The 45,491-nt window shown below is 64.8% G+C and carries 38 protein-coding genes and 1 pseudogene; 26 read left to right on the top strand and 13 right to left on the bottom strand.

The annotated features are described in order from the left end of the window. Positions 1 to 78 precede the first annotated feature (78 nt). Complete coding sequence (locus AC1RTA_RS10050; protein ID WP_130459667.1) at positions 79 to 315, bottom strand: accessory factor UbiK family protein; 237 nt, start codon at positions 313 to 315, stop codon at positions 79 to 81. A gap of 317 nt (positions 316 to 632) precedes the next feature. Here AC1RTA_RS10050 and AC1RTA_RS10045 point away from each other — a divergent pair, with 317 nt between their 5' ends. The 3 genes from AC1RTA_RS10045 to AC1RTA_RS10035 are packed head-to-tail and all read left to right on the top strand — an operon-like array spanning position 633 to position 3,408. After that, complete coding sequence (locus AC1RTA_RS10045; protein ID WP_492784644.1) at positions 633 to 1,496, top strand: TorF family putative porin; 864 nt, start codon at positions 633 to 635, stop codon at positions 1,494 to 1,496. Between the two features lie 60 nt (positions 1,497 to 1,556). Beyond that, positions 1,557 to 1,895, top strand: coding sequence for a P-II family nitrogen regulator (gene glnK, locus AC1RTA_RS10040; RefSeq protein ID WP_014235874.1), 339 nt, complete (start codon positions 1,557 to 1,559; stop codon positions 1,893 to 1,895). A 13-nt stretch (positions 1,896 to 1,908) separates the two neighbouring features. Beyond that, positions 1,909 to 3,408 (top strand): ammonium transporter, encoded by a 1,500-nt coding sequence (locus AC1RTA_RS10035; RefSeq protein WP_130459668.1) that lies wholly within the window; start codon positions 1,909 to 1,911, stop codon positions 3,406 to 3,408. Positions 3,409 to 3,639: 231 nt separating this feature from the next. Here AC1RTA_RS10035 and purU read toward each other — a convergent pair whose 3' ends face one another. The 5 genes from purU to AC1RTA_RS10010 all read right to left on the bottom strand — a co-directional run bounded on the left by purU (position 3,640) and on the right by AC1RTA_RS10010 (position 10,454). Then, positions 3,640 to 4,500, bottom strand: a complete 861-nt coding sequence (purU, locus tag AC1RTA_RS10030; RefSeq protein ID WP_014235872.1) for a formyltetrahydrofolate deformylase — start codon at positions 4,498 to 4,500, stop codon at positions 3,640 to 3,642. Between the two features lie 7 nt (positions 4,501 to 4,507). Beyond that, the gene (gene thrH / locus AC1RTA_RS10025; protein ID WP_014235871.1) at positions 4,508 to 5,116 is read right to left on the bottom strand and encodes a bifunctional phosphoserine phosphatase/homoserine phosphotransferase ThrH; all 609 of its coding nucleotides are present in this window, start codon (positions 5,114 to 5,116) and stop codon (positions 4,508 to 4,510) included. 99 nt (positions 5,117 to 5,215) lie between these two features. After that, on the bottom strand, positions 5,216 to 7,642 hold the full coding sequence (locus tag AC1RTA_RS10020; protein ID WP_492784643.1) for an EAL domain-containing protein: 2,427 nt from the start codon (positions 7,640 to 7,642) through the stop codon (positions 5,216 to 5,218). 7 nt (positions 7,643 to 7,649) lie between these two features. Continuing rightward, complete coding sequence (locus AC1RTA_RS10015) at positions 7,650 to 8,486, bottom strand: phosphate/phosphite/phosphonate ABC transporter substrate-binding protein (RefSeq protein WP_492784642.1); 837 nt, start codon at positions 8,484 to 8,486, stop codon at positions 7,650 to 7,652. A 63-nt stretch (positions 8,487 to 8,549) separates the two neighbouring features. After that, a complete protein-coding gene (locus tag AC1RTA_RS10010; protein WP_492784641.1) occupies positions 8,550 to 10,454 on the bottom strand; it encodes an ATP-binding cassette domain-containing protein in 1,905 nt (634 codons plus the stop codon). A 142-nt stretch (positions 10,455 to 10,596) separates the two neighbouring features. On the opposite strand from AC1RTA_RS10010, the gene AC1RTA_RS10005 reads away from it, so the two are divergent. Together AC1RTA_RS10005 and AC1RTA_RS10000 are read left to right on the top strand one after the other, a co-directional pair. Beyond that, positions 10,597 to 11,802 (top strand): HD-GYP domain-containing protein, encoded by a 1,206-nt coding sequence (locus AC1RTA_RS10005; protein ID WP_492784640.1) that lies wholly within the window; start codon positions 10,597 to 10,599, stop codon positions 11,800 to 11,802. A gap of 43 nt (positions 11,803 to 11,845) precedes the next feature. Further along, positions 11,846 to 12,541 (top strand): hypothetical protein, encoded by a 696-nt coding sequence (locus AC1RTA_RS10000; RefSeq protein WP_492784639.1) that lies wholly within the window; start codon positions 11,846 to 11,848, stop codon positions 12,539 to 12,541. Between the two features lie 212 nt (positions 12,542 to 12,753). Here the strand turns inward: AC1RTA_RS10000 and AC1RTA_RS09995 are convergent, their stop codons facing one another. Both AC1RTA_RS09995 and AC1RTA_RS09990 read right to left on the bottom strand, forming a co-directional pair. Then, positions 12,754 to 14,370 (bottom strand): ABC-F family ATPase, encoded by a 1,617-nt coding sequence (locus AC1RTA_RS09995; RefSeq protein WP_492784638.1) that lies wholly within the window; start codon positions 14,368 to 14,370, stop codon positions 12,754 to 12,756. A 130-nt stretch (positions 14,371 to 14,500) separates the two neighbouring features. After that, positions 14,501 to 14,662, bottom strand: coding sequence for a hypothetical protein (locus tag AC1RTA_RS09990; RefSeq protein ID WP_014235862.1), 162 nt, complete (start codon positions 14,660 to 14,662; stop codon positions 14,501 to 14,503). 258 nt (positions 14,663 to 14,920) lie between these two features. On the opposite strand from AC1RTA_RS09990, the gene AC1RTA_RS09985 reads away from it, so the two are divergent. From AC1RTA_RS09985 to AC1RTA_RS09970, 4 genes are all read left to right on the top strand, one after another. Further along, positions 14,921 to 15,154: a hypothetical protein gene (locus AC1RTA_RS09985; protein WP_492784637.1), complete on the top strand. Its 234-nt coding sequence runs from the start codon at positions 14,921 to 14,923 to the stop codon at positions 15,152 to 15,154. A gap of 48 nt (positions 15,155 to 15,202) precedes the next feature. Continuing rightward, complete coding sequence (locus AC1RTA_RS09980) at positions 15,203 to 15,817, top strand: hypothetical protein (RefSeq protein WP_492784636.1); 615 nt, start codon at positions 15,203 to 15,205, stop codon at positions 15,815 to 15,817. Continuing rightward, the gene (locus tag AC1RTA_RS09975) at positions 15,817 to 17,076 is read left to right on the top strand and encodes an Eco57I restriction-modification methylase domain-containing protein (RefSeq protein WP_492784635.1); all 1,260 of its coding nucleotides are present in this window, start codon (positions 15,817 to 15,819) and stop codon (positions 17,074 to 17,076) included. The genes AC1RTA_RS09980 and AC1RTA_RS09975 overlap by 1 nt, the downstream gene beginning before the upstream one ends. 158 nt (positions 17,077 to 17,234) lie before the next feature. Further along, positions 17,235 to 17,438 (top strand): hypothetical protein, encoded by a 204-nt coding sequence (locus AC1RTA_RS09970; protein WP_492784634.1) that lies wholly within the window; start codon positions 17,235 to 17,237, stop codon positions 17,436 to 17,438. Between the two features lie 23 nt (positions 17,439 to 17,461). Here AC1RTA_RS09970 and AC1RTA_RS09965 read toward each other — a convergent pair whose 3' ends face one another. Continuing rightward, a complete protein-coding gene (locus AC1RTA_RS09965; RefSeq protein WP_152090135.1) occupies positions 17,462 to 20,323 on the bottom strand; it encodes an EAL domain-containing protein in 2,862 nt (953 codons plus the stop codon). Further along, complete coding sequence (locus tag AC1RTA_RS09960) at positions 20,320 to 21,318, bottom strand: ABC transporter substrate-binding protein (protein WP_014235858.1); 999 nt, start codon at positions 21,316 to 21,318, stop codon at positions 20,320 to 20,322. The genes AC1RTA_RS09965 and AC1RTA_RS09960 overlap by 4 nt, the downstream gene beginning before the upstream one ends. Before the next feature lie 173 nt (positions 21,319 to 21,491). Between AC1RTA_RS09960 and gshA the strand changes: the two genes are divergently transcribed. From gshA to AC1RTA_RS09915, 9 genes are all read left to right on the top strand, one after another. Further along, the gene (gene gshA / locus AC1RTA_RS09955) at positions 21,492 to 22,772 is read left to right on the top strand and encodes a glutamate--cysteine ligase (protein ID WP_014235857.1); all 1,281 of its coding nucleotides are present in this window, start codon (positions 21,492 to 21,494) and stop codon (positions 22,770 to 22,772) included. 108 nt (positions 22,773 to 22,880) lie between these two features. Then, positions 22,881 to 23,828 carry a glutathione synthase gene (gshB, locus tag AC1RTA_RS09950; RefSeq protein WP_492784633.1) on the top strand — a complete coding sequence of 316 codons (948 nt, stop codon included), beginning with the start codon at positions 22,881 to 22,883 and terminating at the stop codon, positions 23,826 to 23,828. Then, positions 23,816 to 24,856, top strand: coding sequence for an FAD:protein FMN transferase (locus AC1RTA_RS09945; RefSeq protein ID WP_492784632.1), 1,041 nt, complete (start codon positions 23,816 to 23,818; stop codon positions 24,854 to 24,856). The genes gshB and AC1RTA_RS09945 overlap by 13 nt, the downstream gene beginning before the upstream one ends. Positions 24,857 to 25,055: 199 nt before the next feature. Continuing rightward, positions 25,056 to 25,448 (top strand): PTS sugar transporter subunit IIA, encoded by a 393-nt coding sequence (locus AC1RTA_RS09940; protein ID WP_492784631.1) that lies wholly within the window; start codon positions 25,056 to 25,058, stop codon positions 25,446 to 25,448. Positions 25,449 to 25,477: 29 nt separating this feature from the next. After that, a complete protein-coding gene (locus AC1RTA_RS09935; protein WP_014235853.1) occupies positions 25,478 to 25,756 on the top strand; it encodes an HPr family phosphocarrier protein in 279 nt (92 codons plus the stop codon). 88 nt (positions 25,757 to 25,844) lie between these two features. Continuing rightward, positions 25,845 to 27,584, top strand: coding sequence for a phosphoenolpyruvate--protein phosphotransferase (ptsP, locus tag AC1RTA_RS09930; RefSeq protein WP_014235852.1), 1,740 nt, complete (start codon positions 25,845 to 25,847; stop codon positions 27,582 to 27,584). A 189-nt stretch (positions 27,585 to 27,773) separates the two neighbouring features. Further along, on the top strand, positions 27,774 to 28,901 hold the full coding sequence (gene metX, locus AC1RTA_RS09925; protein WP_492784630.1) for a homoserine O-succinyltransferase MetX: 1,128 nt from the start codon (positions 27,774 to 27,776) through the stop codon (positions 28,899 to 28,901). 10 nt (positions 28,902 to 28,911) lie between these two features. Beyond that, on the top strand, positions 28,912 to 29,508 hold the full coding sequence (gene metW / locus AC1RTA_RS09920) for a methionine biosynthesis protein MetW (RefSeq protein ID WP_014235850.1): 597 nt from the start codon (positions 28,912 to 28,914) through the stop codon (positions 29,506 to 29,508). A 2-nt stretch (positions 29,509 to 29,510) separates the two neighbouring features. Continuing rightward, on the top strand, positions 29,511 to 31,052 hold the full coding sequence (locus AC1RTA_RS09915; RefSeq protein WP_205229591.1) for an AmpG family muropeptide MFS transporter: 1,542 nt from the start codon (positions 29,511 to 29,513) through the stop codon (positions 31,050 to 31,052). Between the two features lie 15 nt (positions 31,053 to 31,067). Here the strand turns inward: AC1RTA_RS09915 and AC1RTA_RS09910 are convergent, their stop codons facing one another. The 3 genes from AC1RTA_RS09910 to AC1RTA_RS09900 form a co-directional block, all read right to left on the bottom strand. Continuing rightward, positions 31,068 to 31,487: a secondary thiamine-phosphate synthase enzyme YjbQ gene (locus AC1RTA_RS09910; protein WP_492784629.1), complete on the bottom strand. Its 420-nt coding sequence runs from the start codon at positions 31,485 to 31,487 to the stop codon at positions 31,068 to 31,070. Between the two features lie 192 nt (positions 31,488 to 31,679). Next, positions 31,680 to 35,558: a DUF3683 domain-containing protein gene (locus AC1RTA_RS09905; RefSeq protein ID WP_492784628.1), complete on the bottom strand. Its 3,879-nt coding sequence runs from the start codon at positions 35,556 to 35,558 to the stop codon at positions 31,680 to 31,682. A 93-nt stretch (positions 35,559 to 35,651) separates the two neighbouring features. After that, positions 35,652 to 36,080: a YqaA family protein gene (locus tag AC1RTA_RS09900; RefSeq protein ID WP_152090128.1), complete on the bottom strand. Its 429-nt coding sequence runs from the start codon at positions 36,078 to 36,080 to the stop codon at positions 35,652 to 35,654. Between the two features lie 318 nt (positions 36,081 to 36,398). Between AC1RTA_RS09900 and AC1RTA_RS09895 the strand changes: the two genes are divergently transcribed. The 8 genes and pseudogenes from AC1RTA_RS09895 (at position 36,399) to ilvA (ending at position 45,395) form a co-directional block, all read left to right on the top strand. Continuing rightward, positions 36,399 to 36,938: a GNAT family N-acetyltransferase gene (locus AC1RTA_RS09895; RefSeq protein ID WP_492784627.1), complete on the top strand. Its 540-nt coding sequence runs from the start codon at positions 36,399 to 36,401 to the stop codon at positions 36,936 to 36,938. Then, positions 36,935 to 37,246, top strand: a complete 312-nt coding sequence (locus AC1RTA_RS09890) for a DUF6916 family protein (protein WP_492784626.1) — start codon at positions 36,935 to 36,937, stop codon at positions 37,244 to 37,246. Before AC1RTA_RS09895 ends, AC1RTA_RS09890 begins: the two co-directional genes overlap by 4 nt. A 39-nt stretch (positions 37,247 to 37,285) precedes the next feature. Then, positions 37,286 to 37,432, top strand: a pseudogene (locus AC1RTA_RS09885) (phage tail protein); the annotation flags it as partial. A gap of 12 nt (positions 37,433 to 37,444) precedes the next feature. Beyond that, a complete protein-coding gene (locus AC1RTA_RS09880) occupies positions 37,445 to 37,792 on the top strand; it encodes a phage tail protein (RefSeq protein ID WP_492784645.1) in 348 nt (115 codons plus the stop codon). A gap of 12 nt (positions 37,793 to 37,804) precedes the next feature. Then, the gene (locus AC1RTA_RS09875; RefSeq protein WP_014235841.1) at positions 37,805 to 38,326 is read left to right on the top strand and encodes a phage tail protein; all 522 of its coding nucleotides are present in this window, start codon (positions 37,805 to 37,807) and stop codon (positions 38,324 to 38,326) included. An 18-nt stretch (positions 38,327 to 38,344) separates the two neighbouring features. Continuing rightward, complete coding sequence (locus AC1RTA_RS09870) at positions 38,345 to 38,884, top strand: phage tail protein (RefSeq protein WP_492784625.1); 540 nt, start codon at positions 38,345 to 38,347, stop codon at positions 38,882 to 38,884. Between the two features lie 153 nt (positions 38,885 to 39,037). Then, positions 39,038 to 43,741 carry an Ig-like domain-containing protein gene (locus tag AC1RTA_RS09865; protein WP_492784624.1) on the top strand — a complete coding sequence of 1,568 codons (4,704 nt, stop codon included), beginning with the start codon at positions 39,038 to 39,040 and terminating at the stop codon, positions 43,739 to 43,741. Between the two features lie 142 nt (positions 43,742 to 43,883). After that, positions 43,884 to 45,395, top strand: a complete 1,512-nt coding sequence (ilvA, locus tag AC1RTA_RS09860; protein WP_014235838.1) for a threonine ammonia-lyase, biosynthetic — start codon at positions 43,884 to 43,886, stop codon at positions 45,393 to 45,395. The last annotated feature ends 96 nt before the right edge of the window (positions 45,396 to 45,491 follow it).

Below are 45,491 nucleotides of genomic sequence, written 5' to 3'. Positions count from 1 at the left end.
GGCCGGAGTCAGGAGCGGGGTGGGTGGTGTCCGGGCAGTGTAGGTGGGATGATGACGTTTGACTAGAGGCGGCGGCGCTCAGCGGCCCTGTTGTTCCAGGGCGGCGATGCGGGCTTCCAGGTCCTTCAGCTTGTCCCGGGTGCGGGCCAGGACCTGGGCCTGGACGTCGAACTCTTCCCGGGTGACCAGGTCCAGTTTGCTGAAGAAGGCGCCGAGCATGGCCTTCACGTTCTTTTCGATGTCGGCGGCCGGGGAGGCGGCCAGGAGGCTGGCCAGGCGGCCGGAAAATTCTTCAAACACTTTGGGGTCGAGCATGGCGAGCACTCCGCAACAGGTTCAGTCGGGCCGGCACGGCGGCGGCAAAGGGGGCGCGGATGTTCCGATCCGCTTGCGGGGGCGAGTTTAGCATGGGCCGATAGCGCCATTTGATGGCGTGCGGCGGCTTTCCCATGGGGTGGCACTGCTTTGGTGCAACTCCCCGTCATGGTGCGCCAGCCCGGTGCGCCTCCTGCGGAAGAGGGCTAGGGGTGCTCCCTATTTTGTTGATTTATCTTAAAAATAAAGTTGGCACGGCATGTGCTAACGGTCTGTGCAAGCTTTTATTTTCATCGAACGAAACAGGAGTCCAAATTATGCGCAAGACGCTCATCGCCACCGCCGTTCTGGCTGCCCTGGCCGCCTCTTCCACCGTCATGGCCGAAGAAGCCGCTGCTCCTGCTGAGCACACCTTTACCGCCAATGTGGGTGTGGTCAGCGACTACATTTTCCGCGGTATCAGCCAGACCCACGGCAAGCCTGCCATCCAGGGCGGCTTCGACTATGCCCACTCTAGTGGCCTTTATGCTGGCCTGTGGGGCTCTTCCATTTCCTGGGTGAGCGATGCTCAAAACACCAGTGTCCCCGTTGAAATCGATTTGTACGCTGGTTTCAAAAATTCCTTCGCGGGTGGCGACTGGAACTACGACGTTGGCTTTATTTCCTATAACTATCCTGGAACGAAGGACGTCCAACCGAACCGTTCTGCCAAAGCCGATACCGCAGAAGTCTACGGCGCTCTGGGCTGGAAGTGGCTGACCCTGAAGTATTCCCACACCGTTTCCAAGCACTTTGTGGCTTGGTATGGCGGTGATGCAGCGGCCAATGAATTCAAGAATACCCGAGGCAGTGGCTACCTGGAACTGAATGCAAATTACGATCTGGGTGATGGCTGGGCTGTTCTGGGCCACGTTGGCCACCAGAAGGTCAAGAACTACGTGAAGGTTGGTGACAACGATGCTTCCTACACCGACTACAAAATCGGTGTGACCAAGGATGTGGGTTATGGCGTATTTGGCATTGCCTATACCGATACCAATTCCAAGGGAACTTGCGATGGCGGCAATGGTGGTACCAACGCTTACTGCTGGGGTGTTTACTCCTCTGGCAGCAACACTTCCAATAACTTCCGCAATGTCAGCGACGGCCAGGTGGTCGTGACCTTTAACAAGACTTTCTAACTTCCATCTTCCCTAGGCATCCCGGGGACCCGATCCCCGGGGCCATTTCAGGAGAAAGCTATGAAACTGGTAACCGCCATCATCAAGCCGTTCAAGCTTGACGAAGTGCGTGAAGCCCTTTCCGCCATCGGCGTGCAGGGCATCACCGTCACCGAGGTCAAGGGGTTCGGTCGGCAAAAGGGGCACACCGAGCTGTATCGCGGTGCCGAGTACGTTGTGGATTTCCTGCCCAAGGTGAAGATCGAGGCTGCCGTGAAGAACGAGCTGCTCGATCAGGTCATCGAAGCTATCGAGAAGTCTGCCAGCACCGGCAAGATCGGTGACGGCAAGATCTTCGTCTTCGACGTCGAACAAGTCATCCGCATCCGCACCGGTGAGACCGGTGAAGATGCTCTGTAAGAGGGAGAACACAATGAAACGCTTTCTTGCTGTTCTGGCCCTGTTCGGCGTAGTCGGCCTGTCCGCCGCGCCGGCCTTTGCCGATGACAAGCCCGCTGCCCCCGTGGCTGCCGCTGCCGAAGCCGCTCCGGCTCCCGCTGCTGCTCCGGTCGCAGCACCCGCTCCGGCCGCTGAAGCTGCTGCTGCCGAAATCCCCGCCCCCAAGGTGGACAAGGGTGACACCACCTGGCTGATGGTCTGCGCCGCCCTGGTGATCCTCATGAGCATCCCCGGCCTGGCCCTGTTCTACGGCGGTCTGGTCCGCTCAAAGAACATGCTCTCCGTGCTCATGCAGGTGTTCATGGTGTTCTCCCTGATCACCGTGCTGTGGTGCATCTACGGCTACAGCGTGGCCTTCACCGAAGGCAGCGCCTTCTTCGGTAGCCTGGACAAGCTGTTCCTGTCGGGCGTGACGCCGGAGTCCCTGGCTGCCACCTTCTCCAAGGGCGTGGCTGTTCCCGAATTCGCCTACATCGTCTTCCAGGGCGCCTTCGCCGCCATCACCTGCGGCCTGATCATCGGTGCCTTCGCCGAGCGTATCAAGTTCTCCGCCCTGCTGGTGTTCGTGGTCCTGTGGTTCTCCTTCTCCTACCTGCCCATGGCTCACATGGTCTGGTACTGGGCCGGTCCCGACGGTTACGTCGATGCCGCTGCCGCCGAGAAGCTGGGCGCCACTGCCGGCTTCCTCTTCCAGAAGGGTGCGCTGGACTTCGCCGGCGGTACCGTGGTGCACATCAACGCCGCCGTTGCCGGCCTGGTGGGTGCCTTCCTGATCGGCAAGCGTATCGGCTACGGTCGTGAATCCATGGCCCCCCACAGCCTGACCATGACCATGATCGGCGCCTCCCTGCTGTGGTTCGGCTGGTTCGGCTTCAACGCCGGCTCCGCCCTGGAAGCCAACGGCACCTCCGCCCTGGCCTTCATCAACACCTGGCTCGCCACCGCTGCCGCCACCGTTTCCTGGGTCTTCGCCGAATGGCTGATCAAGGGCAAGCCCTCCATGCTGGGCGCTGCCTCCGGTGCCGTCGCCGGCCTGGTGGCCATCACTCCCGCCGCCGGCTTCGTCGGCGTGGTCGGTGCCCTGGTGCTGGGCCTGCTGGCCGGTGTGGTCTGCCTGTGGGGCGTCAATGGCCTGAAGCGCCTGCTGGGCGCCGATGACTCCCTGGACGTGTTCGGTGTCCATGGCGTCGGCGGCATCCTGGGTGCGGTCCTGACAGGTGTCTTTGCTGCTCCCTCCCTGGGCGGCACCGGCATCTGGGACTACGTCACCAACGCCGTTGCCCCCGAGTACTCCATCGGTGACCAGGTCATCATCCAGCTGACCGGCGTGGGTACCACCATCATCTGGTCCGCCGTGGTCTCCCTGGTGGCCTACAAGCTGGTGGACATGTTCATCGGCCTGCGTGTCCCCGAAGAGGAAGAGCGCGAAGGTCTGGACGTCACCTCCCACGGCGAAAGCGCCTACCACCTGTAAGACGCGGAATCTTCCGCCTCCATGCAACGGGCACCTGCGGGTGCCCGTTGTTTTTTTGGTGCCGGGATGTTTTCAAGCATGCCTGGAAAAGCGCATGGATGCAGTGTTTGCGTCATGCCACGGCTGTCGTCCAAGAAGCATGCGCCTTTCCGGCCATCTGCCTGCAGCGGCCCCGGCGGCAAAGAAAAAGGGCGCCGCGGCGCCCTTTTCATGTCCGGGAAGTGCCCCGGTTCAGCGGAACACCACCGTCTTGTTGCCGTGCACCAGCACCCGGTCTTCCAGGTGGTAGCGCAGGCCCCGGGCCAGCACGGTTTTTTCGATGTCCTTGCCGTAGCGCACCATGTCCTCCACCGAGTCGGAGTGATCGATGCGGATCACGTCCTGGTCGATGATGGGGCCCTGGTCCAGGTCGGCGGTGACGTAGTGGCAGGTGGCGCCGATCAGCTTGACGCCCCGTTCATAGGCCTGGTGGTAGGGCTTGGCGCCGACGAAGCTGGGCAGGAAGCTGTGGTGGATGTTGAGGATCTGCCCCGGATAGGCGGCGCACAGCTCGGGCGAGAGAATCTGCATGTAGCGGGCCAGCACCATGGTGTCGCCCTTCACTTCCTCGTACAGGCGCTGGATTTCGGCGTAGGCGGCAGCCTTGTTGTCCGCCGTCACCGGGATGTGGTGGAAGGGGATGCCGTGCCACTCGACGAAACCGCGGAAGGTGTCGTGGTTGGAGATGATGCAGGGAATCTCGATGTCCAGTTCCTTGGACTGCCAGCGGGAGAGCAGGTCGTAGAGGCAGTGCTCCTGCTTGGAAACCAGCACCACCACGCGCTTCTTCACGGCGCTGTCGCTGATCTTCCACTCCATCCCCAGTTCCTCGGCGACGGGGCGGAAGCGCTCCCGCAGCTCGGCTAGGTGGAAGGGCAGGGAGTCGGCCCGCACCTCGATGCGCATGAAGTAGCGGCCCGCCGTGTCGTCGGCGTGGAGGGCGGTTTCGAGAATCCAGCCCTGGTGGGCGGCAAAGAAACCGGAAACCTTGGCGACGATGCCCACCCGGTCGGGGCAGGAGGCGGTCAGGGTGTAGTAGCGCTGGCGATGCATGATGGCCTTAGATGCGTTCGCTGGCCTTGAGGATCTCGCCCTTGAGGGCTTCGTAATCCTTCACCACCGGGAACTGGGGGAACTCGCGGATGACGTTTTCCGGCGGGCAGAAGAGGATGCCGGCATGGGCTTCGCCGAGCATGGTGGTGTCGTTGTAGGAGTCGCCGGAGGCGATCACCTTGAAGTTCAGTTCCTTGAAGCGCTTCACCGCTTCCTGCTTCTGGTTGGGCATGCGCAGGTGGTAGTTCACCAGGAAGCCCTGGGCGTCCGCTTCCAGCTTGTGGCAGAACAGGGTGGGGAAGCCCAGCTGCTGCATCAGGGGCATGGCGAATTCGTAGAAGGTGTCGGAGAGGATCACCACCTGGAAGCGGGGGCGCAGCCACTCGACGAATTCCTTGGCGCCGGGCAGGGGGCCCATTTCGGCGATGACCTTCTGGATGTCCGGCAGGCCCAGGCCGTGCTGCTTGAGGATGCCCAGGCGGTACTGCATCAGCACGTCGTAGTTCGGCTCTTCCCGGGTGGTGCGGCGCAACTCGGGGATACCCGTGCGTTCGGCGAATTCGATCCAGATTTCGGGAACGAGCACACCTTCGAGGTCAAGACAAACGATCTGCACGGAAAACTCCTTGGCTGAGGACGCAAAAGCCAGGATTTTAGCAGAAGGGGCACCGTTCCGACGTCCCGCCGACCGGCCGTGGATGGCGGGACGGAGCGCTCAGGCGGCGGCCGGCGGGGCCGCCGGGTCCGGCAGTTCGGGGCGGGGCCGGGAGAGGTGGTAGCCCTGGGCCAGGTCCACCCCCAGTTCGCCCAGCAGCAGGTAGGTGGCCCGGTCCTCGACGAACTCGGCCACCGTCTTCTTGCCCAGGCCCCGGGCCACTTCGATGATGGCCCGCACGAACACCTGGTCCTCCCGGCTTTGCACCAGGTTGCGGATGAACATGCCGTCGATCTTGATGACGTCGGCGTCCAGGTGCTTGAGGTAGGCGAAGGAGGAAAAGCCGACGCCGAAATCGTCCAGGCAGACCGAGCCGCCCATGCTGCGGATGTGGCTGATGAAGCGCTGGGTGTCGGCCATGTTGGAGAGGGCGGCGGTTTCCGTCAGCTCCACCAGCAGGCGCTGGGGCGCCACCCGGTGGGTTTCCAGCAGGCCGGTGATGTAGTCGGGCAGACCCGGGTCGTCGAAGGAGCGGCCCGAGATGTTGATGGCCAGGCCCGGCAGGTCGGTGCGCCGGGCCAGGGTGCGGATGCCGGCGGCCAGCACCCAGCGGTCGATGTCCAGGATGCGGCCGTTGCGTTCCGCCGCCGGGATGAATTCGCCCGGCATCAGGTACTGGCCCGGGTGTTCCGGGTCCTTCATGCGCAGCAGCACTTCCAGGTGGGAGAGCACCGGGGTGCCGGTGGTGTAGATGCCCTGGAAGTGCAGCTCGAACAGGTCCTGCTCCAGGGCCGCCTGGATGCGCTCGGCCCAGGACAGCTGGGCCAGCATGTAGGCGGACTGGCCCAGTTCCTCGCGGAAGACGCGCCAGCCGTTCTTGCCGGCGTGCTTGGCGGCGTACATGGCGATGTCGGCCCGGGCCACCCACTCCTCGGGCCGCCGGGCGTGCTCCGGCAGCAGGGCGATGCCCAGGCTGGAGGTGAGGCGCACCTTGGTGCCTTCGAACTCGAAGCCCAGAGCGGCGACGGCGCTGATGATGCGCTGGGCCAGGGTCTGGGCCGCCGCCAGGTCGGCACCCGGGGCCACCACGGCGAATTCGTCGCCGCCGAGGCGGGCGAACATCTCGTTGCCCCGCAGCAGCTGCCCCACCTCGCCGGCGATGCGCAGCAGCACCGCATCCCCGGCCCGGTGGCCGAAGCTGTCGTTCACCGTCTTGAATTCGTCCAGGTCGAAATACAGCAGGGCCGCCCGCACCGAGGCGTCCCGCTCGAGCTGTACCGCCAGCCGCTGCAGCTCGCCCTCGAAGCGGCTGCGGTTGTAGAGGCCGGTGAGGGGGTCCCGCTCGGCCATGAACAGCAGCCGGTCGGCGGTCTGCCGCTCATGGGTGATGTCCTCGAAAATCCACAGCCGGCTCTCCCCTTCCTCGGTCTGCCCGGAGGCGGCCGGCACCGCCACGCTGGTCTGGGTCAGCAGGCGTTCGTCGGACTGGCGCAGCTCCCATTGCAGGCCGTCGTCGAGGAACAGGTGTTCCCGCTGGTAGGGGTCCGGCAGGCGCTGAGGGTCGCTGGCGATGCGCTGCACCAGGTCGCCCAGGGTCATGCCCGCCGGGGTGTCGTCCTCCTCCAGGCGCCACAGCTGGCGGAAGGCCGGATTGGCATAGACCACCCGCCCCTCGGGGGAGACGAACAGCAGGCCCAGGCGCATGGAGGACAGCAGGGCGTGCAGGCGGGCCTGTTCGGCGGAAAGGGTGGCGGCCAGCTGGCGCTGTTCCCGTTCCGAGGCCAGCAGCTCCCCCACCCGGGCGGCCAGGGCGCCGCCCATCTGGTTGAAGGCCCGGGTCAGGGCGCCGACGTCGTCGTCGGCACTGTCGGGCAGGGTCTGGAAGGTGGCGCCCCGGGCCAGGCGGCGGCTGGCCTGGGTCAGGCGGTTCAGGTGGCGGGTCAGCCAGAGACCGATGGAGGCCAGCACCAGGGCCGAGAGCAGGAGCCCGCTGATGGCGATGAGCATGGTCTGGCGCTGCAGTTCGTCCCGGGCCTGGCGCAGGAAGCCGAGGTCGAGGCCGTATTGCAGCTCGCCGAACTGGCGGCCGCCGATGCTCATGGGAATGCGCAGGTCGAAATTCTGCAGCCCGTTCCCGTCCAGCAGGCGGGCCGGATTGTCGGTGGCCGGCAGGGGCCGGCGGCGGTCCCAGTTGGCGGTGGCGATGATCTGGCCGTCGTTGTCGAACATGACCAGGTAGTCGATGCTGTTGATGGCCTGGGTCGCCTGCAGGATGTCGCTGACGGCGGCGTAGTCCCGCTGGGCCATGGCCGGTGCCAGGGCGGCGTCGAGCAGCAGGGTGGTTTCCTTGCGCCGCAGGTCGAACTGCTCCAGCAGGTGGGCCTCGGTCAGGCGCAGGCCGTTCCACAGCACGGCGCCGATGATGACCGCCTCCACCAGGATGGTGGACACGATCAGCTTGCCCCGCAGCGTATGCAGCCAGCCCATGCCCATCCTATTTCTTCAGCAGCCGGCGGGTTTCCGGCAGCACCTTGTCCATCAGCCGGGCATCGGCCGGGGTCGGCTCCCGGTAGCCGCCGTGGGTGCTGATGTCGAAAAAGACCTTGCCCTCCGGCGTCTGCTCGAAGGCGTTGAGGACTTCCTTGATGCGCTGGCGCTCGGCCGGCGGCAGCCGGTTGTGGGCCATCAGGGCCAGGCCCGGGGCGGACGGGCATTCGCCGGCGATGCGGGTGGCTTCCCGCAGGTCGGCCGGGGCCTGGGCCACGGTGGAGTGGGAGACGATGGCGGCCCGGGCCTTGCCGCTGACCACGCTTTGCAGGGCGCTGCTCTGGGTGACGTTTTCCACCACGCGGAAATCCCGTTCCGCCAGCAGGCCCTTTTCCGCCAGCCAGTTGAGGCCGAGCATGGGCACCATGGCGCTGCGCTCGTGGATGGCCACGGTCTGGCCCCGCAGCTGCTCCAGGGAGGCCAGGGGCTGCTCCCGGGGCACCATCAGGTAGCAGCGGATGTCGTTGCGGTGGCGCAGCAGGGGAATGTAGCCGTAATCCACTTCCGCCAGCCGGGCGTAGTGGGGGGCGATCAGCAGCAGGTCGTACTCGCCGGCGAAGGCGCGGCTGGTGAAGGTGTCGAAATCGGGGGCGGTCTGCAGGCTCACCGGCCGCCCCAGGCGTTGCTCCAGGTAGGCGGCGAGGGGCGAATAGGTGGTGATGAGGATGCGGGTGCTGAGATAGGGCAGGACCCCGAACAGCAGGGGGCGGGCTTCCTGGGCCTGCAGCAGGGTGGCGGGCAGGAGCAGCAGGAGTAGCGACCAGCGTCGCAGCAGATGTCCCATGCCCCTCCTTCCCCTTGATCGGTTGTTATGTCCCGGGCGGCGCCCACGGCCGATGTTAGGGCATCACTCGGGAACGGGCAATTGTTCCAGCTCGTCCTGGGCTTCCAGCCAGCGCTCCTCGGCGGCGCCGATGTCCCGGGTCAGCTCTGCCTGGCGCTTGACCAGGGGTTCCAGCAGGGCCGGGTCCGGGTTGGCGTAGAGGCCGGGGTCGGAGAGGCGCTGCTCCAGCAGCTTCAGTTCCCCCTGCCAGGCGGCCAGGCGTTTTTCCAGGGTGTCGATTTCCTTCACCAGGGGCCGGCGCCTGGCCAGCAGGGCCTGGCGGGCGGCCTTGTCGTCCTCCCGCTGCTGGCGCCGTTCCTCCTTGCTGGCCTCCTTGACCGTGTCCGCCTTCTCTTCCTTCTGCTGCTGGGCCAGCCAGGCGGCGTACTCGTCCAGGTCGCCGTCGAAGGGGGCGGCCTTGCCGTCGGCCACCAGCCACAGGCTGTCGGCGGTGGTGCGCAGCAGGTGGCGGTCGTGGGAGACCAGCACCACCCCGCCCTCGTATTCCTGCAGGGCCAGGGTGAGGGCCTCGCGCATCTCCAGGTCCAGGTGGTTGGTGGGCTCGTCCAGCAGCAGCAGGTTGGGCCGGTGCCAGATCAGCAGGGCCAGGGCCAGGCGGGATTTTTCGCCGCCGGAGAAGGGGCCGCAGGGCCGGGTGGCCATGTCGCCGCGGAAGTCGAAGCCGCCCAGGTAGTCGCGCAGCTCCTGCTCCCGGGTGGTGGGGGCCAGGCGCACCATGTGCTGCAGGGGCGATTCCTCGGGGCGCAGTTCGTCCACCTGGTGCTGGGCGAAGTAGCCGATGGCCAGGCCCTTGCCTTCCTTGTACTCGCCGGCCAGGGGCGCCAGGCGGCCGGCCAGCAGCTTGACCAGGGTGGACTTGCCGGCGCCGTTGCGGCCCAGCAGGGCGATGCGCTCGCCGGGGCGCAGGGTCAGTTCCACCTGGTCGAGGATGACCTTGTCGCCGTAACCGGCCCGGGCGTGGGTCAGGGTCAGCAGGGGATCGGGGCTGGCCACGGGGTCGCGGAAGCGGAAGGTGAAGGGCGTATCGACGTGGGCCGCCGCCACCTCCTCCATGCGGGCCAGGGCCTTGACCCGGCTCTGGGCCTGCTTGGCCTTGGTGGCCTTGGCCTTGAAGCGCTCGATGAAGCGCTGCAGATGGGCCCGCTCCCGTTGCTGTTTCTCGAACATGCCCTGCTGCAGGGCCAGCTGCTCGGCCCGCTGGCGCTCGAAGGCCGAGTAGTGGCCGCTGTAGAGTTTCATCCGGCCCTGCTCGATGTGCAGGATGTGGCTGACCACGGCGTCGAGGAAGTCCCGGTCGTGGGAAATCATCAGCAGGGTGCCGCGGTAGCTCTTCAGCCAGCCTTCCAGCCACAGCACCGCATCCAGGTCCAGGTGGTTGGTGGGTTCGTCCAGCAGCAGCAGGTCGGAGCGGCACATCAGGGCGCGGGCCAGGTTGAGGCGCACGCGCCAGCCGCCGGAAAACTCCTTCACCGGCCGGGTGAAGTCGGCATCGGTGAAGCCCAGGCCGTGCAGCAGTTCGGCGGCCCGGGCCTTGGCGCCGTAGCCGCCGATCTCGCCGTAGCGGGCGTGCAGGGCGGCGATGCGCTCGCCGTCGTGGGCCGCTTCCGCCGCCTTGAGGTCGGCTTCCACCTGGCGCAGCTCCCGGTCCCCGTCCAGGGTGAATTCCAGGGCCGGGTCCGGCAGGGAGGGGGTCTCCTGGGCCACATGGGCCACCACCCAGCTGGCCGGCAGCTCCAGGTCGCCGCTCTCGGCGTGCAGGGCGCCGCTGAAAAGGGCGAAGAAGGAGGACTTGCCGCAGCCGTTGCCGCCGGTGAGGCCCACCTTGTATCCGGGATGGAGCTGCAGGCTGGCGTCGCTGACCAGGGGCTGGCCGGCGCGGGCGAAGGTGAGATTGCGGAGACTGATCATGGGGCAAACTGGCGTGAAAGCGGCCTGGCAGCAGGGATTGCCCCAGGACGGAGGAAAGGCCGCATTGTACGCTGCCCGCCGTTGCCGCTTGAAGGCATAATTGGCCTGTGGTGTCCGATCAATCCCTGCCCGACCTGCCTCGATGATCAAGAAAATCGCCATCGCCGAACTGAAGCCAGGCATGTTCATCCACGACCTCAACATGGGCTGGCTGGACCACAACTTCCTGCGCAACAGTTTTGCCGTGCACGACGAGGCCGACCTGCGCAAGGTGCGGGAGACCGGGGTGCACGAGGTCTATATCGACACCGCCAAGGGCCTGGACGTGGCCCATGCCCCCACCAGCGAGGAAACCACCCGGGAACTGCACCAGCGCCTGGAGGCCATCGCCGAGGAGGAGCCGGCGCCGCTGCGCAGCGTGGCCCTGGCCGAGGAGATGCACCGGGCCCGCAAGCTGCACAACGAGGCCCACCGCATCGTCCGCGACATGATGGGCGACATCCGCCTGGGCAAGCAGATCGAGATGGAAAAGGTGGAGCCCATGGTGGAGAACATGGTGGATTCCATCTTCCGCCACCAGGACGCCCTGATTCCCCTTTCCCGCCTGAAGACCCACGACGACTACACCTTCCTCCATTCGGTGTCGGTATGCACCCTGCTGGTGGCCTTCGCCCGCACCCTCAACCTGCCCAGGGACACCATCAAGGAAATCGCCATCGGCGGCCTGCTGCACGACGTGGGCAAGGCCCAGGTGCCCGAGTCCATCCTCAACAAGCCGGCCAAGCTGACCGACGCCGAGTTCGACAAGATGAAGAACCACGTGGTGCAGAGCAAGATCATCCTGCTGCACACCCCGGGCATCAGCCAGATCGCCCTGGACGTGGCCGCCGAACACCACGAGCGCTTCGACGGCACCGGCTACCCGAACAAGTACAAGGGCGACCAGATCAGCCTCTACGGCCAGATGGGGGCGGTGGTGGACGTGTACGATGCCATCACCTCCAACCGGGTGTACCACAAGGGCATGCCCGCCACCGAGGCCCTGCGCCGCCTGCTGGAGTGGAGCCAGTTCCACTTCAACCCGGAACTGGTGCAGGCCTTCATCCGCAGCATCGGCATCTACCCCACCGGTTCCCTGGTGCGCCTGGAGAGCGGCCGCCTGGGGGTGGTGCTGGAGCAGAACGCGGAAAAGCTGCTGCTGCCCCGGGTCAAGGTTTTCTACCATGCCGAGAAGCGCTACTACCTGCCGCCCGAGGAGGTGGACCTGAGCCTCAGCCAGGACCGCATCCTCGGCCACGAAAACCCGGAGCAGTGGGGCATCGACATGCGTACCTGGATGCCGGCCTGAAGCCGGTTATACTGCCCTCCCCCGCGTTTCCCCAGCCTTCGCCATGCGCCGTTCCGCCTTTTTCCTCCTCGCCGCCGCCGTTGCCGCCCCCCTCTGGGCCCAGACCCTGGCGCCCATCGACGATGCCGAAAAGACCCGCCTGGAAGCCCAGGTCAAGACCATGAAGGCCGAGGCCGAGGACATTCGGGCCGGGGCCGAGCAGCAGTTCATCGCCGACGAGAAGGTGTGCTGGCAGAAGGTGCTGGTCACCGCCTGCATCGACGAGGCCAAGGCCCGCCGGGTGACGGTGATCCAGAAGGCCCGCGCCATCGAAGTCCAGGCCAACACCCTGCAGCGCGAGGTGAACAACCGGGTGCTGGCCACCCGGGAAGCCCGTCGCGCCGCCGAAGCTCCGACCCGGGCGGCGGAGCAGCAGGCCGAGGCCGAGCGCTACCGGGCCGAGCAGGCCAAGGCCGCCGCCGACCGGCAGAAGCGGCAGCAGGCCAAGGTCCAGGAAGAGGCCGCCGGCCGCGCCCAGACCGCCGCCGAGGCCAAGGCCCGGGCCGAGCGCCTCAACGCCAAGCAGCAGGACCGTTCCCCCCGCAGCACGGCGACCCCGGAAGAGGAAGTGGCCCAGCGCGTCGCCGAGCGGGACAAGCGGGTGGCGGAGAAGAAGGCGGAGCGGGAAGCCAAGGAAAAGCAGCGGGCCGCCGAGCGCGCCGCCTGGGAGGCCCGGCAGAAGCAGTTGCAGGGCAAGTAGGGGTTGGGCCGCCGCCGCGGCCGCTTACCCAGCGAAAAGGCGCGGCCGGGACCGCGCCTTTTTTGTCGCCTCCGGTTTGTCGTCGGCGGTGCCGGAGGCGGAAGACGGGTGCTCTGGAAAGCAGAAGGGACGGGCATCTCCGGCACGCCATGCCGGGGATGCCCGTCCCTTCTTGGGTTTGGGGCTGCTGTCGTGGGCGCCTGGGCTGCCGCTTACTCGATGCCCTGGCTGGAGAGGTATTCCTCGTAGGTGCCCTTGTAGTCCACGATGCCGTCCGCCTTGATTTCGATGATGCGGGTGGCCAGGGAGGAGACGAATTCCCGGTCGTGGGAGACGAACACCAGGGTGCCCTTGAAGAGGTCCAGGGCGGTGTTGAGGGATTCGATGGATTCCATGTCCAGGTGGTTGGTGGGCTCGTCCAGCAGCAGCACGTTGGAGTGTAGCAGCATCAGCTTGCCGAACAGCATGCGGCCCTGTTCGCCGCCGGAAATCACCTTCACCGACTTCTTCACTTCGTCGCCGGAGAACAGCAGTCGGCCCAGGGTGCCGCGGATCAGGGTTTCCACGTCGCCGCCCTCGTAGCCGCCCTGGCGCACGAACTCGGTGATCCAGTCGGTCAGGCTCTTGTCCTCGGCGAAGTCGCTGGCGTGGTCCTGGGCGTAGTAGCCGGGCTTGGCCTTCTCGGCCCACTTGATGGTGCCGTAGGAGGGCTGCAGCTGGCCCATCAGCAGCTTCAAGAAGGTGGTCTTGCCGACGCCGTTTTCGCCGATGACGGCGATCTTGTCGCCGGCTTCGATGTTGCAGGTGAAGTTCTTGAACAGGAGCTTGGCCGGGTCGTAGCCGAAGTTGAGGTTCTCGATCTCCACCGCCAGACGGTGCAGCTTGTCCTTCTCGTCGAAGTCGAAGCGGATCCACGGGTACTGGCGGGAAGAGGGCTTCACGTCTTCCGGCTTGATCTTGTCGATCAGCTTCAGGCGGGAGGTGGCCTGCTTGGCCTTGGACTTGTTGGCGGAGAAGCGGCGCACGAATTCCTGCAGCTCGGCCACCCGTTCCTTGGCCTTGGCGTTGGCGTTCTGTTGGCGCTCGCGGGCCTGGCTGGAGGCCTCCATGAAGTCGTCGTAGTTGCCCGGGTAGATGGTGATCTTGCCGTAGTCCAGATCCGCCATGTGGGTGCACACCTGGTTCAGGAAGTGGCGGTCGTGGGAGATGATCACCATGGTGGAGTTGCGCTCGTTGAGCACGTCTTCCAGCCAGCGGATGGTGTTGATGTCCAGGTTGTTGGTGGGCTCGTCCAGCAGCAGGATGTCCGGGTTGGCGAACAGGGCCTGGGCCAGCAGCACCCGCAGCTTCCAGCCCGGAGCGACTTCGCGCATGGGGCCGTTGTGCTTGTCCACCGGGATGCCGACGCCCAAGAGCAGTTCGCCGGCCCGGGATTCGGCGGTGTAGCCGTCGTACTCGGCGAACTTGCCTTCCAGCTCGGCCGCCTTCATGTAGTCCTCTTCCGTCGCTTCCGGATTGGCGTAGATGGCGTCCTTCTCGCTCATGCAGGCCCACATTTCCTCGTGGCCCATCAGCACCACGTCCAGCACCCGCATGTCCTCGTAGGCGAACTGGTCCTGCTTCAGGTAGGCCATGCGCTCATGCTTGTCCTTGGAGACATTGCCGCCGGAAGCTTCCAGGGCGCCGCAGAGGATCTTCATGAAGGTGGACTTGCCCGCCCCGTTGGCGCCGATGAGGCCGTAGCGGAAGCCTTCGCCGAACTTGACGTTGACGTTCTCGAACAGGGGTTTGGCCCCGAACTGCATGGTGATATTGGCGGCGACGAGCATGGACGATCCTGGAAAAACGAACTGCGACGAAAAGCGGGAACGGCGATAGCGGCGTAAAGCGCGACGAAAGCGGACGACGGAAAGACAGAGGGCGGCTTGTCGCCGCCCTCGTCAGGTAAGTCGCGGGGACTTACTTGGCGCCGAGGATCGGCTTGTTACGGGCGTGGCCTTCGGCGGCGTAGACGGCCTTGCGCACAGCCTTGGGGCTGTTGCGGAACAGGCGCTTGGCGGCCTTGGACAGGCAGCGGCGTTCCAGGGTGGAACGGCGGGTACGGTTGGCGGTAGCGGCCATGGTTTTCTCCGGTCAAGCAGGCTTGACTCAAATGGTTACAAAGCGTGGCGCGAACCTTCATCATCATGATGTCTGGCGCGCGCGGGGTCCCAAAAAGGTTTTGAATTATAAGACGATTCCGTGAGAAGGGGAAAGATGTTGGTCCTGATCATTGCAAACGGTACGCCCCTGTAATATACATACGTCATTGTTTGGTGGCCCGGTTGGTATGACCACGGTTGGTTTAGCTAATTTATTTATGGTGGAAAGGACGTTGGCATGTCTAGACTATTTATGATTTGTATGGATATTGAGGGAAATGATCGAGGAGCAACTGTGACAATCGTTGCCGCAGATTCTATTTTGGAGGCTAAGGAAAAAGCGGTTGCGCACGTAGGTGTGATGAATCAAAACTTTAGGAATCGAAATATAAGAATAATCGGAAGTAAAGAGATTGGTGCCAATGGGTGTTATGTTAGCGATCACATTCCAAGAGATTGGCTGATTAAATAGTTAATCGTATTTTTTGCGGCAATTAATTACTGTTTGGGGGAGGTGTTTGTGTCGGAAAAATTGTCCAAGATAGTTAAATACCTGCGCTCAAATAAGATTGAGCTTGCTCTTGGTCACGAAAATGCTCGGATCGATGCAGCTAAGTCCCAAACGGCAGTAGTTAAAAAGCTAGTGGGTAAATTTGGTTCGGATATAATTACTGACTCAGACCATCGGTGGTATAATTTTGCCATACGAGACGGTTTTGATCGCATTCCTGTAAAGATTAAAATCAGCCGATTTAAGGGGGCTGATAATTTAAGTTGCAAGTTAGGTATTTATTATGCCTTGACTGGTAAGTGGCCGGTTTTTAATGATGAAATTTCATGGGCGGATTTTTTTAAACTTCTGGGGGAGAATTTAGATCCTGGTACGGCGAAGGATTTTTATTTTTTAGTTATAAATAGAAATAACCCATCTGATGTTTTTTATATCGGATTAAAGCAACTGCCGGAAATTATGGAGAGTGGAAATAATCCGCCTTTCCAATGTTCTTGGTCGAAAAATAGAGAGCCAGTTAATAGAAGCGGATTGGATGCTCAGTCTTATATTTTAAAAAAACTTGAGCTGACAGCTATTCAGAGAGCTGAAATGAGTGAAGCATACAAGCGGTGGGTTGGTTGATGAAAGAGTTATTGGGCCAGTATTTTTCCCCGGATTCAATCGTAAAATTTATGGTTGGATTAATGAAAAAACGTGGGCGTACGCTTGAGCCATCCTGTGGTGATGGTGCATTTTCTGAATATATATCTAAGCATCTTGATGTTGAATTGTTTGCGGTCGAACTGGATGAAACTGTTGCGCCGACGTATGCAATTAAACTAGATTTTTTTGCGTTCCCAGATTTTCACAAATTTGACACAATTATTGGAAACCCGCCATATGTAAAGGCACAGGATATTCTTCCCGATACCCGTGAATTGCTCGGGGATTCTGGTTTTTTAAATAACCGTGCGAACTTATATTTGCATTTTATCGGCAAATCATTGAGCCACCTTACTCCGGGTGGAGAGCTAATATTTATTACTCCGCGTGAATTTTTAAGAGCAACCTCTAGCGTAAAGCTGAATAAACTTTTATTTGATAAAGGGACTATTACCCATTTCGTTGAATTAGGTGACAGGAAGATTTTTGCAGATGCTGCACCAAATTGTGTTGTATGGCGATTCGAGATGGGTGATTTTTCTAGAAAAACAAAATATTGCGATGCATCGAGATTAGAAGATATTAGGTTTCTAAATTCGAAATCACTTCCGTGGGAGTCCAGGAATTTTGTAGAGGTTGATGGGGATATTTATTTTACTAAAGACCCATTTCCATTTAGGTTTAAAGATTTCTTTTTTGTAAAAGTTGGCGCTGTAAGTGGTTGCGATTACATTTTCGCGCATGAAAAGCTGGGAAACCAAGACTTCGTTTGTTCAGAAACCGCTCGATCCGGTGCTTTGCGCCGCATGATTTATAACAAAAAAAATAAGTACCTGGAAAGATTTAAATCTGAGTTGTTGGACAGAAGAGTTAAGAAGTTTAGTGAAAATAATTGGTGGATGTGGGGGCGTGATTGTTATCACTCAGACAGTGATAGGGTTTACGTGAATTCTAAGACTAGAAATGAGAATCCATTTTTTAAAAATGACTGCAAGTACTATGACGGTTCCGTACTGGCTATTTTTCCTAGAAATCCAGATTTAGATATGTCATTGGCTTGTGATTTGTTGAATAGTGTAAATTGGTCAGAGATAGGATTTGTTTGTGATGGCCGGTTCATATTTTCACAACGAAGTTTGGAAAATTCACCCCTACCAGGTTTCTTTGCTCAACTAAGTGATCGTCTGCTTGTAAAACAGAAGAACAAAAATAGAAAGATTCAACGGCAGACAGCCTAATGACCAAGTTGAGCGCAACCCGGGTATCAACCGCATATTCTCTTGCCAGTTATGTGGCAGCAATTTTGGGGCGTATCTCCAATTGCCTGCCTCTTATGCTAGGTCAAGATGTTTACGTATCTGAAGATGAAGACCAAGGGGTTCATACGCGTCGGACTGTGATTGTCGCGCGCTTTTCTGACGGCACCGTGATCCGCCGCACGGTGGAGGAAGACGATTTCCCCGCCGCCTTGGCCTGTGCCGAATGCTGGATTACCTACGAAGTGCTGGCCTGCGCCCCTGGTAACCCCATCCATCCTGCCCGCCAGGTCTTCGAGAACGCCTGCCGGGAATCCTTCTGGCTGGCCTACCACTCCGCCTGAGCCGCTAGGCCGCGGCCCGGGCGTCAGGCCTTGCCGCGCAGGTAGGCCTCGCATTCCGCCGCCGGCATGGGGCGGGCGTAGAGGTAGCCCTGGACTTCGTCGCAGCCGGTGGCGCGCAGGGCGGCGGCCTGGGATTCGGTTTCGACCCCTTCGGCGATGGTCTTCAGCTTCAGGCTGGAGGCCATCTGCACCACGGCGCGGACGATGGCGGCGCTGTCGCCGTCGCTGGTGATGTCGCGCACGAAGCTCTGGTCGATCTTCAGCTTGTCCACCGTGAAGCGCTTCAGATAGGCCAGGCTGGAATAGCCGGTGCCGAAATCGTCGATGGAAAGCAGCACGCCCATGGCGTTCATGGCCTTGAGGGTGGCCAGGGTGGCTTCCGCATCCTGGATCAGGATGGATTCGGTCAGCTCCAGCTCCAGGCTGGCGGCGGGCAGGCTGGCGGCGCTGAGGGCGTCGCCGACGGTGATCAGCAGGTTGTCCCGGTGGAACTGCAGGGCCGACAGGTTCACCGCCATGGTCATGGGCGGCAGGCCGGCATCGAGCCAGGTCCGGGCCTGGCGACAGGCTTCCTGGATCACCCAGGCGCCCATGGGCACGATCAGGCCCGTTTCTTCCGCCAGGGGGATGAACTTGCCCGGGGGCACCAGGCCTTCCGGCGTGCGCCAGCGCAGCAGGGCCTCCACCCCCACCACCCGGCCGCTGGCCAGGTCCAGCTGGGGCTGGTAGTAGAGCACCAGTTCCTGCCGCTCCAGGGCCTGGTGCAGGCGCTGTTGCAGGGTCAGGCGTTCCAGGGTGCTGACGTTCATGGCCTCGGTGAAGAAGCGGTAGGCGTTGCGGCCGCTCTGCTTGGCATGCACCAGGGCCGTGTCGGCCTTCTTCAGCAGGGTGTCGAAATCGCTGCCGTCGTCCGGGGCCAGGCTGATGCCGATGCTGCCGGTGATGCTCAGGGGGTGGCCGTCCACCTCGAAGGGGGTGGCCAGGGCGGCCAGCACCGTCTCGGCGGCCCGGGAGACCCGGGCCAGGTCCTGGGCCTGGGGCAGAACGATGAGGAACTCGTCACCGCCCTGGCGGCACAGGGTGCTGCTTTCCCGCAGGATGTTCTTCAGGCGCTTGACCACGGTGCGCAGCAGCTGGTCGCCGGCGTGGTGGCCGAGGGAATCGTTGATGGTCTTGAAGTGGTCCAGGTCCAGCAGCAGCAGGGCCACCGGGTTGATGCCGCCGGCGCCCCGCTCCATGGCCGATTCCACCGCCTGTTCCAGGCGCAGGCGCAGCAGGTTGCGGTTGGGCAGGCCGGTCAGGTGGTCGTGCTGGGCGAGGAACTGCAGGCGTTCCTCCAGGGCCTTGCGGTCCGAGATGTCGGAGAAGACGGCGACGTGGTTTACCACCCGGCCCTGGTCGTCCTTGACCACGTTGATGCGGGTCCACTTCGGGTAGATCTCGCCGCTCTTGCGCCGGTCGTAGATTTCGCCCTGCCAGTAGCCCTGGCTGTTGAGGGCCTCCCACATCTGGCGGTAGAAGGTCTTGTCGTGGTGGCCCGAGGAGAGCAGGCGGGGATTGCGCCCCAGCACCTCTTCGGCGCTGTAGCCGGTGGTTTCGCAGAAGGCCCGGTTCACCGAGCGGATGTTGTTGTCGGCGTCGGTGACGAGGAAGGCTTCGTTGGAGGTGTCGAACACCTTGGCCGCCAGGCGCAGTTCCTCTTCCTGGCGCTTGCGCTCGGTGATGTCCACCATCACCCCCACCAGGCCGGCAACCCGCCCTTCGGCGTCCATGAAGGTGGCCTTGTTGTAGATCACGTCGTGCTTGCTGCCGTCGGCGTAGCAGGCCTGGCTTTCGTAGACCTGCTTGCCCGGGTTGTCGAACAGCTGGCGGTCGGCGGCGGCGTAGATGTCGGCCAGCTCCTGCGGCGCCAGGTCGTAGACGCTCTTGCCCAGCAGCTCGTGGCGTTCCTTGCCGAGGTAGGTGAGGAAGGCTTCGTTGCAACCCACGTAGCGGCCCTGGGCATCCTTGTAGAAAAGGGGGCTGGGAATGGCCTCGATCAGGGTGTGCATGAACTGCACGTGTTCCTGCAGCTGGGCGTCGGCCTGTTGCAGGGCGTCCTGCTTGCGCGCCAGGCTGGCGGCGGTTTCGTCGAACTGGCGCGCCAGGGTGGCGATTTCGTCGTCACCGGCCATGCCGATGCGTTCGTTCAGATGGCCCTCGCCCAGGCGCCGGGCGGCGGCGGAGATGCGCTGCAGGCGGCGGGTCACCCACAGGTCCAGCAGCAGGGACAGCAGCAGGGCGCCGAGCACGGCCAGGGCGCCGGTCTTCAGGGACTCCTCCACCGCTTCGCTGCGGGCGGCGGCCAGGGGCGCCGTCATGTCGAATTCGACGTACAGGGTGCCGCGCTTGAGGCCGCGCAGGGAGCCGTGGGTGAGGTCGAGCACCAGGGGAAAGTAGCCGCTGAGCACGGTCCCCGCCTCGTTCAGCTCGATGCGGTGCTGGTCCCGGCCCATGGCCTCGTCCGCCTCCCGCGGCCGGTAGCCGCTGACCCGGGCCGCGTCCTGGCCCTGCCACAGGTAGCGGTTGGCGAAGATGACCTGGTGCTGCTCGTCGGCCAGGATCAGGGTGTTGATGCGGGGGTGCAGGGCGGTGGCCGAGAGGCGGGCCTTGGCCTGGGACAGGTTGTCCAGCACCAGGCGCTCGGAGAGGATGTCCTGCAGCTGGCGCATGAGGACGCCCACGGTTTCCCGGCTTTCCTGCTCGATGCGCTGGCTGGCGTGCTGGTACCAGTGCTGGGCGACGTAGAGGGAGGCCAGGATGGCGGACAGCAGCAGCACCACCGGCAGCAGCCGCTTGAGGCGGAAGGGGGCCGGCAGCTGGTGGATGGGGGGTACGGACTTCATGGCGCCAGCACCTCCGCCAGATCCGCCGGCAGCAGGCGCAGGGGGGCGACCCCGTGGCTGAGCAGCTGGCGTTCCTGCATCAGGGTGGCCAGCCGTTGCAGGGGGGCGGCGATGGCCGGGGTGGCGCCGGTGAGCAGATTGAGGTTTTCCTGGCGGTCGGGCAGGACCAGGCCGTCCAGGGCCTTGAGCAGTTCGGGGCCGCTGCTCTGGGTGCGGCGCCCCAGGGCGGCGGCGACCTCGGCCGGCGCCGCCTTGAACTCGTCGAGGACGCGGAACCAGGCCTGGCTGAGGGTCTTCAGGGTCGCCCGGTGCTGCCGGTAGGCCTCCTCCCGCACCACCAGCAGGTCGAAGATCTCGCCCGGGGTCTGACGGCTGGAGAAGAGCTGGTGCGCTCCCATGGCCTGCAGGCGGGAGAGCACCGGCTCGAAGGTCACCACCGCATCCACGGCGCCGGCGATGTAGGCATTGATGTGGGTGTCCACCGTCAGGGGCACCACCGAGACGTCGGCCGGGGCCAGGCCGCCCTGGGCCAGGGCCCGGGTCAGCATGTAGGCGCCCAGGGCCTGGTTTTCCACGCCGATGCGACGTCCCTTGAGGTCCGCCAGGCGGCGGATGTCGGGGCGGGCCACCAGGGCGTCGCCGCCGTGGGAGATGTCCAGCACCAGGGCGACGCGCACCTCCACCTTGTCCGCCAGCAGGCTGAGGGCCTCGTCGCCGGTGAGGGCGGCGCCATCCAGGGCGCCGTTGCGCAGGGCCCGCAGGACTTCGGAGGAGGAGGTCAGTTCGTACAGGCGGAGCGGTGCATCGCCCCAGTAGCCCCGTTCCCGGGCCAGGTGCAGGGGCTCGTAGCCGGGCCATTCGTTGCTGCCCAGGCGCAGGGGCGCCAGCTGCTGCCGGCGTCCGCAACCGGCGAGCAGCGCCGCACCGGCGGCCAGCAACAGGCGGCGGCGGGTGAGGTGGGGCAAGAGGCTGGCATGGGCGCTGGCGGAGGACATGGGCGGGGCCGGAAAATTACCATTTCATTATCTCATGAAATACCAGGCGTTCCCGGGACGGTGAGGCGGCCGGTGGACTAAGGGAAAGCCGTCGGGGCGGCGGGGCGCCCCGTTTTGGTAACATAGGCCGTCTCAACCACAACGGCGTTCCGCCGACCCGGAGACAGCTCCCCATGGTTCCCCATCTCACCACCGCCCTTACCGGCCCCCTGCTGGACCTGGAAAAACGCTTCCTCGACGACAGTACCCGCATCGAACAATGGCTGCGCAGCCAGTGGCAGGAGCACACGCCGCCCTTCTACGGCTCGGTGGACCTGCGCAACAACGGCTTCAAGCTGGCCCCGGTGGATACCAATCTCTTCCCCGGCGGCTTCAACAACCTGAATCCGGCCTTCCTGCCCCTGTGCGTGCATGCCACCATGTCGGCCATCGAGAAAATCTGTCCCGATGCCCGCAACCTGCTGCTCATCCCCGAGAACCACACGCGCAACCAGTTCTACCTGATGAACGTGGCCCAGCTGGCCACCATCCTGCGCCAGACCGGCCTCAACGTGCGCATCGGCACCCTGCTGCCGGAGATCACCGAGCCCACCACCCTGGAACTGCCCAACGGCCACAGCCTGGTGCTGGAGCCCCTGGTGCGGACCCAGTACCGGCTCGGCCTGAAGGACTTCGACCCCTGCGCCATCCTGCTCAACAACGACCTTTCCGCCGGCGCCCCGGCCATTCTGCAGAACCTCAACGAGCAGTTCCTGCTGCCGCCCCTGCACGCCGGCTGGGCGGTGCGCCGCAAGTCCCACCACTTCGCCGCCTACGACCAGGTGGCCACCGACTTCGCCGCCCATTTGGGCCTGGATCCGTGGCGCATCAATCCCTATTTCGCCGTGTGCAACCAGATCAACTTCCATGAGCGCCAGGGCGAGGACTGTCTGGCCGCCCAGGTGGACATGCTGCTGGCCCGCATCCGCGAGAAGTACAAGGAATACGGCGTCACCGAGACGCCCTACGTGGTGGTCAAGGCCGATGCCGGCACCTACGGCATGGGCGTCATGACGGTGAAGGACGCCTCCGAGGTCACCGGCCTCAACCGCAAGCAGCGCAACAAGATGAGCGTGGTCAAGGAAGGCCTGGAAGTGTCAGAGGTGATCATCCAGGAAGGGGTGCATACCTTCGAGAGCATCAACGACGGCGTCGCCGAGCCGGTGGTGTACATGATCGACCGCTACGTGGTCGGCGGCTTCTACCGGGTGCACAGCGGCCGCGCCAAGGACGAAAACCTCAACGCCCCGGGCATGCACTTCGAGCCCCTGGCCTTCGAGACCTGTTGTAACCAGCCCGAGCACGCCCTGGCCCCGGACGCCCCACCCAACCGCTTCTACGCCTACGGCGTGGTGGCCCGCCTGGCCCTGCTGGCAGCGTCCGTGGAACTGGAAAACACCGCGCCGGCGGCCTGATGTCCTTGTCCGGGGCGACGGCCCGGCGAGCGATGCCGGGAACCATCCCGGCGTTTTCGCCTCTGTGACAGGGCTCGCTCCTGCCGCCCACCTCTTTCAGGACTTTCCATGCGCATTGCCTTCATCGTCGATCCCCTGGACCAGCTCAAGGCCTACAAGGACTCATCCGTGGCCATGATGCGGGCCGCAGAGCGCCACGGCCACGAGGCCTGGGCCCTGCAGGTGGACAGCTTGGCCTGGAGCCAGGAGGGCGGCGTGCGGGGCCAGGCCCTGCGCGTGCATACCCGGCCCGACGACCACGACTGGTACCGGGAGACGGGCCGGGAGAGCCTGGCCCTGAAGGATTTCGACGCGGTGGTGATGCGCAAGGACCCGCCCTTCGATGTCGAATACGTCACCGCCACCTGGCTGTTGGAGCGGGCCGAGGCGGAAGGGGCGCGCATTTTCAACAAGCCCCGGGCCCTGCGCGACCATTCGGAGAAGTTCGCCACCGCCGAATTCCCCCAGTTCACCGTGCCGGCCCTGGTGACCCGGGACAGTCACGCCCTGCAGGCCTTCATCGACACCCAGCGGGACGTGGTGATGAAGCCCCTGGACGGCATGGGCGGCAGCTCCATCTTCCGCGTCCATCGCAACGAGCCCAACCGCAACGTCATCATCGAGGTGCTGACCCAGCTGGGTCAGCGCACGGTCATGGCCCAGCGCTTCATTCCCGAGATCAGCCACGGCGACAAGCGCATCCTGCTGATCAACGGCAAGCCCGTGCCCTACGCCCTGGCCCGCATTCCCAAGGCCGGCGAGACCCGCGGCAACCTGGCCGTGGGCGGTACCGGCGTGGCCCAGGAACTGTCGCCCCGGGACCGGCAGATCGCCGAGACCCTGGGCCCCGTCCTGGCGGCCCGGGGCCTGTTCCTGGTGGGCCTGGACGTGATCGGCGACTGGCTCACGGAAATCAACGTCACCAGCCCCACCTGCATGGTGGAGATCCAACAGCAGACCGGTTTCGATGTGGCCGGCGCCTTCATCACCGCCCTGGAGCACGCATGCGGTTCGTAGCACCCCTGTTCGTCGCCGTCCTGCTTTCCCTTCTTTCCGCCTGCAGCAAGGCCCCCCTTACCCAGCAGGAATCCTATGTCTTCGGCACCCGGGTCGAGGTGCTGGTGGCCGGCACCCCGGAGCCCCAGGCGCGGGCGGCGGTGGGTGAAGTGCTGCAGGAATTCGACCGCCTGCACCGGGCCTACCACGCCTGGCAGCCGTCCGAGCTGACCGCCCTCAACGACGCCATCGCCGCCGGCAAGAGCCTCAAGGTCTCGGCCGAACTGCGCCAGCTGCTGCAGGATTCCCAGGCCATCGCCGCCCGGGGCCAGTGGCTGTTCGACCCGGCCATCGGCCGCCTGGTGGAGCTGTGGGGCTTCCACGCCGACGAGTTCAAGCCGGCCCTGCCTGATCCCAACCGGGCCTCCTTCCTCGCCGCCGCCCGCCCTTCACTGCGGGACCTGAGCTTCAAGGGCGAGCGGGTGGCCTGCAGCAATCCCTCGGTGGCCATCGACCTGGGCGGCTATCTCAAGGGCGTGGCCCTGGACCGGGCCGCCGCCATCCTCAAGGCCCGGGGCATCCACAACGCCCTCATCAACATCGGCGGCAACGTGCTGGCCCTGGGCGAGAAGAACGGCGATCCCTGGCGGGTGGGCATCCAGCATCCGCGCCAGCCGGGCCCCATGGCCAGCCTGGAACTGAAGGACGGCGAGGCGGTCGGCACCTCCGGCGACTACCAGCGCTATTTCGAGGTGGGCGGCCAGCGCTACAGCCACCTCATCGATCCGCGCCGGGGCTGGCCGGCCCAGGGCACCCAGGCGGTGACCGTGCTCATCCCTCCCGGGCCCCAGGCCGGCACCCTTTCCGACGCCCTGTCCAAGCCCCTCTTCATCGCCGGCGCCGCCGACTGGCAGCGCCTGGCCCTGGCCACCGGCGTCAGCCAGGCCCTGCGGGTGGACGGCAGCGGCGCCATCCAGGTGACCAAAGGTCTGGCCGAGCGGCTGAAATGGGCAGACGGAGTGAAGCCGGCAACGGTAATATCTCCCTAGTTTTGCAGGGGAGAGGCCGCTCCGGCCCCGGCGGTCGCCGGGCGGAAAGCCGACCGTTAACGGTTGCCGGCCGCCGGACCGCACCGGATAATCGTTCCAGCCGGGCATGCCGCCATTGCCGCGCCAGCTCTTCCTCTCCTTGTTGGCCTGCCCGTCTTCGGCGCCAGGCTTTGATTTCCAGGCAGGACCTTAAGCTAGAATGACAGTTGGCATCTTGATCATCGCCCACGGCGACATCGGCCCCGCCCTCATTGGCGCCGCTTCCCATGTCCTCGGCCGCAATCTGGCGGAGGAACGGGTGGCCAGCCTGCGCGCCGGCCATGATGAGGCGCGGGAGGATTTCCTGGCCCAGGCCCAGGCCCGGGTGGCCGATCTCGACAGCGGCGACGGGGTACTGCTGCTGACCGACCTGTTCGGCGCCACCCCGGCCAACCTGTCCCGGGAGCTGCTGCAGCCGGGCCGGGTCGCCGGCGCCGCCGGGGTCAGCCTGCCCATGCTGCTGCGGGCCGTCAATTACCGTCAGCTGCCCCTGGAGGCGCTGCGGGACAAGGCCCTCACCGCTGCCACCGAATGTTCCGCTCCCCTGCCCTGAGCCCGGGTGAGCCCTGAAAGGAGTAATGCATGAGCCAGACCTGCCGTGCCGATGCGGAAATCACCAACAAGCTGGGCCTGCACGCCCGGGCCTCGGCCAAGCTGACCCAGCTCGCCGGCCGCTTCAAGAGCGAGGTGTGGATGGAGCGCAACGGCCGCCGCATCAACGCCAAGAGCATCATGGGGGTGATGATGCTGGCCGCCGGCAAGGGTTCCACGGTCAGCGTCGAGACCAGCGGTCCGGATGCGGAGCAGGCCCTGCAGGAACTCCTGGCCCTGATTGCCGACAAATTCGGCGAAGGGGAGTGATTTCCGCCATGACGCCGGCACGGCGTCGCGGCCCCAAGCCAGTCCGCCCGCGGGCGGCATAAACAGAACAACACCTCGGGAGACCGACATGAGCTTCACCATCCACGGCCTTGGCGTTTCCGGCGGCATTGCCATCGGGGTGGCCCAGCTCATGTCCCACGCCACCCTGGAGGTGGCCCACCTGACCATCGGCCCGCGCATGGCCGACAAGGAAGTGCTGCGCTTCGAGGCCGCCATCCTGGCGGTGCAGGCCGAACTGGAACAGCTCAAGCTGGAAGCCAGCAAGGGCAACGCCCCGGCCGAGCTGCGGGCTTTCGTGGACCTGCACGGCATGATCCTGGCCGACCCGGAGCTGTCGGAAGTGCCCAAGCAGATCATCCGGGAACGCCGCTGCAACGCCGAGTGGGCCGTGGTGCAGCAGATGGAGCGCCTGGTAGCCCAGTTCGACGCCATCGACGACGCCTACCTGCGGGAACGCAAGGCCGACGTGGTGCAGGTGGTGGAGCGGGTGGTCAAGGTGCTGATGGGCCATCCCGGCCGCTCCGCCCTGCGGGCGCGCAAGGGCGGCAAGGAGACGACGGACCAGATCATCGTCGCCCACGACCTTTCCCCCGCCGACACCATCGGCTTCAAGGAGCAGCGTTTCGCCTCCTTCATCACCGACGTGGGCGGCGCCACCTCCCACACCGCCATCCTGGCCCGCTCCATGGCTATCCCCTCCATCGTCGGCCTGCACCGGGCCCGGGACCTGATCCGGGACGGGGAACTGCTGATCATCGACGGCACCCGGGGCGTGGTCATCGTCAATCCGGACGAGCGGGTGCTGGAAGAGTACCGGCTGCGCAAGAGCGAACTGGAGCTGGAACGCTCCAAGCTAAAGCGCCTCAAGACCATGAAGGCCACCACCCTGGACGGGGTGGATGTGCTGATGTACGCCAACATCGAACTGCCGGAGGACGTGGAGGCGGCCCGCACCGCCGGCGCCGACGGCATCGGCCTGTTCCGCACCGAATTCCTCTTCCTCAACCGGGGCGACATGCCCACCGAGGATGAGCAGTTCGAGGCCTACCGCAAGGTGGTCAAGGGCATGGAAGGCAAGCCGGTGACCATCCGCACCTTCGACCTGGGGGCCGACAAGGCCCTGGACGCCATGGACCGGGTCAAGACCAACCCGGCCCTGGGCCTGCGCGCCATCCGCCTGCAGCTGGCCGAGCCGAAGATGTTCCGCACCCAGCTGCGGGCCATCCTGCGGGCCTCCAAGTACGGCAAGGTGAAGATCCTCATTCCCATGCTGGCCCACGCCCACGAGATCGACGCCACCCTGGCGGCGGTGCAGGCGGCCAAGCAGAGCCTGCGGGAGCAGAAGATCGGCTTCGACGAGGGCATCGAGGTGGGCGGCATGATCGAGATTCCCGCCGCTGCCCTGGCCATCGGCATGTTCCTGCGGCGCCTGGATTTCCTGTCCATCGGCACCAACGACCTGATCCAGTACGCCCTGGCCATCGACCGTTCCGACGAAACCGTCTCCCAGCTCTACGATCCCCTGCATCCGGCGGTGCTGATGCTGGTGGCCCACACCATCTACAGCGGCGAGAAGGCCGGCCTGCCGGTGTCCGTCTGCGGCGAGCTGGCCGGCGATCCGGCCATGACCCGGCTGTTGCTGGGCATGGGCCTGCGTGTCTTCTCCATGCATCCCTCCCAGATCCTGGAAGTGAAGCAGCACGTGCTGAAGAGCGAAGTGGCCGAGATCGCGCCCCAGGTGCGCAAGATCCTGCGCTACAGCGAGCCGGAGAAAATCCGCGAACAGATCGACAAGCTCAATGCCTGAGCCCGGGGCGGACCGCGTTTGCGCTCCTCCGCCCCCTTGGTTATCATGTTCCACAGCGCCGATTTGAAATCCGTCAGCTTGCGGGCGCTTAATAAATACGGCTAAAGCGAGGACCGATGCCCAGTCCGAGCCGAGCCAATCTCGATTCTCCGACTGGGCGTCTTGTTTTTTGGTGATTGAAATCCTGCGATGTCAGACAAGCATTCCGTCGGTGTGGTGAGTCCCCAGCGGGCCCATTTCGCCGAACCCATCCAGCTGGCCAGCGGCGCCACCCTGGCCGCCTACGACCTGGTCTATGAGACCTACGGCCGCCTCAACGCCGACCGTTCCAATGCCGTGCTGGTGTGCCACGCCCTCTCCGGCAGCCACCACGTGGCCGGCCACTACGCCGACAACCCGAAGAACGTGGGCTGGTGGGACAACCTGGTGGGCCCGGGCAAGCCCCTGGATACCGACAAGTTCTTCGTCGTCGGGGTGAACAACCTGGGCGGCTGTTACGGCTCCACCGGCCCCGGCTCCATCAACCCGGCCACGGGCAAGCCCTACGGCGCCGACTTCCCGGTGGTGACGGTGGAGGACTGGGTCGAGTCCCAGGCCCGCCTTGCCGACCGCCTCGGCATCAACCAGTGGGCCGCCATCATCGGCGGCAGCCTGGGCGGCATGCAGGCCCTGCAGTGGAGCCTGGAATACCCGGAGCGAGTGCGCCACGCCCTGGTCATCGCCTCCGCCCCCAAGCTCACCGCCCAGAACATCGCCTTCAACGAGGTGGCCCGCCAGGCCATCCTCACCGATCCGGACTTCCACGGCGGCAATTACTACGAGCACGGCGTGGTGCCGGCCCGGGGCCTGCGCCTGGCGCGCATGGTGGGCCACATCACCTATCTTTCCGACGACCAGATGGGGGAGAAATTCGGCCGCCAGCTGCGGGAAGGGGTGCTCAAGTACAACTACGACGTGGATTTCGAGATCGAGTCCTACCTGCGCTACCAGGGCGACAAGTTCGCCGGCTTCTTCGACGCCAACACCTATCTCATCACCACCAAGGCCCTGGACTACTTCGACCCGGCCCGGGATTACGGCGGCGACCTGAAGGCGGCCCTGGCCCGGGCCTCGGCCAAGTTCCTGCTGGTCTCCTTCACCACCGACTGGCGTTTCGCGCCGGAGCGCAGCCGGGAGATGGTGTATGCCCTGCTGCACAACAACCGGGAAGTCTCCTACGCCGAGATCGACTGCAACGCCGGCCACGATTCCTTCCTCCTGGACGACGCCCAGTACCACGCGGTGATGGGCGCCTACCTGCACAACATCGCCGTCTGAGAGAGCCGCCATGACCAACAATTCTCTCGACCGTTTCGACTTCGATGTCATCGCCAAGTGGATCGCCCCCGGCGAACGGGTGCTGGACCTGGGCTGCGGCGACGGCAGCCTGCTCAAGTTCCTGGCCCAGGCCCGCAACACCCACGGCTACGGGGTGGATATCGATCCTGCCAACGTCCTGGCCTGCGTGCGCAACGGCGTCAATGTGATCCAGAGCAACCTGGAGCAGGGCCTGGCCGGCTTTGAGGACGGCTTCTTCGACCACGCCATCATGTCCCTCTCCCTGCAGACCGTGCACCGCACCGTGCCCCTGCTGGAAGAATTGCTGCGGGTGGGCCGGGAGGCGGTGGTCTCCTTCCCCAACTTCGGCTACTGGCTGCACCGCCAGGCCATCCTCAACGGCCGCATGCCGGTCTCCAAGGACCTGCCCTACCAGTGGTACGACTCCCCCAACGTGCGCTTCTTCACCATCGCCGACTTCCAGGCCCTGTGTGAGGAAAAGGGCATCGCCATGCGGGAGCTGAAGGCTTTCGACGAAGGCAAGGAAGTGACGGAAGATCCCAACTTCCTCGCCAGCCTGGCCATCTGCCGCCTGGGCCGGGACTGAGCGTGGCCGAGGCCGCGGTCCTTTCCGCCGGCGCCCGTCTGGGCCGGGCCTGGCGCCTGGCCGCCATCCTGGTGCTGGGCTTCGCCTCCGGCCTGCCCCTGGCCCTCACCGGGCAGGCCATGCAGGCCTGGCTGACGGTGGACGGCATCGACCTAGCCACCATCGGCTTCTTCGGCCTGGTGGGCATTCCCTACACCTTCAAGTTTCTCTGGGCGCCCCTCATGGACCGCTTCGAGCCGCCCTTCCTGGGCCGGCGCCGGGGCTGGCTGGTGCTCACCCAACTGGCCCTGGGCGGGCTGCTGTGGCTGATGTCCGGCCTGTCGCCGGCGACGGCGCCCCAGCTGTTCGCCCTGGCGGCCCTGGCGGTAGCGTTCCTGGCCGCTTCCCAGGACGTGGTGGTGGACGCCTACCGTACCGACCTGCTGCCCGAGGCCGAACGGGGTCTCGGCGCCTCGGTGCATGTCTTCGCCTACCGCCTAGCCATGATCCTTTCCGGCGGCATCAGCCTCATCTGGGCCGGCCAGTGGCAGTCCTGGCCCCGGGTGTACGCGGTGATGGCGGCCATCATGGTGGGTTGCGCCGCCTTCTCCCTGCTGGCCGTGCCCCGGGTCAGCAGCGCCAACAAGCCCCTGGCCTCGGACCCGAAAAAGGAACTGCTGGGCTTTGCCGCCATGCTGGCCGGCGTCGTCGCCGGCTATGTCGTGGCTCGCCAGGCCCTGGTGGTGCTGGGCCTCAATCCGGACGATGCCAACAAGTGGGTGCAGCTGTTGTTCGTCCTGGCCGAGATTGCCGCCGCCCTGCCCCTGGCCTGGTGGTGTTCCCGCAAGGCCGGCTTCGAGACCCTCAACCAGTCCCTCGCCAGCTACTTCGCCCAGAGCGGTGCCGGAGCCTTCCTCCTGCTGATCGTGCTGTACAAGCTGGGGGACGCCTTCGCCGGCAGCCTGACCACGCCCTTCCTGATCAAGGGCATGGGCTTCCTGCAGGAGGAGGTGGGCATCGCCAACAAGGTCATCGGCATCTGGCTGACCATCCTGGGGGCCTTCATCGGCGGCCTCATCATGACCCGCCTGGCCCTCTACCGCTCCTTGCTGTTTTTCGGCGTGCTGCAGCTGGTTTCAAACTTCGGCTTCTACCTGTTGGCCCTGCTCGGCAAGGGGGCCTGGGGCGCGGTGATGGTGCCGGCCTTCGACTGGGGCATCGTTTCTCTGCATACCCCGGCTAGCCTGGACTGGCTGCTGCTGACGGTGATCGCCGGGGAGAACATCAGCGGCGGCATGGGCACCGTGGCCTTCGTCGCCCTGCTCATGGGCCTCTGCAATCACCGCTTCTCCGCCACCCATTACGCCCTGCTTTCGGCCTTCGCGGCGGTGGGGCGCATCTACGTCAGTCCCCTCTCCGGGGTGCTGTCCGAATCCATCGGCTGGCCCGCCTTCTTCCTTTTCTCCATCGTCGTCGCCGTGCCCGGCGTCTTCATGGTGTGGTGGATGCGGCGGCCCCTGCAGGCCCTGGGAGCCCCGGCCAGCGCCGGCGCCGCCGACGACTGAGGGGCGCCGCCGGATTCAGTCGCCGAGCAGGTGCAGCACCACCTCCCGGGAATGGCCCCGGTGGCGATGTTCGTAGAGATAGAGGCCCTGCCAGGTACCCAGCAGCAGGCGGCCGTCACTGACGGGGATGCCGAGGGAGGTCTGGGTCAGGGCGGTGCGGATGTGGGCCGGCATGTCGTCCGGCCCTTCCAGGTCATGCTCGAAGGCCGGGTCCCCATCTTGTACCAGCTTGGCGAAGAAGCGCTCCAGATCCCGCTGTACGGAGGGATCGGCGTTTTCCTGGATGATCAGGGAAGCGGAGGTGTGGCGGCAGAAAACGGTGAGCAGGCCCTGGTGGAGGCCGCTGGCGGCGACGAAGTCGTGGGCCTGTCGGGTGAATTCGTGAAGCCCCCGGCCCCGGGTTGCGATGTGGATGCTTGCCAGGGCTTGGGGCACGGCGCGGGCCTGTCTCAGAGACAGAGATAGACGGCGAAAGCCAGTCCCATCAGGGTCAGAGGCAGGGCCGGCGCCAGGACGAGAGCGGTGTTGATTTCCTTGGCGCTCATGATGATGAAACCTCCTGTATGCAACCACTCCATGCTAGCAGGGGGCTTCATCAACATCAGTGAGCGTTTGTGACAGTGGGGCTTACAGCAGCACCCGCTCGATGCCGCCGCTGTTGGCCTTCTGCACGTACTGGGCCATCCAGTTCTCGCCCAGCAGGGTCTTGGCCATTTCCACCACGATGTAGTCGGCCTGGATGTCGGCATCCGGCTCGTAGCGGGACAGGCCCTGGAGGCAGGAAGGGCAGGAGGTGAGGATCTTCACCTGGTCCTGGACGCCAAAGTCCTGACGCAGCTTGGTGGCGCCCTTCTCGATCTCCTCCTGCTTGCGGAAGCGCACCTGGGTGGAGATGTCGGGACGGGACAGGGCGAAGGAGCCGGACTCGCCGCAGCAGCGGTCGTTGAGGTCCACGCGCTGGCCCATCAGGTCGTTCACCACCTTGATGCCGGAGTAGGTCTTCATCGGCGTATGGCAGGGCTCGTGGTACATGTACTGGGTGCCCTTGACGCCTTCCAGCTTGACGCCCTTTTCCAGCAGGTACTCGTGGATGTCCAGCAGGCGGCAGCCGGGGAAGATTTTCTCGAATTCATACTTCTGCAGCTGGTCCATGCAGGTGCCGCAGGAGACGATCACCGTCTTGATGTCCAGGTAATTGAGGGTGGTGGCCACCCGGTGGAATAGCACCCGGTTGTCGGTGATGATTTTCTGGCCCTTGTCCTCCTCGCCGGCGGCGTTCTGCGGGTAGCCGCAGCACAGGTAACCCGGGGGCAGCACGGTGACGGCGCCGGTCTCGTAGAGCATGGCCTGGGTGGCCAGACCCACCTGGGAGAAGAGGCGCTCGGAGCCGCAGCCGGGGAAGTAGAAGACCGCGTCCGAATCCTCGGTGGCCTTCTGCGGGTCCCGGATCACCGGCACCACGTGGTCGTCCTCGATGTCCAGCAGGGCCCGGGAAGTGCGCTTGGGCAGGTTGCCCGGCATGGGCTTGTTGATGAAGTGGATCACCTGGGCCTTCACCGAGGGCCGGCCCAGGGTGGCGGGCGGGTGCTGCACGATGCCCTGGGTCAGGCCGAAGGTCTTGGCCAGCTTGACGCCCAGGCGCTGCAGCTTGTAGCCCCAGCCGATCATCATGGTGCGGGCCAGCTTGATGGTGGCCGGGTCCTTCATGGTGAGGAACCACATGGTGGCGGCCTTGCCCGGGTCCAGCTTCTTCTTGCCCTGCTTGCGCAGGAAGTTGCGCATGGCCACCGAGACGTCGCCGAAGTCGATATCCACCGGGCAGGGTTTGACGCAGCGGTGGCAGACCGTGCAGTGGTCGGCCACGTCGTTGAACTCGTCGAAGTGCTGCAGGGAAATGCCGCGGCGGGTCTGCTCCTCGTAGAGGAAGGCCTCGATCAGCAGGGAGGTGCCGAGAATCTTGTTGCGCGGGGAATAGAGCAGGTTGGCCCGGGGCACGTGGGTAGAGCACACCGGCTTGCACTTGCCGCAGCGCAGGCAGTCCTTGATGGAGTCGGCGATCTTGCCGATCTCGGACTGCTCCATGATCAGGGACTCGGCCCCGAGCAGGGAGAAGGAGGGCGTGTAGGCGTTGTGCAGGTCGCCGCCGGGCATAAGCTTGCCCTTGTTGAAGCGGCCTTCCGGGTCCACCTTCTCCTTGTAGGCGCGGAAGGGGCCGATTTCCTCGTCCGTCAGGAATTCCAGCTTGGTGATGCCGATGCCGTGCTCGCCGGAGATGACGCCGTCCAGGGAGCGGGCCAGGTGCATGATGCGTTCCACCGCCCTGTTGGCGGTCTGCAGCATCTCGTAGTGGTCCGAATTCACCGGGATGTTGGTGTGCACGTTGCCGTCGCCGGCGTGCATGTGCAGGGCCACGAAGACGCGGCCGCGCAGCACTTCCTTCTGCACGGCGGCCATCTTTTCGGAGAGGGGCCGGTAGGTGGCGCCGTTGAAGATGTTGTCCAGGGGCTCCTTCAGCTCCTTCTTCCAGGAGGCGCGCACGGAGTAGTCCTGCAGGCGGTGGAAGAGGGTCGGGTTGGCGGCCCGGTTGGTCAGCTCGCCGGCCACCACGCCGAATTCGGCGAAGCGCTGCTCGGCCTCGGCCAGGGGCAGATCCAGGTTGTCCAGCAGCCACTGCCAGCGGGCGCGCACGTCGCTGATGTGCTCCAGGGCCCGCTCGCGGCGGTCCTCGATGAGCACGTCCTTGTCCAGCTTGGTGTCGGCGCTGTTGACCGGCAGATCGCCCTTGAAGAATTCGGTCAGGGCATCGCACAGGTCCAGCTTGTTCTGCAGGGACAGTTCGATATTGATGCGCTCGATGCCGTCGCAGTAGTCGCCCATGCGCGGCAGGGGGATCACCACGTCCTCGTTCACCTTGAAGGCGTTGGTGTGCTTGGAGATGGCGGCGGTGCGGGAACGGTCCAGCCAGAACTTCTTGCGGGTTTCCGGAGTGATGGCGATGAAGCCTTCGGCGCCGCGCACATTGGTCATCTTGACCACGTCGGAGGCAGCCTGCATCACCGCATTCTCGTCGTGGCCGACGATGTCGCCGATCAGCACCATTTTCGGCCGGCCGTGGCGCTTGGCCTTGGTGGCGTAGCCGACGGCCTTCACATAGCGTTCGTCCAGATGCTCCAGGCCGGCCAGCTGCACGCCGGCCTTGTGGCCTTCGCCACCCGGCTTGAAGTAGTCGGTGATCTCGACGATGGAGGGCACGGCCTCCCGCACCTGGCCGAAGAATTCCAGGCAGACGGTGCGGGTGACCGGGGGCATCTTGTGCAGCACCCAGCGGGCGGCGACGATGATGCCGTCGGTGCCTTCCTTCTGTACTCCGGGCACGCCGCCGAGGAACTTGTCGGTGACGTCCTTGCCCAGGCCGGTCTTGCGGCAGGCCGCGCCGGGCAGGGCCAGCACTTCTTCGGAGAGCAGCTTGTAGCTCCTGGCGTCGAAGCGCTTGAGGCGGAATTCCACCTTCTCCTGCTCATGGATCTTGCCGAAGTTGTGGTTGAGGCGTTCCACCTCCAGCCAGTTGCCGTCCGGCGTCACCATCTTCCACCAGGCCAGGTTGTCCAGGGCGGTGCCCCACAGCACGGCCTTCTTGCCGCCGGCGTTCATGGCGATGTTGCCGCCGATGCAGGAGGCGCTGGCGGAGGTGGGGTCCACGGCGAAGACGCGGCCGGCGGCCGAGGCGGCTTCGGAGACCCGGTCGGTAACCACGCCGACGCTGGTGCGGATGGTGGCGTAGGGCTTGTCGTGGCCGGGCAGGACGATCTCTTCCACCGGGCCGATGTCGATCAGCTTCTCGGTGTTGATGACCACGGACAGGGGCGACAGGGGCACGGCGCCGCCGGTGTAGCCGGTGCCGCCCCCCCGGGGAATGATGGTCAGGCCCAGCTCGATGCAGCCGCGCACCAGGGGACCGATTTCCTCTTCCGTATCCGGGTAGAGGACGACGAAGGGGTATTCGACGCGCCAGTCGGTGGCGTCCGTCACATGGGAGACCCGGGCCAGGCCGTCGAAGGCCACGTTGTCCTTGCGGGTGTGGCGGGTCAGGGTCTTCAGCACCTTCCGGCGCAGCATGAGGGTGTCGATGAAGCGCTGTTCGAAGCGGTCCACCGCCTTGTGGGCGGCTTCCACCAGCTGGGCCACCTTGCGGCTGCGTTCCGGGTCCTCGCCGGCGGATTCGCTGCGGCGCTTTTCCACTTCCGCCAGGCGGTGGCGCAGGGCCTGCACCAGGGCCTCGCGGCGGCTGGGGGTGGCCAGCAGGTCGTCTTCCAGGTAGGGGTTGCGCTGCACCACCCAGATGTCGCCCAGCACCTCGTACAGCATGCGGGCGGAGCGGCCGGTGACGCGCTCGGCGCGGAGTTCGTCCAGCACCCGCCACATGTCCTCGCCCAGCAGGCGAATGACGATCTCCCGGTCGGAGAAGGAGGTGTAGTTGTAGGGGATTTCGCGCAGACGTGCAGTCATCGGACGGGGGCGGCCAGGGCCGTGTCTTTCAAAAGGTGAATTTTAACGTATTGCGGTGCATCAGGCAGAACCGGGTCCTGCCCGGACCGCCCTTCATGACGCCAGCAGTGCCAGTCCCTGGGCCACGACCCAGTAGCGGGCCAGCTTGCCGGCGGCCATGAACAGGGTGCAGGGCAGCCAGGGTAGCCGCAGCCAGCCGGCCGCCACACAGAGGGCGTCACCGACAAGGGGAGCCCAGGCCAGCAACAGGCTGGGGCTGCCAAAGCGGCGCACCTGGGCCAGGTGCGGCAACCGGTGCAGGCTTCGCTCCGGCAGTAGGCGTCCGGCCCCATAAGACGTCAATCCGCCCAAAGTGTTCCCCAGGGTGGCCCAGAAAAGTGCGGCGGGCACTTCTGCCGGGTGGGCCAGGAGAAAGGCGGCAAGGGCGGCCTCCGAGCCGCCGGGCAGCAGGGTGGCGGCAAGAAAGCTGGCGATGAAAAGGCCGCCCAGGCCGGCGGCAGGATCGGCAAACCAGTCAGGCATCAGAAGGGGAGGGGGAAGAATGGCCGCGCACCGGTGTGGTGCTCAGCGCCCATTATCCCCCAGGGTGGATGGATTCCCGTCGTCCTGAGCGGGATTTATGTCTGCGAAGGGGGGTGGGCTACCGCCAAATTCCATTTATTTAACGCTCCATAGACAAAAAAAATACCCCCGGCATGCCGCATGGATAAACGGTCTTTGCGTTTTATAAGACTTTAGTGATATGCAAAATGAATTGCTATCGTCATTCAGTGTTTGTATAACGCCATTGACGTGAACGTTAACCCGTTGCCCCCCTTACGTGAGTAATTCGGCTTGCCCATGTCCCTTTCCTGTACCGATTCCTCCTGCGGCAGTTCCTGTGAGGAGCGCCCTCTCCGGCTGGCGTTGCGTCCCATCGAGGCGGGGGACCGGGAGTTGCTGTTCCGCATCTATGCCTCCACCCGGGAAGCGGAGCGGCAGCTGCTCGACTGGGCTCCGGCCCAGTGGGAGGCATTCCTGCGGCAGCAATTCGGCTTTCAGCACGACCAGTACATGGCGGCCTACCAGAACCCGTCCTTTGATCTGGTGCTGCTAGAGGACGAGCCGGTCGGACGCCTGTATGTGGATCGCCGCGACGACGAGATCCGTGTCATCGATATCGCCCTACTGGAGGAATTCCGATGTCGGGGCATCGGCGGCCGGCTGCTGCGGACCCTGATAGCAGAGGCGGAGACAGGTGGCCGCTTCCTCGGGCTGCATGTGGAAAAAAACAATCCCGTCCTGGACTTCTACCGCCGTCTCGGCTTCCAGGAGGTGGTGGACCGGGGGGGCTATCTCTATATGACCAGGCTGCCCCAGCACCAGGGGGGGGCATCGTGAGTACCCCTCTGCTCGGCTTGGCCGACTACCAGGCGCTCCAGGGAGCGACGCTGGCCTTTTCCCCGGCGGATGGCGGCGAGCCCCTGTGGCTGCAGCTGGTGTCCGTGGCAGCGCTCCGCTCACCGACGATTGAAGGCTTTGTCCTGATGTTCTCGGGAGCGTCGGACCGGGTCCTGCCCCAGGGTACCCATCTGCTGGCCCATCCGTCCCAGGGCAACGTCCCCATTTTTCTCGGTCCCGTGATGGGCGGCGGGGCCGGGGAGGTTCGCTATCAGGCGGTCTTTTCCCGCCTGAGAACATCCGCCTGAGGAGAAACGATCGTGGAAGGCTATCTAGGAGAAATTCGCATGTTTGCCGGGGACTATGCCCCGCAAGGATGGGCCCTATGCAATGGGGCCACACTTCCGATATCCGGGAATGAAGCGTTGTTCTCCCTGTTGGGGACGACCTACGGCGGTAACGGCAGCAACAACTTTGCCTTGCCCGACCTGCGCGGCCGGGCACCCATGAGCACGGGTACCGGCGTGATTGCCGGCACGGGGCAGAGCCTGACGCCCAGAGCCCTGGGCAACTCGGTGGGGAGTGAGACGGAGGCCCTGAACCAGAACAACCTGCCGGCCCATACCCATCCCATGCCCGCCGGCGGCCCCGGGACCACCAACGCCCCGGCCGGCAAGCTGCCGGGAACCGCTGCCAGCAACCTCTACAGCCAGACGACGACTGCCGCAGCCAACATGAACCCGGCGATGGTCAGTCCCGCCGGCGGCGGCGGTCTGCCCCACAACAACATGATGCCCACCACCTGCATCAATTTCATCATCGCCCTCAGCGGCATCTACCCGACTGCGGGATAAGGAGACAACACCATGGATCCATTTCTCGGAGAAATCCGCCCCTTCGCCTTCGGCGTCATACCTCAGGGCTGGCATCTGTGCGACGGCACGGTCATGCAGATTCGGCAGAACAACGCCCTGTTTGCCCTGATCGGTGTTGCCTACGGCGGGGATGGCGTCAATACCTTCAATTTGCCGGACCTGCGTGGTCGCGTGCCCCTTTGCCAGGGCGTTGTGCCCAACGTGGGCACGTTTGTGGCTGGCAATGCCGGCGGCCTGGAAGCTGTAGCGCTAACCACTGCCCAGGTGCCGCCCCATAGCCACAGCGTCAGCTGCAGCACGGCGACTGCCACCACCAACAATCCGGCAGGCGCCCTCCCTGCCCTGGCGGCAGAGAACACCAATATCTATGCAGATGCCCCCGTTCCGGCTGCCTATATGGCTGCCGGCGTCATTGCAACGGCGGGCCAGAGCCTGGCGCACAACAACATGCAGCCGACCCTGGCTGTCAATTTCTGCATTGCCACCCAGGGCCTTTGGCCCACCAGAAGTTGAACATCCAAGGAGAACACCATGGCTGATCCGTACTACGGCGAAATCCGCGCCTTCGCCTTCAACTATCCTCCAGTGGACTGGGCCTTCTGCGATGGAACAGGCGTCAATGCCGTGCAGGCCCAGGTCCTTTTCTCCGTCATCGGCAACCTCTACGGCGGCAACAGCACGGTATTCAACCTGCCGAAGCTGCAGGGGCGGACCGTGATGGGCAGCGGTGCGGGACCGGGCCTGACGCCCCGCAGCGTACCCCAGGCCGTCGGCACCTACAGCGAGACACTCACCGTCGCTCAGGTGCCGGACCACACTCACTCGGTCGTGGCGGAGGGCGCCAATGCCAGCGCCCTTGCTCCCGCCGGCGCCTATCTGGCCAAGGGGGTCAAGGGTACGCCACCCCGGGTGACTGCCGTGAATACCTATGCCGGTTCTGCGCCCAATGCGGTGATGGTTTCCGCCCTGGCGCCGGTCGGTAGCAGCGGTCCCCACAGCAACCTGCAACCCTATTTGACGCTGAACTTCTGCATTTGCGTCAACGGTGCCGACTACCCCCTCCGTCCCTGATGTCATCAACTGGCAGAGCCATCCATGTATGGCTCTGCCCTTTCTGTACCCCGTTGCGATTACTGAAGCACTCTGGATATGTGTATGAAACCGAATTGCCTGAATCCCCTGTTTTCTTCCCTTGTTGCGGGACTCAGACTTTTCCGTGGGCTGTTGCTCCTGTTGCTGGCCCTGGCACTGCCTGCCTACGGCACGATCAATGGCGGTACCATCGATTTCGGGGCGGCAAACACCCACTCGACCTACTCCGATGTGAGTTCCGATTACAACGGCCTAAGGTTTACCGGTCAATGGCTGTATTACATCTACGATGACTTGAACACGGTGGCGACCAACCGCAGTGGGGATGCCATCACTTCGACCTCCACCGGCGGCGATGCCATCATCAAGTCGGCCAATGGTACTGATCGCTTCAACATTACCTCCGTCAAGATATTGGCCTATGGCGTGGGAATGACCAGTTTTACCTTTACCGGTTATCGCAACAGTGTCGCTGGGCCGACGGAAACGGTGAATGTCACTCCGGGCAACACCTTCGTGCTCCATAACCTGAGCAACATGACCAATGTGGACGAGGTGCGGGTCACCAACAACTCGGCTACCGAACCGTTCAATTTCGCCTTCGACGACCTGACGGTTGCTGCCTACTCGGCTCCCCTGAGCCTGTCGCCCGCTTCCCTGACCAATCCCACGGTCGGCAGCACCTACAGCCAGACCATCAGCGCCAGCGGCGGCAACGGTACGTACAGTTACGCGGTCACTGCCGGCAGTCTGCCGGCCGGCCTCAGCCTTAACGCCAGCACCGGGGCACTCACCGGTACGCCGACGGCGGGAGGTGTATTCAACTTCACCATCACGGCCACCGACACGGCCAGCGCCACCGGCAGCAAGGCCTATTCGGTGACGGTGGCAGCACCCACCATCAGCTTCTCTCCCACCACCCTGATGGCCGGTACCGTCGGCAGCGCCTACAGCCAGAGCATCAGCGGCAGCGGCGGTACGGCCCCTTACGGCAGCTACATCGTCAAGACCGGAGCCCTGCCTGCCGGGTTGTCCCTGAGTTCCGGCGGGGTCGTCTCGGGCACACCGACGGCGGGCGGTACCTTTACCTTCACCGTGCAGGGGACGGACAGCAGTACGGGCACCGGTCCCTACTCCGCCACCAGCAGCACCATTTCCCTGACCATCGGTGCTCCCACCCTCTCGTTTACGCCGACCACCCTGACCGGCGGCACCGTGGGGGTGGCCTACAGCCAGTCGCTCAGCGGCAGCGGCGGTACTGCGCCCTATGGCAGCTTCACCCTGGCCAGCGGCAGCCTGCCGCCCGGCCTGAGCCTGGGCTCGGGCGGCACCGTCAGCGGCACGCCGACGGCAGCCGGCACCTACACCTTCACGGTCAGCGCCCAGGACTCCAGTACCGGCAGCGGGCCCTACAGCGGCACCAGCAGTACCATTTCCCTGACCATCGGCGCCCCAACCTTGTCCCTGTCGCCCGCGGCCGGGGCCCTGACGGCTGCCTCCCGGGGCAGTGCCTACAGCCAGACCTTCAGCACCAGCGGTGGCACCTCGCCCTACACCTACAGCATCACTGCCGGCAGCCTGCCCGCGGGCCTGACCCTGAGCAGCGGGGGCGTGCTCTCGGGCACCCCGACGGTGGAGGGCAACTTTTCCTTCACCGTCACCGCCACGGACAGCAGCGGCGGCACCCAGTACTCCACCAGCCAGGCCTATACCCTGACGGTCAATCCGCCCCTGCCAGTGGCCAATGCGGTGAGCGCCACGGTGGCCTACAACAGCAGCAACAATGCCATCACCCTCAACATCACCGGCGGCGCCGCCACCAGCGTGACGGTGGCCAGTGCCGCCAGCCACGGCACGGCCACGGCCAGCGGTACCAGCATCACCTATACCCCCACCGCCGGCTATTCGGGCAGCGACAGCTTCACCTATACGGCCACCAACGCCAGCGGCACCTCGGCACCGGCGACGGTGAGCATCACCGTCAATCCCCAGGCGCCGGTGGCCAATGCGGTGAGCGCCACGGTGGCCTACAACAGCAGCAACAACGCCATCACCCTCAATATCACCGGCGGTGCGGCTACCAGCGTGGCGGTGGCCAGTGCCGCCAGCCACGGCACGGCCACGGCCAGCGGTACCAGCATCACCTACACCCCCACCCCCGGCTATGTGGGTTCGGACAGCTTCACCTATACGGCCACCAATGCGACCGGCACCTCGGCCGCGGCAACGGTGACCATTACCGTCAATCCCCTGGCGCCGGTGGCCAATGCGGTGAGCGCCACGGTGGCCTACAACAGCAGCAACAACGCCATCACCCTCAACATCACCGGCGGTGTCGCCACCAGCGTGGCGGTGGCCAGCGGGGCCAGCCACGGCACGGCCACCGCCAGCGGCACCAGCATCACCTACACCCCCACCGCCGGCTATTCGGGCAGCGACAGCTTCACCTATACAGCCACCAATGCGACCGGCACTTCGGCAGCGGCGACGGTGAGCATCACCGTCAATCCCCAGGCGCCGGTGGCCAATGCGGTATCCCTCACCGTTTCCTACAACAGCGCGGCCAATCCGGTGACCCTCAACATCACCGGCGGTGCGGCTACCAGTGTGGCCGTGGCCGGTGCCGCCAGTCACGGCGTAGCCACGGCCAGCGGCACCAGCATCACCTATACGCCGACCAGCGGCTATTCGGGCAGCGACAGCTTCACCTATACGGCCACCAACGCCGGCGGCACCTCGGCGGCGGCGACGGTGAGCATCACCGTCAATCCCCAGGCACCGGTGGCCAATGCGGTATCGGTGACGGTGGCCTTCAACAGCAGCAACAACGCCATTCCCCTCAGCATCAGCGGCGGCGCCGCCACCAGCGTGGCGGTGGCCAGCGGGGCCAGCCATGGCACGGCCACGGCCAGCGGCACCAGCATTACCTATACGCCGACGGTGGGCTATACCGGCAGCGACAGCTTCACTTACACCGCCACCAACGCCACCGGTACTTCGGCGGCTGCCACCGTTACCATCACCGTTTCTGCCGCGGCACCGGTAGCCAATGCGGTGAGCGCCACGGTGGCCTTCAACAGCGGCGCCAATCCCATCGCCCTAAACATTACCGGCGGCGTCGCCACCAGCGTTTCCGTGGCAACGGCGGCGGCCCACGGCACGGCCACGGCCAGCGGCACCAGCATTACCTACACGCCCCATACCGGTTATTCGGGCAGCGACAGCTTCACCTACCGGGCCACCAATGCCACCGGCACTTCGGCAGCGGCGACGGTGAGCATCACCGTCAATCCTGCCGCTCCGGTGGCCGGGGCGGTGACGGTGACGGTGCCCATCAACAGCAGCAATAATCCCATTCCCCTCAATGTTTCGGGCGGCGCGGCCACCACGGTGACGGTGGTGACGGCCCCCGGCCACGGCACGGCCACGGCCAGCGGCGCCAGCATCACCTATACGCCGACGGCAGGCTATTCGGGCAGCGACAGCTTCACCTACACCGCCACCAACGCCACCGGCACTTCGGCTCCGGCGACGGTGACCATCAGCGTCATGACCCGGCCCGATCCGAGCAAGGACGCCAATGTGGTCGGCATCATCGGGGCCCAAGCGGAAGTGGCCAAGCGCTTCTCCCTGACCCAGATCAGCAATTTCCAGTCCCGCCTGGAAAACCTCCATGTGCGCCTGCGTCCGGAGCGTCCCCGGGGTTTCGACAGTCCCAATGCCCGGCGTCCGTCGGTGATGCCCGCCCTGGCTGTCGTGGGCAACAACAGCGGGTCGTCTGCCGGAAATATCGATCAGAACGGCGGTTTCGGCCTCGCCACAGGAACGGCGGTCACCAACCTCGGCAGTCGTGATGCGGCTACCGGCACCGGTGGTGTTGTGACGGCAGGTCCGGCTCCCGGCCAGGAGAGCGGCTTCAATCCCTTCGCCGCCTTGAGCACCCTGGGTCAGATGGCCAACAGCCACGGCCTGCCGACCCTGAACATTTCCAGCAAGGCCAGCAACTTCCAGGACACCGGCTTCGATGTGTGGAGTGCGGGCAATGTCTCCTTCGGCCGCCTGGACGATGCGGATGCCAAGTTCACCACTTCCGGCATTTCCTTCGGCACCGACAGCCGCTTCGGAGACAACCTGATCCTGGGCCTGGGCGTCGGCTTCGGCCATGAGCGGCAGAAGATCGGCAACGACGGCACCCGCAATGTGGGCGACGATTACTCGGTGATCGTCTACGGCAGCTACCAGCCCGTGCCCGGCACCTTCATCGACGGCCTCATCGGCATGGGACGGCTGGACCTGGAGTCGCGCCGCTACTCCGCCGCCGCCGGCGCCTTCGCCACCAGCCAGCGCACCGGCAAGCAGTGGTTCGCCTCCCTCAGCGCCGCCTACGAGTTCCAGCAGGATGCCCACATCCTGTCGCCCTACGGTCGCATCGACATCGCCTCCACCCGGCTCGATGCTGCGGTGGAAAGCGGCGCCGGCATCTACAACCTGGCCTACTTCTCCCAGAAGGCGCCGGTGACCAAGCTGTCCTTCGGCCTGCGGGGTGAGACCAGCGTCGAGTTGGAGACCACCCTGGCCCGGCCCTATTTCCGGGTCGAGTACCAGCACGACTTCGAGAATCCGGAAGGGGCGCGCATGGCCTATGCGGACGACCTGTCCGGCCCCTCCTACCAGATCGCGGCGACCACCCTGAAGCGGGACACCATGGTCTTCGGCCTGGGCAGCGACTTCGTCTTCAAGAGCGCCTGGACCCTGGGCCTGCGCTACCAGTACAGCAACAATTCCGGGGCCATGACCATGCATACCCTGGGGCTGCAGATACGCAAATCCTTCTGACCCTGCGGGGCCGGGTGCAGCCTGCCCGGCCCCTGTCTGCCGGCCCCCGTCCCGGCGGAGGCTTTCGCCTTCCCTTCATGGACTTGCCCCCACCCGGGGGGTACACTGCCGTGCTTTACGCCCTCGGCATCCGACCTTCCCCATGCAGCACGACTATCTGACCAAAATCCTCAACGCCCGGGTCTATGAGGCCGCCGTTGAGACTCCCCTGGAACTGGCGCCCAATCTCTCCCACCGGCTCGGCAACCGCTTCTATTTCAAGCGCGAGGACATGCAGCCGGTGTTCTCCTTCAAGCTGCGCGGCGCCTACAACAAGATTGCCCACCTCACCCCGGCCCAGCTGCAGCGCGGCGTCATCTGCGCCTCCGCCGGCAACCACGCCCAGGGCGTAGCCCTTTCCGCCGCCAAGATCGGCTGCCGGGCGGTCATTGTCATGCCCACCACCACGCCCCAGATCAAGGTCCAGGCCGTGGCTTCCCGGGGCGGCGAGGTGGTGCTGGCCGGCGAGTCCTACGACGAGGCCTATGCCCATGCGGTGGAGCTGGAGAAGGCCGAGAAGCTGACTTTCGTGCACCCCTTCGACGACCCCTATGTCATCGCCGGCCAGGGCACCATCGGCATGGAAATCCTGCGCCAGCACGGCAAGCCGATCCACGCCGTGTTCGTGGCCATCGGCGGCGGCGGCCTGGCGGCCGGCGTGGCCGCCTACATCAAGGCGGTGCGGCCGGAGATCAAGGTCATCGGCGTGGAAACCTTCGACGCCGACGCCATGAAGCAGTCCATCGCCGCCGGCAAGCGGGTGCGCCTGGACAACGTGGGCCTCTTCGCCGACGGCACGGCGGTGAAGTTCGTCGGCGAGGAAACCTTCCGGGTCTGCCGCGAATACCTGGACGACATCATCCTGGTGGATACGGACGCCATCTGCGCCGCCATCAAGGACGTCTTCGAGGACACCCGCTCCATCCTGGAGCCTTCCGGGGCCCTGGCCATCGCCGGCGCCAAGGAATACGCCAAGCAGCACAAGCTGAAGGACAAGTCCCTGGTGGCCGTGGCCTCCGGCGCCAATACCAATTTCGACCGCCTGCGCTTCGTCGCCGAGCGGGCCGAGGTGGGCGAGCAGCGGGAGGCGGTGCTGGCCGTGACCCTGCCGGAGAAGCCCGGCGCCTACAAGCGCTTCGTCTCCCTCATCGGCAGCCGCAACATCACCGAGTTCAACTACCGCTTCCACGAGGCGCGGGAAGCCCACGTCTTCGTCGGCGTGCAGGTGGCCAACCGGGCCGAATCCACCAAGCTGGTGGAGAGCCTGAAAAAGCACGGCTATGCCACCCTGGACCTGACCGACGACGAAATGGGCAAGCTGCACGTGCGCCACATGGTCGGCGGCCATGCGCCCCAGGTGGAGAACGAGCTGCTGTACCGCTTCGAATTCCCGGAACGGCCCGGCGCCCTGATGAACTTCCTCAACCGCATGAGCTCCGGCTGGAACATCAGCCTCTTCCACTACCGCAACCACGGCGCCGACTACGGCCGGGTGCTGGTGGGCATGCAGGTGCCGCCGGCGGAGATGGGCGAGTTCCAGACCTTCCTCCAGGAGCTGGGCTACCACCACTGGGACGAGACGGCCAACCCGGCCTACAAGCTCTTCCTCGGCTGAGGTCGCCGGGGCGGCGGCGCCGGAGGGGCGCCCCGTCCCCGCCTGTGCCATACTGAAAACCCGTCGACGCCCTCCAGATTTCCCTCCGCCCGTCCC

This window comes from Azospira sp. MPR-E4, assembly GCF_058809645.1.
The sequence above is the reverse complement of the archived record's forward strand: the minus strand, read 5'-3'. Positions and strand labels throughout refer to the sequence as shown.

Bases quoted from the DNA above. Each gene is read 5' to 3' on its own strand.
- AC1RTA_RS10050 (WP_130459667.1), bottom strand. From the start codon at position 315: ATGCTCGACCCCAAAGTGTTTGAAGAATTTTCCGGCCGCCTGGCCAGC.
- AC1RTA_RS10045 (WP_492784644.1), top strand. From the start codon at position 633: ATGCGCAAGACGCTCATCGCCACCGCCGTTCTGGCTGCCCTGGCCGCC.
- glnK (WP_014235874.1), top strand. From the start codon at position 1,557: ATGAAACTGGTAACCGCCATCATCAAGCCGTTCAAGCTTGACGAAGTG.
- AC1RTA_RS10035 (WP_130459668.1), top strand. From the start codon at position 1,909: ATGAAACGCTTTCTTGCTGTTCTGGCCCTGTTCGGCGTAGTCGGCCTG.
- purU (WP_014235872.1), bottom strand. From the start codon at position 4,500: ATGCATCGCCAGCGCTACTACACCCTGACCGCCTCCTGCCCCGACCGG.
- AC1RTA_RS10020 (WP_492784643.1), bottom strand. From the start codon at position 7,642: ATGGGCTGGCTGCATACGCTGCGGGGCAAGCTGATCGTGTCCACCATC.
- AC1RTA_RS10015 (WP_492784642.1), bottom strand. From the start codon at position 8,486: ATGGGACATCTGCTGCGACGCTGGTCGCTACTCCTGCTGCTCCTGCCC.
- AC1RTA_RS10010 (WP_492784641.1), bottom strand. From the start codon at position 10,454: ATGATCAGTCTCCGCAATCTCACCTTCGCCCGCGCCGGCCAGCCCCTG.
- AC1RTA_RS10005 (WP_492784640.1), top strand. From the start codon at position 10,597: ATGATCAAGAAAATCGCCATCGCCGAACTGAAGCCAGGCATGTTCATC.
- AC1RTA_RS10000 (WP_492784639.1), top strand. From the start codon at position 11,846: ATGCGCCGTTCCGCCTTTTTCCTCCTCGCCGCCGCCGTTGCCGCCCCC.
- AC1RTA_RS09995 (WP_492784638.1), bottom strand. From the start codon at position 14,370: ATGCTCGTCGCCGCCAATATCACCATGCAGTTCGGGGCCAAACCCCTG.
- AC1RTA_RS09990 (WP_014235862.1), bottom strand. From the start codon at position 14,662: ATGGCCGCTACCGCCAACCGTACCCGCCGTTCCACCCTGGAACGCCGC.
- AC1RTA_RS09985 (WP_492784637.1), top strand. From the start codon at position 14,921: ATGTCTAGACTATTTATGATTTGTATGGATATTGAGGGAAATGATCGA.
- AC1RTA_RS09975 (WP_492784635.1), top strand. From the start codon at position 15,817: ATGAAAGAGTTATTGGGCCAGTATTTTTCCCCGGATTCAATCGTAAAA.
- AC1RTA_RS09965 (WP_152090135.1), bottom strand. From the start codon at position 20,323: ATGAAGTCCGTACCCCCCATCCACCAGCTGCCGGCCCCCTTCCGCCTC.
- AC1RTA_RS09960 (WP_014235858.1), bottom strand. From the start codon at position 21,318: ATGTCCTCCGCCAGCGCCCATGCCAGCCTCTTGCCCCACCTCACCCGC.
- gshA (WP_014235857.1), top strand. From the start codon at position 21,492: ATGGTTCCCCATCTCACCACCGCCCTTACCGGCCCCCTGCTGGACCTG.
- gshB (WP_492784633.1), top strand. From the start codon at position 22,881: ATGCGCATTGCCTTCATCGTCGATCCCCTGGACCAGCTCAAGGCCTAC.
- AC1RTA_RS09945 (WP_492784632.1), top strand. From the start codon at position 23,816: ATGCGGTTCGTAGCACCCCTGTTCGTCGCCGTCCTGCTTTCCCTTCTT.
- AC1RTA_RS09940 (WP_492784631.1), top strand. From the start codon at position 25,056: ATGACAGTTGGCATCTTGATCATCGCCCACGGCGACATCGGCCCCGCC.
- AC1RTA_RS09935 (WP_014235853.1), top strand. From the start codon at position 25,478: ATGAGCCAGACCTGCCGTGCCGATGCGGAAATCACCAACAAGCTGGGC.
- ptsP (WP_014235852.1), top strand. From the start codon at position 25,845: ATGAGCTTCACCATCCACGGCCTTGGCGTTTCCGGCGGCATTGCCATC.
- metX (WP_492784630.1), top strand. From the start codon at position 27,774: ATGTCAGACAAGCATTCCGTCGGTGTGGTGAGTCCCCAGCGGGCCCAT.
- metW (WP_014235850.1), top strand. From the start codon at position 28,912: ATGACCAACAATTCTCTCGACCGTTTCGACTTCGATGTCATCGCCAAG.
- AC1RTA_RS09905 (WP_492784628.1), bottom strand. From the start codon at position 35,558: ATGACTGCACGTCTGCGCGAAATCCCCTACAACTACACCTCCTTCTCC.
- AC1RTA_RS09900 (WP_152090128.1), bottom strand. From the start codon at position 36,080: ATGCCTGACTGGTTTGCCGATCCTGCCGCCGGCCTGGGCGGCCTTTTC.
- AC1RTA_RS09895 (WP_492784627.1), top strand. From the start codon at position 36,399: ATGTCCCTTTCCTGTACCGATTCCTCCTGCGGCAGTTCCTGTGAGGAG.
- AC1RTA_RS09880 (WP_492784645.1), top strand. From the start codon at position 37,445: ATGAGCACGGGTACCGGCGTGATTGCCGGCACGGGGCAGAGCCTGACG.
- AC1RTA_RS09875 (WP_014235841.1), top strand. From the start codon at position 37,805: ATGGATCCATTTCTCGGAGAAATCCGCCCCTTCGCCTTCGGCGTCATA.
- AC1RTA_RS09870 (WP_492784625.1), top strand. From the start codon at position 38,345: ATGGCTGATCCGTACTACGGCGAAATCCGCGCCTTCGCCTTCAACTAT.
- ilvA (WP_014235838.1), top strand. From the start codon at position 43,884: ATGCAGCACGACTATCTGACCAAAATCCTCAACGCCCGGGTCTATGAG.